The sequence below is a fragment of the Citrobacter sp. TBCS-15 genome (assembly GCF_005280815.1).
Taxonomy (GTDB): domain Bacteria; phylum Pseudomonadota; class Gammaproteobacteria; order Enterobacterales; family Enterobacteriaceae; genus Citrobacter; species Citrobacter werkmanii.
The window spans coordinates 402,432-460,102 of the sequence record NZ_SZWK01000251.1 but is presented as its reverse complement, the minus strand read 5'-3'; the positions used below and the strand labels follow the sequence as shown (position 1 = coordinate 460,102).

At 51.8% G+C, this 57,671-nt stretch carries 54 protein-coding genes (2 of these 54 cut by a window edge); 35 read left to right on the top strand and 19 right to left on the bottom strand.

From position 1 onward, the window contains the following. The 7 genes from rbsR to kup form a co-directional block, all read right to left on the bottom strand. Positions 1-538 carry the 5' portion of a ribose operon transcriptional repressor RbsR gene (gene rbsR / locus FDW96_RS15035; RefSeq protein WP_087857265.1) on the bottom strand. It extends 455 nt beyond the left edge of the window, so 538 of the gene's 993 nt are visible here — the first part of the coding sequence; the start codon lies at positions 536-538; its stop codon lies off the left edge, out of view. A gap of 3 nt (positions 539-541) precedes the next feature. Further along, the gene (gene rbsK / locus FDW96_RS15030; protein WP_079225763.1) at positions 542-1,471 is read right to left on the bottom strand and encodes a ribokinase; all 930 of its coding nucleotides are present in this window, start codon (positions 1,469-1,471) and stop codon (positions 542-544) included. Positions 1,472-1,611: 140 nt separating this feature from the next. Further along, on the bottom strand, positions 1,612-2,502 hold the full coding sequence (rbsB, locus tag FDW96_RS15025; protein WP_006687780.1) for a ribose ABC transporter substrate-binding protein RbsB: 891 nt from the start codon (positions 2,500-2,502) through the stop codon (positions 1,612-1,614). Between the two features lie 24 nt (positions 2,503-2,526). Beyond that, positions 2,527-3,492, bottom strand: coding sequence for a ribose ABC transporter permease (gene rbsC / locus FDW96_RS15020; RefSeq protein WP_003023762.1), 966 nt, complete (start codon positions 3,490-3,492; stop codon positions 2,527-2,529). A 5-nt stretch (positions 3,493-3,497) separates the two neighbouring features. Further along, positions 3,498-5,003, bottom strand: coding sequence for a ribose ABC transporter ATP-binding protein RbsA (gene rbsA, locus FDW96_RS15015; RefSeq protein ID WP_079226197.1), 1,506 nt, complete (start codon positions 5,001-5,003; stop codon positions 3,498-3,500). Between the two features lie 7 nt (positions 5,004-5,010). Then, the gene (gene rbsD, locus FDW96_RS15010) at positions 5,011-5,430 is read right to left on the bottom strand and encodes a D-ribose pyranase (protein ID WP_038635798.1); all 420 of its coding nucleotides are present in this window, start codon (positions 5,428-5,430) and stop codon (positions 5,011-5,013) included. A gap of 191 nt (positions 5,431-5,621) precedes the next feature. Further along, entirely contained in the window at positions 5,622-7,490 is a 1,869-nt protein-coding gene (gene kup, locus FDW96_RS15005; protein ID WP_042311390.1) for a low affinity potassium transporter Kup, read from the bottom strand. Between the two features lie 329 nt (positions 7,491-7,819). Between kup and ravA the strand changes: the two genes are divergently transcribed. Both ravA and viaA read left to right on the top strand, forming a co-directional pair. Next, a complete protein-coding gene (gene ravA / locus FDW96_RS15000; RefSeq protein WP_137365897.1) occupies positions 7,820-9,316 on the top strand; it encodes an ATPase RavA in 1,497 nt (498 codons plus the stop codon). After that, the gene (viaA, locus tag FDW96_RS14995; protein WP_061380854.1) at positions 9,310-10,761 is read left to right on the top strand and encodes an ATPase RavA stimulator ViaA; all 1,452 of its coding nucleotides are present in this window, start codon (positions 9,310-9,312) and stop codon (positions 10,759-10,761) included. Before ravA ends, viaA begins: the two co-directional genes overlap by 7 nt. A 3-nt stretch (positions 10,762-10,764) precedes the next feature. Here the strand turns inward: viaA and asnA are convergent, their stop codons facing one another. Further along, positions 10,765-11,757 carry an aspartate--ammonia ligase gene (asnA, locus tag FDW96_RS14990; protein ID WP_137365896.1) on the bottom strand — a complete coding sequence of 331 codons (993 nt, stop codon included), beginning with the start codon at positions 11,755-11,757 and terminating at the stop codon, positions 10,765-10,767. 151 nt (positions 11,758-11,908) lie between these two features. Between asnA and asnC the strand changes: the two genes are divergently transcribed. From asnC to FDW96_RS14925, 13 genes are all read left to right on the top strand, one after another. After that, positions 11,909-12,367 carry a transcriptional regulator AsnC gene (asnC, locus tag FDW96_RS14985; RefSeq protein WP_003023780.1) on the top strand — a complete coding sequence of 153 codons (459 nt, stop codon included), beginning with the start codon at positions 11,909-11,911 and terminating at the stop codon, positions 12,365-12,367. Positions 12,368-12,455: 88 nt separating this feature from the next. After that, positions 12,456-12,905: an FMN-binding protein MioC gene (mioC, locus tag FDW96_RS14980; RefSeq protein ID WP_042311398.1), complete on the top strand. Its 450-nt coding sequence runs from the start codon at positions 12,456-12,458 to the stop codon at positions 12,903-12,905. A gap of 372 nt (positions 12,906-13,277) precedes the next feature. After that, complete coding sequence (mnmG, locus tag FDW96_RS14975; RefSeq protein WP_137365895.1) at positions 13,278-15,167, top strand: tRNA uridine-5-carboxymethylaminomethyl(34) synthesis enzyme MnmG; 1,890 nt, start codon at positions 13,278-13,280, stop codon at positions 15,165-15,167. A gap of 102 nt (positions 15,168-15,269) precedes the next feature. Further along, on the top strand, positions 15,270-15,893 hold the full coding sequence (gene rsmG / locus FDW96_RS14970; RefSeq protein WP_137361475.1) for a 16S rRNA (guanine(527)-N(7))-methyltransferase RsmG: 624 nt from the start codon (positions 15,270-15,272) through the stop codon (positions 15,891-15,893). A 614-nt stretch (positions 15,894-16,507) separates the two neighbouring features. Then, positions 16,508-16,888, top strand: coding sequence for a F0F1 ATP synthase subunit I (atpI, locus tag FDW96_RS14965; protein WP_137365894.1), 381 nt, complete (start codon positions 16,508-16,510; stop codon positions 16,886-16,888). A gap of 7 nt (positions 16,889-16,895) precedes the next feature. After that, positions 16,896-17,711, top strand: a complete 816-nt coding sequence (gene atpB, locus FDW96_RS14960) for a F0F1 ATP synthase subunit A (protein WP_042311404.1) — start codon at positions 16,896-16,898, stop codon at positions 17,709-17,711. A 46-nt stretch (positions 17,712-17,757) separates the two neighbouring features. Further along, positions 17,758-17,997, top strand: a complete 240-nt coding sequence (atpE, locus tag FDW96_RS14955) for a F0F1 ATP synthase subunit C (protein WP_003023794.1) — start codon at positions 17,758-17,760, stop codon at positions 17,995-17,997. Between the two features lie 59 nt (positions 17,998-18,056). Then, the gene (gene atpF / locus FDW96_RS14950) at positions 18,057-18,527 is read left to right on the top strand and encodes a F0F1 ATP synthase subunit B (protein ID WP_003023796.1); all 471 of its coding nucleotides are present in this window, start codon (positions 18,057-18,059) and stop codon (positions 18,525-18,527) included. 14 nt (positions 18,528-18,541) lie between these two features. Continuing rightward, the gene (gene atpH, locus FDW96_RS14945; protein ID WP_006687767.1) at positions 18,542-19,075 is read left to right on the top strand and encodes a F0F1 ATP synthase subunit delta; all 534 of its coding nucleotides are present in this window, start codon (positions 18,542-18,544) and stop codon (positions 19,073-19,075) included. 12 nt (positions 19,076-19,087) lie between these two features. After that, a complete protein-coding gene (gene atpA, locus FDW96_RS14940) occupies positions 19,088-20,629 on the top strand; it encodes a F0F1 ATP synthase subunit alpha (RefSeq protein ID WP_003023802.1) in 1,542 nt (513 codons plus the stop codon). A 50-nt stretch (positions 20,630-20,679) separates the two neighbouring features. Further along, positions 20,680-21,543, top strand: coding sequence for a F0F1 ATP synthase subunit gamma (atpG, locus tag FDW96_RS14935; RefSeq protein ID WP_006687765.1), 864 nt, complete (start codon positions 20,680-20,682; stop codon positions 21,541-21,543). 26 nt (positions 21,544-21,569) lie between these two features. Further along, positions 21,570-22,952 (top strand): F0F1 ATP synthase subunit beta, encoded by a 1,383-nt coding sequence (atpD, locus tag FDW96_RS14930; RefSeq protein ID WP_006687764.1) that lies wholly within the window; start codon positions 21,570-21,572, stop codon positions 22,950-22,952. 20 nt (positions 22,953-22,972) lie between these two features. Beyond that, positions 22,973-23,392, top strand: coding sequence for a F0F1 ATP synthase subunit epsilon (locus FDW96_RS14925; RefSeq protein ID WP_003023809.1), 420 nt, complete (start codon positions 22,973-22,975; stop codon positions 23,390-23,392). Positions 23,393-23,561: 169 nt separating this feature from the next. On the opposite strand, the gene FDW96_RS25085 is transcribed toward FDW96_RS14925, so the two are convergent. Continuing rightward, positions 23,562-23,705 (bottom strand): hypothetical protein, encoded by a 144-nt coding sequence (locus FDW96_RS25085; RefSeq protein WP_170972948.1) that lies wholly within the window; start codon positions 23,703-23,705, stop codon positions 23,562-23,564. A gap of 342 nt (positions 23,706-24,047) precedes the next feature. Here FDW96_RS25085 and glmU point away from each other — a divergent pair, with 342 nt between their 5' ends. From glmU to phoU, 12 genes are all read left to right on the top strand, one after another. Next, positions 24,048-25,418 (top strand): bifunctional UDP-N-acetylglucosamine diphosphorylase/glucosamine-1-phosphate N-acetyltransferase GlmU, encoded by a 1,371-nt coding sequence (gene glmU, locus FDW96_RS14920; protein WP_038635769.1) that lies wholly within the window; start codon positions 24,048-24,050, stop codon positions 25,416-25,418. A 348-nt stretch (positions 25,419-25,766) separates the two neighbouring features. Beyond that, on the top strand, positions 25,767-27,596 hold the full coding sequence (glmS, locus tag FDW96_RS14915; RefSeq protein ID WP_003023813.1) for a glutamine--fructose-6-phosphate transaminase (isomerizing): 1,830 nt from the start codon (positions 25,767-25,769) through the stop codon (positions 27,594-27,596). A gap of 464 nt (positions 27,597-28,060) precedes the next feature. Further along, a complete protein-coding gene (locus FDW96_RS14910) occupies positions 28,061-28,636 on the top strand; it encodes a chaperone-usher fimbrial major subunit (RefSeq protein ID WP_042311410.1) in 576 nt (191 codons plus the stop codon). A 109-nt stretch (positions 28,637-28,745) separates the two neighbouring features. Then, on the top strand, positions 28,746-29,432 hold the full coding sequence (locus FDW96_RS14905) for a fimbrial chaperone (RefSeq protein WP_077949306.1): 687 nt from the start codon (positions 28,746-28,748) through the stop codon (positions 29,430-29,432). 21 nt (positions 29,433-29,453) lie between these two features. Beyond that, complete coding sequence (locus FDW96_RS14900) at positions 29,454-31,988, top strand: fimbria/pilus outer membrane usher protein (RefSeq protein WP_137365893.1); 2,535 nt, start codon at positions 29,454-29,456, stop codon at positions 31,986-31,988. 11 nt (positions 31,989-31,999) lie between these two features. Next, complete coding sequence (stgD, locus tag FDW96_RS14895; RefSeq protein WP_137349178.1) at positions 32,000-33,067, top strand: fimbrial protein StgD; 1,068 nt, start codon at positions 32,000-32,002, stop codon at positions 33,065-33,067. A 33-nt stretch (positions 33,068-33,100) separates the two neighbouring features. After that, a complete protein-coding gene (locus tag FDW96_RS14890) occupies positions 33,101-33,676 on the top strand; it encodes a chaperone-usher fimbrial major subunit (RefSeq protein ID WP_137349177.1) in 576 nt (191 codons plus the stop codon). 235 nt (positions 33,677-33,911) lie between these two features. Next, entirely contained in the window at positions 33,912-34,952 is a 1,041-nt protein-coding gene (pstS, locus tag FDW96_RS14885) for a phosphate ABC transporter substrate-binding protein PstS (protein WP_042311421.1), read from the top strand. A gap of 192 nt (positions 34,953-35,144) precedes the next feature. Beyond that, the gene (gene pstC / locus FDW96_RS14880) at positions 35,145-36,104 is read left to right on the top strand and encodes a phosphate ABC transporter permease PstC (RefSeq protein ID WP_038635761.1); all 960 of its coding nucleotides are present in this window, start codon (positions 35,145-35,147) and stop codon (positions 36,102-36,104) included. Further along, positions 36,104-36,994 (top strand): phosphate ABC transporter permease PstA, encoded by an 891-nt coding sequence (gene pstA, locus FDW96_RS14875; RefSeq protein ID WP_003827037.1) that lies wholly within the window; start codon positions 36,104-36,106, stop codon positions 36,992-36,994. The genes pstC and pstA overlap by 1 nt, the downstream gene beginning before the upstream one ends. 46 nt (positions 36,995-37,040) lie before the next feature. After that, positions 37,041-37,814 (top strand): phosphate ABC transporter ATP-binding protein PstB, encoded by a 774-nt coding sequence (gene pstB, locus FDW96_RS14870; protein ID WP_003023821.1) that lies wholly within the window; start codon positions 37,041-37,043, stop codon positions 37,812-37,814. A gap of 14 nt (positions 37,815-37,828) precedes the next feature. Continuing rightward, positions 37,829-38,554 (top strand): phosphate signaling complex protein PhoU, encoded by a 726-nt coding sequence (gene phoU / locus FDW96_RS14865; protein ID WP_038635754.1) that lies wholly within the window; start codon positions 37,829-37,831, stop codon positions 38,552-38,554. 52 nt (positions 38,555-38,606) lie between these two features. Here the strand turns inward: phoU and yieH are convergent, their stop codons facing one another. Continuing rightward, on the bottom strand, positions 38,607-39,272 hold the full coding sequence (yieH, locus tag FDW96_RS14860) for a 6-phosphogluconate phosphatase (RefSeq protein WP_042311423.1): 666 nt from the start codon (positions 39,270-39,272) through the stop codon (positions 38,607-38,609). Positions 39,273-39,439: 167 nt separating this feature from the next. Between yieH and adeP the strand changes: the two genes are divergently transcribed. Next, positions 39,440-40,777, top strand: coding sequence for an adenine permease AdeP (adeP, locus tag FDW96_RS14855; protein WP_006687753.1), 1,338 nt, complete (start codon positions 39,440-39,442; stop codon positions 40,775-40,777). Positions 40,778-40,833: 56 nt separating this feature from the next. Here adeP and FDW96_RS14850 read toward each other — a convergent pair whose 3' ends face one another. The 9 genes from FDW96_RS14850 to rpmH all read right to left on the bottom strand — a co-directional run bounded on the left by FDW96_RS14850 (position 40,834) and on the right by rpmH (position 48,496). Then, positions 40,834-41,400, bottom strand: a complete 567-nt coding sequence (locus FDW96_RS14850) for an NADPH-dependent FMN reductase (protein ID WP_042311425.1) — start codon at positions 41,398-41,400, stop codon at positions 40,834-40,836. A gap of 30 nt (positions 41,401-41,430) precedes the next feature. Continuing rightward, complete coding sequence (locus FDW96_RS14845; protein WP_042311427.1) at positions 41,431-42,180, bottom strand: 4'-phosphopantetheinyl transferase superfamily protein; 750 nt, start codon at positions 42,178-42,180, stop codon at positions 41,431-41,433. A 166-nt stretch (positions 42,181-42,346) separates the two neighbouring features. Further along, a complete protein-coding gene (gene yidZ, locus FDW96_RS14840; RefSeq protein ID WP_042311429.1) occupies positions 42,347-43,306 on the bottom strand; it encodes an HTH-type transcriptional regulator YidZ in 960 nt (319 codons plus the stop codon). After that, positions 43,275-44,456, bottom strand: coding sequence for an MFS transporter (locus FDW96_RS14835; protein ID WP_042311432.1), 1,182 nt, complete (start codon positions 44,454-44,456; stop codon positions 43,275-43,277). The genes yidZ and FDW96_RS14835 overlap by 32 nt, the downstream gene beginning before the upstream one ends. A 182-nt stretch (positions 44,457-44,638) precedes the next feature. Further along, positions 44,639-46,003, bottom strand: coding sequence for a tRNA uridine-5-carboxymethylaminomethyl(34) synthesis GTPase MnmE (gene mnmE / locus FDW96_RS14830; protein ID WP_048237057.1), 1,365 nt, complete (start codon positions 46,001-46,003; stop codon positions 44,639-44,641). A 105-nt stretch (positions 46,004-46,108) separates the two neighbouring features. Further along, entirely contained in the window at positions 46,109-47,755 is a 1,647-nt protein-coding gene (gene yidC, locus FDW96_RS14825; RefSeq protein ID WP_006687746.1) for a membrane protein insertase YidC, read from the bottom strand. Between the two features lie 2 nt (positions 47,756-47,757). After that, a complete protein-coding gene (yidD, locus tag FDW96_RS14820; RefSeq protein ID WP_003023846.1) occupies positions 47,758-48,015 on the bottom strand; it encodes a membrane protein insertion efficiency factor YidD in 258 nt (85 codons plus the stop codon). Next, positions 47,979-48,338 (bottom strand): ribonuclease P protein component, encoded by a 360-nt coding sequence (rnpA, locus tag FDW96_RS14815; protein ID WP_003844432.1) that lies wholly within the window; start codon positions 48,336-48,338, stop codon positions 47,979-47,981. Before rnpA ends, yidD begins: the two co-directional genes overlap by 37 nt. Positions 48,339-48,355: 17 nt before the next feature. After that, positions 48,356-48,496 carry a 50S ribosomal protein L34 gene (gene rpmH / locus FDW96_RS14810; RefSeq protein WP_003023858.1) on the bottom strand — a complete coding sequence of 47 codons (141 nt, stop codon included), beginning with the start codon at positions 48,494-48,496 and terminating at the stop codon, positions 48,356-48,358. A gap of 606 nt (positions 48,497-49,102) precedes the next feature. Here rpmH and dnaA point away from each other — a divergent pair. From dnaA to FDW96_RS14775, 7 genes are all read left to right on the top strand, one after another. Next, positions 49,103-50,506 (top strand): chromosomal replication initiator protein DnaA, encoded by a 1,404-nt coding sequence (dnaA, locus tag FDW96_RS14805; protein ID WP_003827078.1) that lies wholly within the window; start codon positions 49,103-49,105, stop codon positions 50,504-50,506. 4 nt (positions 50,507-50,510) lie between these two features. Further along, complete coding sequence (dnaN, locus tag FDW96_RS14800) at positions 50,511-51,611, top strand: DNA polymerase III subunit beta (RefSeq protein WP_005121477.1); 1,101 nt, start codon at positions 50,511-50,513, stop codon at positions 51,609-51,611. After that, a complete protein-coding gene (recF, locus tag FDW96_RS14795) occupies positions 51,611-52,684 on the top strand; it encodes a DNA replication/repair protein RecF (protein ID WP_038635725.1) in 1,074 nt (357 codons plus the stop codon). The genes dnaN and recF overlap by 1 nt, the downstream gene beginning before the upstream one ends. Positions 52,685-52,712: 28 nt before the next feature. Beyond that, positions 52,713-55,127: a DNA topoisomerase (ATP-hydrolyzing) subunit B gene (gene gyrB, locus FDW96_RS14790; RefSeq protein ID WP_006687741.1), complete on the top strand. Its 2,415-nt coding sequence runs from the start codon at positions 52,713-52,715 to the stop codon at positions 55,125-55,127. 153 nt (positions 55,128-55,280) lie between these two features. Next, positions 55,281-56,093 (top strand): sugar-phosphatase, encoded by an 813-nt coding sequence (yidA, locus tag FDW96_RS14785; protein ID WP_042311439.1) that lies wholly within the window; start codon positions 55,281-55,283, stop codon positions 56,091-56,093. 173 nt (positions 56,094-56,266) lie between these two features. Beyond that, positions 56,267-57,277: a hypothetical protein gene (locus FDW96_RS14780; protein WP_137365892.1), complete on the top strand. Its 1,011-nt coding sequence runs from the start codon at positions 56,267-56,269 to the stop codon at positions 57,275-57,277. 5 nt (positions 57,278-57,282) lie between these two features. Next, positions 57,283-57,671 carry the 5' end (the start) of a BamA/TamA family outer membrane protein gene (locus FDW96_RS14775; protein ID WP_137365905.1) on the top strand. Its footprint extends 742 nt past the window's final position, so only the first 389 of its 1,131 coding nucleotides appear in the window; its start codon is at positions 57,283-57,285; the stop codon falls past the right edge of the window.

The following is a 57,671-nucleotide window of genomic DNA, read 5'->3' as shown; positions in this document are numbered from 1 at the left end:
TGCGGGTAAAACCTTTATCGATAAGATGCTGAGTGGCTAAGTCCCCGCCTAACAGGGAGTTATCCTGAATCAAATCGCTTTCACCATCAAAGGGCGACCAGTCCATCATCACGGTAGGGATAGAAGGATAGCGTTGCATAATCTCTCTGGAAGGCTGATGCGTTTCCGTGCAGAGCAGCAGCAAGCCATCCACCCTTTTTTGCATCAACGTTTCCAGATTGCGGTTCATGCGCTGTTCATCGCCTTCGGTATTGCATAACACCAGGCTGTAGCCGCGTTCAAAACAGCTACGTTCAACGCCGCGAACCAGTTCGGAATAAAAAGGATTGGTACTGGCAGTGATTAACATGCCAATGGTGCGGGTCTGGTTTAACTTGAGACTACGCGCCAGCGCGGAAGGCGCGTAGTTAAGCTCTTTAATTGCCGCTTCAACTTTGTCAGTGACAGACTCACTGACAAAGCGATCTTTATTGATGACGTGAGAAACCGTCGACGTAGAAACACCCGCCAGGCGGGCGACGTCCTTCATTGTAGCCAAGCGTTACCTCTGTTGACTTAAAAACGCTTCTATTTCTTCGCGCCATGGAACGGAAGGCTGCGCACCTTTACGGGTGACCGCAATCGCCGCAGCTGCATGGGCAAAACGGATCGCTTCAGGCAGCGGTATCTCTTCCAGTAACGCTGTAATTAATGCGCCGTTAAAGGTATCTCCGGCAGCGATGGTATCAACGGCGTCCACTTTAAAACCAGGCACTCGATGACCTTCACCATTCACGCTGGCCCACACTCCGCGACTACCTAAAGTAATCAGTACAGTATGGATCCCTTTCGCGTGTAATGCCTGCGCTGCTTTGGCCGCATCTTCATCGTTTTCTACCCGGATCCCCGTCAGCTTCTCAGCCTCGGTTTCATTCGGGGTAATAATATCCACCAGCGCCAACAGCTCGTCAGAAAGTTCACGCGCCGGAGCCGGGTTAAGGGCGACCGTGGTCTTATTTTGCTGGGCAATTTTTGCCGCAGCCAGCACGCTTTCGATCGGCGACTCTAACTGCATCAGTAAGGCGGAGGCCTGCGCAATGCGATCGCGCTGTGCTTCCACCAGCGCAGGAGAAAGGGCTGCGTTTGCACCGGCGTGAATGCCAATGACGTTCTCGCCATCACCATTAACAAAAATCAGTGCCACACCGGTCGATTCCCCCGAAATGACGCTGATCGGCGCAATATCGATATTATCTTTGGCCAACTGTTTACGCACACTTTCGCCAATATCGTCATCCCCCGTACAGGCAATGAACGCGATGTTCGCGCCACTACGACCCGCAGCAACAGCCTGATTAGCGCCTTTTCCGCCAAATGCGACCTGATAATGGCTACCGGTTACGGTTTCACCAGGCGTTGGGAAAGATTTAAGGTTGAGGATGTGATCGGCATTGATGCTGCCAAGAACGACGAGGTTGCCTGCGGTTTTCATGTTCGGAGTGTCCAGTAAAGTGCGCCACCGGGTTAGGGTGGCGCGTGCCCTGCTTTTCTTTTTACGCTTTCATCCTCAGAACCAGGTCCAGGGATGGCGTATTTATGTCTCCATCAGGCCGCGAGCGACCTGAATCGGTATTACTGCTTGATGACCAGCTTCAGATCAACCGGATATTTAGCCTGAACCTTCTCGCCTTTCAGAACCTTATCCGCAGTTTCCACGCCTTTCGCGCCGATCTGATCCGGTAACTGAGCAATGGTCGCAGCCAGTTTGCCATCATTTACTGCTTTTTCGCCATCTGGAGTGCCGTCAAATCCAACCACCATCACATCAGATTTACCCGCGGTTTGCAGTGCGCGCAGCGCACCCAGCGCCATTTCATCGTTCTGGGCAAATACGGCCTGCACGTCAGGATGTGCGGTCAGCAGGTTCTGCATGACGTTCAGACCTTTGGTGCGGTCGAAATCTGCCGGCTGGCTGGCCAGTACGTTAAATTTGTGTGCCGCAACAGCCTGCTGGAAACCTTCACCACGCTCACGCGCCGCTGAAGTACCGGCAATCCCCTGCAGTTCGATAACCTTCGCGCCTTCACCTGCTTTCTTCGCTATGTAATCACCCGCAATTTTACCGCCCAGCACGTTATCAGACGCAATGTGGCTCACCACATCACCTTTTGTAGCCTGACGATCCAGGGTAATAACCGGAATTTTCGCCTGGTTAGCCATCTTCACGGCGTTACCCACGGCATCAGAGTCAGTCGGGTTAATCAGCAGAATTTTAGTTCCACGAACCGTTAAGTCCTGAACGTTAGCCAGCTCTTTCGCCGGGTTGTTCTGTGAATCCAGAATCACCAGGTTATAGCCCAGTTTATCCGCCTCTTTTTGCGCGCCATCCTTCAGCGACACAAAGAACGGGTTATTGAGGGTGGAGACCACCAGCGCAATGGTATCTTTCGCCATCGCATTCGCGCTCACGGTGGCGCTCAGCGCAACAGCAGAAACCAGGGTAGCCAGTTTTTTCATGTTCATATTTAAGATGTCCTGTAATCGTTGTTACTGCTTTTTGTTGTCTACCAGTACCGCCAGCAAAATCACCACCGCTTTGACGATCATCTGGTAATAGGAGGATACACCTAACAAATTCAAACCATTATTGAGGAAACCAAGAATCAATGCGCCGATCAGCGTCCCAACAATACGTCCTTTACCGCCCGCCAGGCTGGTACCGCCTAACACCACCGCAGCGATAGCATCCAGCTCATAGCCAGTACCTGCCGTCGGCTGCGCAGAGGAGAGGCGAGCCACTTCAATGATACCCGCCAGCGATGCCAGCAGACCGCACAGGGAGTAAACGATAATTTTGATTTTACTCACGCTGATACCGGACAAACGCGTCGCCGCTTCGTTACCGCCCAACGCGTAGATATAACGACCCAGACGCGTATGATGCAGCATGTACCACGCCGCCAGGAAGACAATCCCCATGATCCACACAGGCGTAGGGACGCCTAACGGACGACCAATACCAAACCAACCAAACAGATCGGCATTGTCAGTAAACCCGGTATTTACCGGACTGCCGTTGGTGTACACCATGGTCACACCACGCAGTAGCAGCATCATCACCAGCGTGGCGATAAACGCCTGCACGCGGCCTTTCGCGACAATGACCCCGGTTACTGCGCCAATGGCAGCGCCGAGCGCCAGAGCAGCGGCAACGGCTACCAGCGCATTGACTTCAATACCGACAATGGACGCTGCAACCGCACCGGTAAGCGCCAGCAAGGAACCGACGGACAGATCGATACCCGACGTCAGGATGACCAGCGTCATGCCGACGGCCATGATGGCGTTTACCGACGTTTGCTGGAGAATGTTGAACAGGTTATTAACGGTAAAAAAGTTGGGGCTCATGGTGGAAACAATCGCGATCAGCACTAACAGAGCGATGAGCGACTTTTGCTCCAGAAGCCATGCTTTAGTGAAATAACGGCGACCAGAAACAGCCTGGGTAGTCATCTTTTTTACTCCTGATTCACGCGATTAAGCTTGCCCACAGCGGCAGCCATTAATACTTCCTGAGTGGCCTGCTCGCGAGAGAATTCACCGCCGAGATGCCCTTCATGCATAACGATAATACGATCGCTCATGCCCAATACTTCTGGCATCTCAGAGGAGACCAGAATGATGCTCAGCCCATCGGCCTTAAACTGGTTGATAAGCTGATAAATTTCTTTCTTAGCCCCAACGTCGACGCCTCGCGTTGGCTCATCGAGGATCAGGACTTTTGGTCGGGTCATCAGACCGCGCGCAATGGCCACTTTCTGCTGATTACCGCCTGAGAGCAGGCCGATAGCCTGTTCCATCGATGGCGTTTTAACATTGAACAGACGAATAAAATCACCTACCGCCTGCTGCTCATCTTTATGCTTCAGGCTTCCACCGGCGCGGCTGAAATAGCGCAGCGCGGTCAGTGACATGTTCTCTTTCACCGACATGCCCAGCACTAAGCCATCACGTTTACGGTCTTCAGAAATATAGACGATGCCGTTTGCAAGGCCATCTTGTGGCGAACGGGTGACAACTTCATGCCCATCAAGCGTGACGTAGCCGCTGGTGCGCGGCAATGCGCCATACAACACTTTCATCAGTTCGGTACGTCCGGCGCCCATCAGCCCCGATACGCCAAGGATCTCGCCTTTACGCAGCGTGAACGAAACATCATTTACCCCAGGGCCGCACAGATTATCGACCTTCAGACGGATATCACCCGGCGCTTTTTCCAGACGCGGGTACTGATCTTCCAGCTTACGTCCCACCATCATTTCAATCAGCGAGTCTTCAGTCAGCGTTGCGACTTCACGCTCGGCAATAAACTGCCCGTCACGGAAGACGGTCACGTCATCACAGATTTCGAAGATCTCTTTCATACGGTGGGAGATATAGACAATGCCGCGCCCCTGCGATTTCAGCTCGCGGATAACTCGGAACAGAGATTCGGTTTCGGTATCGGTGAGCGCATCCGTCGGCTCATCCATAATGATGACCTTCGATTCAAAGCTCAGCACTTTAGCAATTTCGACCATTTGCTGATCGCCAATCGACAGCTCACCGACCAGCCTGTCGCTTTTAAAGCGTAGATTGAGTTTGGCGAGCAACAGATCGGCTTCGGCATACATCTTCTTCCAGTCAATTTTGCCAAAGCGATTCACAAACTCACGGCCAAGAAAAATGTTCTCAGCGATAGTGAGTTGCGGGATCAGGTTCAGTTCCTGGTGGATGATACCGATTCCGGCTTCCTGAGAGGATTTTGGGCCGTTAAAGGTGGTCTCTTTCCCCAGCCACAATAAAGAGCCAGCATCACGGGTGTAGATCCCGGTCAGCACTTTCATCATGGTGGATTTGCCCGCGCCGTTTTCGCCCACCAGCGCCATTACGCGGCCTGGATAGACATTCAGCGCAGCGCCGGATAGCGCTTTTACGCCCGGGAACGCTTTATCGATCCCTTTGAGTTGCAGTAATGCGTTCATGATGGCCTCAGAACGTGACGCCAGCACAGAGAATAATATTCGCATACGGAGAACACTCTCCGCTGCGAATTACCGCCTGACTGTCTGCGGTTTGTTTTTTGAATTGTTCATGCGTGGTGTAACGAATTTCTATGGTATTTCCCTGGTGTTGTTGCAGTTGCTCAATGTGGCTGAGCAACGTTTCGTGGAGTTGCGGATTATGTTGTTTAATTTCCGTCGCGAGAATGGCCGCCTCGACCTGCATTTCACGTGTAACCACATCCAGTACCTGCATAAAAGAAGGTACGCCCTGGGTTAATGCCATATCAATACGCGTTGTGCTGTTCGGGATGGGTAAACCTGCATCACACACCACCAGCGTATCGGTATGCCCCAGACGGGAGATCACCGTTGAAATTTCAGAGTTGAGTACCGTGCCTTTCTTCATTTTCTTTCCCCACTAGCGAAACGTTTCGCTGACGATAAGTGTAGTGCGAAGAGTGGACAGAAAACCACCGCGACGTTACGAAAATGTGATCGCCATCGAAACGTTTCGCAAGGATTATCATTCGATGAAATGAAAACTGGGAGGGACAAAACAAAACGCCCCTTTCGTGATGAAAGAGGGCGTCGATTACCTTAAATCTCTACCTGAGTACCAAGCTCAATAACCCGGTTCGGTGGGATTTCAAATTGGTCTGGCGCACGTAGCGCATTGCGCTGGAGCAGCAGATATAGCTTGCCGCGCAGACGCAGATACCATGGTCGTTTGCCGACAATCAGCGACTCGTGCGACATAAAGAAAGAGGTTTCCATCATTCGACAGCTTAAGCCTTCCAGACCGCAGCGATGGAACACTTCCTCAACGTTCGGCGTTTCACGCCAGCCGTAGCTGGCCACCACGCGCCAGAAGGTGGGCGATAACTGCTCAATCTGCACCCTACGCACGTTGTGCACGTATGGCGCATCTTCCGTACGCAGCGTCAGCAGAATTACGCGTTCATGCAGCACCTTGTTATGCTTGAGGTTATGCAGAAGCGCAAACGGAATGACGTTCAGCGCACGCGACATATATACCGCCGTTCCCGGCACGCGTACCGGTGGGGATTTCTCCAGAGAGGCAATCATCGCCTCCAGAGAGTTGCCGTGCTCATGCATGCGACGCAGCAGACGGAAACGTTCGCTTTTCCACGTGGTCATGATGGTGAACATCACCAGACCCAGCGTCAGCGGCAGCCAACCGCCGGAAATCAGTTTATCGAGGTTCGCGGAGAACAGCGGAACATCGACGCATAAGAACGCCACCAGGATCAGGAAAACGAAGTATTTATTCCAGTGCCAGTTTTTGCGCGCCACGGTGGTAGACAGAATAGACGTCAGTACCATCGTCCCCGTAACCGCAATCCCGTACGCCGCAGCCAGATTACTGGAGTGTTCAAAACTCACAATCACGATAACCACCGCAAAATAGAGCATCCAGTTAACGAAAGGAATGTAAATCTGACCCGACTCCATTTCCGAAGTATGAATGATCCGCATCGGCGACAAATACCCCAGACGCACGGCCTGGCGCGTCAGCGAGAAGACACCGGAAATAACCGCCTGCGAAGCGATAACCGTTGCCAGTGCGGCAAGGATCAGGAGCGGTATCAATGCCCAGTCCGGCGCCAGCAGGAAGAACGGGTTTTTGATCGCTTCAGGATGCTTTAACAGCAGCGCCCCTTGACCAAAATAGTTCAGCACCAGCGAAGGCAATACCACGGAGAACCATGCCAGGCGAATCGGCAACTTACCGAAGTGGCCCATATCCGCATACAGCGCTTCAACACCGGTAATCGACAGCACCACCGCGCCCAGCGCAATAAAGGACAACGTTTTGAATTCCAGGAAAAAATGCACCGCCCAGTACGGATTTAGCGCCTGCAGTACCTCCGGATTACCAATAATACTGCGTACGCCTAATACCGCGAGCGTCAGGAACCACAGCAGCATAATCGGCGCAAACAGTTTACCAACCATGCCGGTACCGTGTTTTTGAATCATAAACAGCAGGGTCAGTACGATAATCGAGAGCGGAACAATCCAGGTATCCAGTTGCGGAGCAACGATCTCCAGACCTTCAATCGCCGACATCACTGAAATGGCTGGCGTAATCACCACTTCACCATAGAAGAAGCTGCCGCCAATCAACCCCATGATAACCAGCATCGAGGTTGTTCGTGCCGAGGTATTGCGCCCGGCCAATGACATCAACGTCAGGATCCCACCTTCCCCGGCGTTATCCGCACGCATGACAAACGTCAGATATTTAATGGAGACAACAAAGATAAGCAGCCAGAAAATCAGCGAGAGAAAACCAAACACAGCATCACGTTCAACGCCAAAACCAAACTGGCCAGACAAACATTCACGAAGCGTATAAAGTGGGCTGGTACCAATATCACCGTAGACAACCCCAATGGCCGCAAGGGTAATCGCAGACAATGATTGTTTATTATCAGTGCTCATAGACTCGTCTTTCGTTTATACACATCATCACTCAAGCCACTCCGTGTGGGCTGCATTCGTTATTCCCCCCATCCCAGAAGAAAACTCCATTGCCGCCTTGGTGCAGTATGATTGATATGGTGTATATATAAGAAATGTGTGCGTCGTCCCTTGGCCCACAAAAAGGCGCACAGTATGCACGATTAATCATAAAATCGTACCCCTAAATGAGACCAGATTAATCTGGCTCAAAGAAAAATAAGCGCACCTTCAGTCTATTACTGCACTGGTGCGAAGCATCTATACTCGCAGTTTACGCAGTACATTTGGCGAAAGGACGCCACTTCATTATGGCTCACCCACATTTATTAGCGGAAAGAATTTCCCGTCTGAGCAATGCGCTGGAAAAGGGACTTTATGAACGTAGCCACGCCATTCGCCTTTGCCTGCTGGCTGCTCTAAGCGGCGAGAGCGTATTCTTATTAGGTCCTCCAGGGATCGCAAAAAGCTTAATCGCCCGTCGACTGAAGTTCGCCTTTCAAAACGCCCGCGCTTTCGAATATCTGATGACGCGCTTCTCTACGCCGGAAGAGGTGTTTGGCCCACTGTCTATCCAGGCGCTGAAAGACGAAGGTCGCTATGAACGCTTAACGGCGGGCTACTTACCCGAAGCTGAAATTGTCTTTCTCGATGAAATCTGGAAAGCAGGCCCGGCCATTCTCAACACTCTGCTGACCGCCATTAACGAACGGCATTTTCGTAACGGCGCGCACGAAGAGAAAATCCCGATGCGTCTGCTGGTGGCCGCCTCCAACGAACTGCCTGAAGCAGACAGCAGTCTGGAAGCCCTGTACGACCGTATGCTCATCCGCCTGTGGCTGGATAAAGTTCAGGACAAGGCCAACTTCCGCTCCATGTTGTTAAGCCAGCAGGATGAAAGTGACAACCCGGTCCCGGCGTCGTTACAGGTGACGGATGAAGAGTATTACCAGTGGCAAAAGGACATTGGCGCCATCAAACTGCCCGATCGCGTCTTTGAGCTTATTTTCACGCTGCGCCAGCAGTTAGACGCGTTACCGAATGCCCCTTATGTCTCCGATCGCCGCTGGAAAAAAGCTATCCGCTTACTCCAGGCCAGCGCCTTCTTCAGCGGACGTGATGCGGTCGTGCCTATCGACCTGATCCTGTTGAAAGATTGCCTATGGTACGACGCGCAAAGCCTGAATCTGATGCAACAGCAGCTCGATATTTTGATGACCGGACACGCCTGGCAGCAGCAAGCCATGCTGACGCGTCTGGCCAGCATTGTGCAGCGCCGCATCCAGCTCCAGCAGCAGCAAAGCGACAAAACGGCATTCACGGTGATCCGTCAGGGTGGCATGTTCAGCCGTCGTCCTCATTATGATTTACCCCCGGAAGCCACATCTTCAGTCGTAACATTACTGCTGCAAAAGCCTTTAAAGCTGCATGATATGGAAGTTATCCATATTGCTTTTGAACGTAGTGCGCTGGAAATGTGGCTGACCAAAGGCGGTGAGATCCGCGGAAAATTAAACGGGATCGGCTTCGCCCAAACGCTGAACATGGAAGTCGATAGCGCACAGCATCTGGTTGTGCGCGACGTCAGTTTGCAAGGCTCTCGTCTGGCGCTGCCCGGCGCATCGCAAGAGAGTATGCCTGATGAGATAAAACAGCAGCTTGAAGCACTTGATAACGAGTGGCACCAGCAGCACAGCACATTCAGCGACCAGCAAAAATGTCTGTTTATTCATAGCGACTGGTTAGCCCGCATTGAGGCCAGCCTGCAGGATGTCGGGGCACAAATCCGCCAGGCGCAACAATGCTAACCCTTGATACGCTTAATATCATGCTGGCAGTCAGCGAAGAGGCGATGATCGAAGAGATGATCGTCGCCCTGCTGGCTTCTCCAAAGATGGTGGTGTTTTTTAAAAAGTTTCCTCGCCTTAAAAAAGCGATTACTGACGATATCCCCCGTTGGCGCGAGTCACTGCGCAGTCGCCTCAAAGATACCCATGTACCGCCGGAGTTGACGGAAGAGGTCATTTGTTACCAACAAAGCCAGCTCCTCTCACATGCGCAGTTTATAGTCCAGCTCCCGCAAATATTGGCGCTATTACACCGCCTCCATTCGCCGTGGGCCGGGCAAGCTCAGCAACTGGTTGATGACAACAGTACCTTTACGCCCGCCCTGCATACGCTTTTTCTCCAGCGCTGGCGCCTGAGTCTGGTAGTGCAAACCACAACGCTGAATCAGCAACTGCTGGAAGATGAGCGTGAACATTTACTTAGTGAAGTCCAGGAGCGGATGACTCTCAGCGGGCAACTGGAACCCGTTCTGGCAGAAAACGACAACGCCGCAGGCCGGTTATGGGATATGAGCGCAGGTCAAATCAAGCGCGGCGATTATCAACTGATGGTGAAATATGGCGAATTCCTGACGCAACAACCCGAACTCCAGCGTCTGGCTGAACAGTTAGGCCGTTCCAGAGAAGCGAAATCAGTGCCGCGTAAAGATGCGCCCATGGAGACCTTCCGTACCCTTGTGCGGGAACCCGCCACCGTCCCGGAACAGGTGGATGGCATCCAGCAAAGCGATGACATCCTGCGCCTGTTGCCGCCGGAACTGGCCACACTGGGTATTACTGAACTGGAATACGAATTCTACCGACGGCTGGTGGAAAAGCAGCTGTTGACCTATCGTCTGCACGGCGAGGCATGGCGCGAGAAAGTAACGGAACGTCCGGTGGTGCATCAGGATTTTGATGAGCAGCCGCGCGGACCTTTTATTGTTTGCGTAGATACGTCTGGATCAATGGGCGGGTTTAATGAGCAGTGTGCGAAAGCCTTTTGCCTGGCGCTAATGCGCGTCGCCCTGGCCGATAACCGGCGCTGTTTCATTATGCTGTTTTCAACAGAAGTGGTCCGCTATGAGCTGTCTGGCCCGGAAGGTATTGAACAAGCGATCCGTTTTTTAAGCCAGCGTTTTCGCGGCGGTACCGATATTGCCAGCTGCTTTCGCGCCATTATTGAGCGCATGCAGGGCCGGGAATGGTTTGATGCCGATGCGGTGGTGATCTCTGATTTTATCGCTCAGCGATTGCCCGATGAGGTCGTCAATAAAGTGGGGGAATTACAGCGATTGCACCAGCATCGTTTTCATGCGGTGGCGATGTCAGCACACGGCAAACCCGGCATCATGCGCATTTTCGATCATATCTGGCGCTTTGATACCGGGATGCGAAGCCGCCTGCTCAGACGCTGGCGGCGTTAATTCTTACAACAGGGAAGAAACGCTTTCACGTACCTGTGCCGGCCATACACCACACTGAACCTGACCGATATGTGGTAATTGCAGCAACAGCATGGTCAGACGCGACTGCCCAATCCCGCCGCCAATTGTCTGTGGCATTTCACCGCGCAGCAGCGCCTGGTGCCATTCCAGACTCAGGCGATCTTCATCACCGGTCAAAGAAAGCTGGTGTTTCAGGGTGTCGGCATCTACACGGATCCCCATAGAAGACAGTTCAAACGCATCTTCCAGAACCGGGTTCCACACCAGAACATCACCGTTCAGCCCGGCATGACCCAGCTCGGAGGACGAACTCCAGTCGTCATAATCCGGTGCGCGTACATCATGACGGTGACCGTCACTGAGCTTGCCGCCGATCCCTACCAGGAATACTGCGCCCAGTTCTTTTGCGATCGCACGTTCACGACCTTTCGCGTCAAGATCCGGATAACGAGATAACAGCTCCTGGCTATGAACAAAGTGGATCTGCTCTGGCAGGAACGGTGCCAGACCAAACTCTTTGCTAACCGCAGCCTCGGTGGCCTTAATTCCCGCCCAGATAGCCTCTACCGTGCTTTTCAGAGTGGAGAATTGACGCTCGCCGTCGCCCATCACGCGCTCCCAGTCCCACTGGTCAACATACACTGAGTGCAGTGGGGAGAGGCGATCTTCATCGGGACGCAGGGCCTTCATATGCGTGTACAGCCCTTCGCCTGCGCTAAAGTCGTGTTGTCCTAACGTTTGACGCTTCCACTTCGCCAGTGAATGAACCACTTCGAATTGAGCGTCTGGCAATGCTTTAACCTTCACCTGCACCGCTTTTTCACAGCCAGACAAGTTATCCTGCGTGCCATCTCCTACGCGGCTGAGGATCGGAGCCTGAACTTCGATCAGACCTAAACGCTCTTCCAGCTGGCGAGAAAAATGAGATTTTACGAAGCTAATTTGACGTTGTTTGGCAATGTAAGCGGTTTTCATTATGTGTACTCCTGTGTCCTGTTGCCTATGATTAAGCAACAGAATGGAGGTAATATTCAATAATCAACAAACAAAAAGCCAACTTCGATTTTGATTCGTTAAAATTAGCGTCTAAAATAGAAGGAATCATTAATCTACATAAGAAAAACCTATGGAAAATTATCAGATCGACAATCTGGACCGCGGCATTCTTGATGCCCTGATGGAAAATGCCCGCACCGCCTACGCCGAATTGGCCAAACAGTTTGGCGTTAGTCCGGGGACAATTCACGTTCGCGTAGAGAAGATGAAGCAGGCCGGGATCATCACCGGTGCGCGTATTGATGTCAGTCCCAAACAGTTGGGTTATGACGTCGGCTGCTTTATCGGCATCATCCTGAAAAGCGCGAAGGACTATCCGTCAGCGCTGGCCAGGCTGGAAAGTCTTGATGAAGTGACCGAAGCGTATTACACCACCGGACACTACAGCATCTTTATTAAGGTGATGTGCAAGTCGATCGACGCGCTGCAACAGGTACTTATCAACAAGATCCAAACAATTGATGAAATTCAGTCCACTGAAACCCTGATCGTCCTGCAGAACCCGATCATGCGTACCATCAAGCCGTGATCGTTTTTTTTAATCCCACATTTTTCCACAGGTAGATCCCAGCTCGCTCACAGCGTACAATGCGCCTTCTTTATAAAGGTGGGCGAGCATGGCAGACATCACTCTTATCAGCGGCAGCACGCTTGGCAGTGCGGAATATGTAGCAGAACATCTGGCAGAAAAGCTGGACGACGCCGGTTTTTCCAGCGAAATACTGCACGGCCCAATGCTGGATGAGGTTCCGGCTGAAGGGATCTGGCTGGTGATCAGCTCCACACACGGTGCCGGAGACATTCCTGACAACCTGCAACCTTTATATGAAGCATTACGCGAGCAAAAACCGGACCTGTCACAAGTACACTTTGGCGCAATCGGCATCGGCAGTCGTGAATATGACACCTTTTGCGGCGCAATCGACAAGCTGGAAGCAGAACTGAAAGCCTGTGGGGCAAAACAGATCGGCGAAACGCTGAAGATCAACGTGCTGGAACATGAAATTCCGGAAGATCCGGCTGAAATTTGGTTGGGATCTTGGTATCCATTGCTCAGAGATTTGTAAAGATCGCACTTTTTTATGTGGATAACTCTGGTTAAAAGCTTGGATCAACCGGTAGTTATCCAAAGAATAACGGCTGTTCAGTTTTTGAGTTGTGTATAACCCTTCATTCTGATCCCAGCTTATACGGACCAGGATCACCGATCATTCACAGCTAATGATCCTCAGCAACCTGTTGATCTTATTCAAAGGATCGCTCTTATCCACAGAGAGTGGCGATCCTAATAAGAGATCACAATAAAACAGATCTCTAAATAAAAAGATCTTCTTTTTAATACCCAGGATCCCAGGTCTTTCTCGATCGACTAAAGTTGAGTAGAATCCACGGCCCGGGCTTCAATCCATTTTCACACCGCGTTATGCGAGGCAATTACCATGTTTTATCAGGATCCTTTTGACGTCATCATCATTGGCGGGGGTCATGCAGGCACCGAGGCCGCAATGGCCGCGGCGCGAATGGGACAACAAACCCTGCTTTTGACACACAATATCGATACTCTGGGGCAGATGAGCTGCAACCCGGCGATTGGCGGTATTGGGAAGGGACACCTGGTAAAAGAAGTGGATGCGCTTGGTGGATTGATGGCAAAAGCGATCGATCATGCCGGCATTCAGTTTAGGATACTAAACGCAAGCAAAGGGCCAGCCGTTCGCGCTACCCGAGCTCAGGCCGATCGTGTGCTCTATCGTCAGGCGGTACGCACCGCGCTGGAGAATCAACCCAACCTGATGATCTTCCAGCAGGCGGTTGAAGATCTGATTGTTGAAAACGATCGTGTTGTGGGTGTCGTAACCCAAATGGGACTGAAGTTCCGTGCTAAAGCGGTCGTATTAACCGTGGGGACTTTCCTCGACGGCAAAATTCATATTGGTCTGGACAACTACAGCGGCGGCCGTGCTGGCGATCCGCCGTCTATTCCGCTGTCACGCCGTCTGCGTGAACTGCCGCTGCGCGTCAGCCGCCTGAAAACCGGTACGCCGCCGCGTATTGATGCACGCACGATTGATTTCAGCGTTCTGGGTCAGCAAAACAGCGATAACCCGATGCCGGTCTTCTCATTCCTGGGCGACGCTTCTCAGCATCCGCGCCAGATGCCGTGTTACATCACGCATACCAATGAGAAAACCCACGACGTGATCCGCAATAACCTCGATCGTAGCCCAATGTACGCTGGTGTGATCGAAGGCATCGGCCCGCGCTACTGTCCGTCGATCGAAGACAAAGTAATGCGCTTTGCCGATCGCAACCAGCATCAGATCTTCCTCGAACCGGAAGGGCTAACTTCTAACGAAATTTACCCGAACGGTATATCCACCAGCCTGCCGTTCGATGTGCAGATGCAAATTGTTCGTTCAATGGAGGGGATGGAAAACGCGAAAATCGTCCGTCCTGGCTATGCGATTGAGTACGATTTCTTCGATCCGCGCGACCTGAAACCGACGCTGGAAAGCAAATTCATCCACGGTCTGTTCTTTGCAGGCCAGATCAACGGTACAACCGGTTACGAAGAAGCCGCCGCGCAAGGCATGCTGGCAGGTCTCAATGCCGCACGCTTGTCTGCTGAGAAAGACGGCTGGGCGCCGCGTCGCGATCAGGCTTACCTTGGCGTGCTGGTTGACGATCTCTGCACGCTGGGAACCAAAGAACCGTACCGCATGTTTACCTCACGCGCTGAATATCGCTTGATGCTGCGTGAAGATAACGCCGACCTGCGTCTGACCGAAATTGGCCGTGAACTCGGTCTGGTGGACGATGAGCGTTGGGCTCGCTTCAACGAGAAGCTGGAGCGCATCGAACAGGAACGCCAGCGTCTCAAATCAACCTGGGTAAACCCATTAGCGGAATCTGCAGCAGAAGTGAACGCTCACCTGGCAACACCTTTATCTCGTGAGGCCAGCGGTGAGGATCTGTTGCGTCGCCCGGATATGACCTATGCTCAGTTGACCTCTTTATCTGCATTCGCACCGGCGCTTGACGATGCTCAGGCCGCAGAACAGGTTGAGATTCAGGTGAAATACGAAGGGTATATCGCTCGTCAGCAGGAAGAAATCGAAAGACAACAGCGTAATGAGAATACCCTGTTGCCTGCAACGCTGGATTATCGCCAGGTCTCGGGCTTGTCGAATGAAGTCATCGCCAAACTGAACGATCACAAACCGGTATCGATCGGCCAGGCATCGCGCATTTCTGGCGTAACGCCTGCCGCCATTTCCATTCTGCTGGTATGGCTGAAAAAACAAGGCATGCTGCGTCGCAGCGCTTGATAACACTAATTTGGCGGGGGCGCTTCGCTTACCCGCCCTACAAATTTGTAGGCCCGATAAGCGAAAGCGCATCGGGCATTTGATTATTAACAGGTAATGACCGTGCTCAACAAACTCTCTCGTCTTCTGGCTGATGCCGGTATTTCTCTTACCGATCACCAGAAAAATCAGCTGATTGCGTATGTCGATATGCTGCATAAATGGAATAAAGCATACAACCTGACGTCGGTGCGGGATCCCAACGAAATGTTGGTGCGCCATATTCTGGACAGCATTGTTGTTGCGCCTTATCTGAAGGGCGAGCGCTTTATTGATGTTGGCACGGGACCGGGTCTGCCGGGAATTCCACTCTCTATCGTGCGGCCTGAAGCGCATTTCACACTGTTGGATAGCCTGGGAAAACGGGTCCGTTTCTTACGTCAGGTGCAGCATGAGCTTGGCCTTACTAACATCACGCCTGTGCAAAGTCGGGTTGAAGAATTTCCTTCAGAGCCGCCATTTGATGGGGTGATTAGCCGTGCTTTCGCGTCCCTCAATGATATGGTGAGCTGGTGTCATCACTTGCCTGGCCAGAACGGACGCTTTTATGCACTCAAAGGGCAGTTGCCTGAAGATGAAATAGCCTCGTTGCCTGTAGAATTTTGCGTCGAGTCAGTTGAAAAATTGCGCGTTCCGCAACTGGATGGCGAACGTCATTTGGTGGTTATTAAGCCAAACAAAATTTAATTTTTATCAAAAAAAATAGAGAAAAAACGTCTATTCAGGTGTTAAAAGTTATAGAGGGTAGTGTGGCGAAATGCTGTCACATTTCACCTCTACCTTACGGTTTTGCATCATAACTATAACGTACCGTTTTTTGTTAAAAGCGAAACAAGTCAACTGTGAAAATATCAGTCTGCTAAAAATAGAACCTAAGAACCACCGTTTGTGTTAATTTTTTATTATAAATGTCAATCAGTGGTTCTTTTGTTGTTAGGCGTTGTTTTTGAAATAGTGTCGCTTTTTACGCTTAAATATCAAAAAGATGAAATGGCACCATTTGCCACGTAAATAAATTATGCGAAGGGGAATATGTTCAATATGTGATCTGGTGCACGCTTTAACGCCAGTGTTTTCGCGGCATTTGCAGTTTTGCATGATCGTTCACAGTTTGCCAAAAAGTAATAAATGTGGCGCAGCGAAAAATATTTAAACATTTATTCACTTTTTAGCTACTTATTGTTTGAAATCACGAAGGCGCACCGTATAATTTGACCGCTTTTTGATGCTTGACTCTAAGCCATAAAGAACGTTTTATACGACACGCGGCATACCTCGAAGGGAGCAGGAGTAAACACGTGATGTCTATGTCGCTCTTGAGTCGAAACGTTGCTCGTAAGCTTTTGCTCACACAGTTTCTGGCGGTAATAGCAAGTGGATTGCTGTTTAGCCTCAAAGACCCCTTCTGGGGCATCTCCGCACTGTGCGGGGGATTGGCAGTGTTACTGCCCAACGTGTTGTTTATGATATTCGCCTGGCGTCACCAGGTGCATACACCAGCGAAAGGTCGGGTAGCCTGGACGTTCGCTTTCGGCGAAGCCTTCAAGGTGTTAGCGATGCTGGTGTTGCTGGTGGTGGCGTTGGCTGTTTTGAAAGCGGTATTCGTGCCGCTGATCGTTACGTGGGTTTTGGTGCTGGTGGTTCAGATACTGGCGCCGGCTGTAATTAACAACAAAGGGTAAAGGCATCATGGCTTCAGAAAATATGACGCCGCAGGATTACATAGGACACCATCTGAATAACCTTCAGTTGGACCTACGTACATTCTCGCTGGTGGATCCGCACAACCCCCCAGCCACCTTCTGGACGCTCAATATTGACTCCATTTTCTTCTCGGTGGTTCTGGGTCTGTTGTTCCTGTTAATGTTCCGTAGTGTTGCCAAAAAGGCGACCAGTGGCGTACCAGGTAAATTTCAGACTGCGATTGAGCTGATAATCGGCTTTGTGCATGGTAGCGTGAAAGACATGTACCATGGCAAAAGCAAGCTGATTGCTCCGCTGGCCCTGACGATTTTCGTCTGGGTATTCCTGATGAACTTTATGGATTTGCTGCCTATCGACCTGCTGCCGTACATCGGTGAGCATATCTTTGGCCTGCCGGCTCTGCGTGTGGTTCCGTCCGCTGACGTGAACATCACCCTGTCGATGGCGCTGGGCGTATTTATCCTTATTCTGTTCTACAGCATCAAAATGAAAGGCATCGGTGGCTTCGCGAAAGAGTTGACGCTGCAGCCGTTCAATCACTGGGCGTTCATCCCTATCAACTTAATCCTTGAAGGGGTAAGCCTGCTGTCCAAACCAATCTCTCTTGGTCTGCGACTGTTCGGTAACATGTACGCTGGTGAGCTGATTTTCATTCTGATTGCTGGTCTGTTGCCGTGGTGGTCACAGTGGATTCTGAATGTGCCGTGGGCCATTTTCCACATACTGATTATCACGCTGCAAGCCTTCATATTTATGGTTCTGACGATTGTCTATCTGTCGATGGCATCTGAAGAGCATTAATTTACCAACACTACTACGTTTTAACTGAAACAAACTGGAGACTGTCATGGAAAACCTGAATATGGATCTGCTGTACATTGCTGCCGCTGTGATGATGGGTCTGGCGGCAATCGGTGCTGCGATCGGTATCGGCATCCTCGGGGGTAAATTCCTGGAAGGCGCAGCGCGTCAACCGGATCTGATTCCTCTGCTGCGTACTCAGTTCTTTATCGTTATGGGTCTGGTGGATGCAATCCCAATGATCGCTGTAGGTCTGGGTCTGTACGTGATGTTTGCTGTCGCGTAGTAAGCGTTGCTTGAATTAAGAGCAATATCAGAACGTTAACTAGATAGAGGCATTGTGCTGTGAATCTTAACGCAACAATCCTCGGCCAGGCCATCGCGTTTGTCCTGTTCGTTCTGTTCTGCATGAAGTATGTATGGCCGCCGTTAATGGCTGCCATCGAAAAACGTCAAAAAGAAATTGCTGACGGCCTTGCTTCTGCAGAACGAGCACATAAGGATCTTGACCTTGCAAAGGCCAGCGCGACCGACCAGCTGAAAAAAGCGAAGGCGGAAGCTCAGGTAATCATCGAGCAGGCGAACAAACGCCGTGCTCAGATCCTGGACGAAGCTAAAACTGAAGCAGAGCAGGAACGTACTAAAATCGTGGCACAGGCGCAGGCGGAAATTGAAGCCGAGCGTAAACGTGCTCGCGAAGAGCTGCGTAAGCAAGTTGCTATCCTGGCTGTTGCTGGCGCCGAGAAGATCATCGAACGTTCCGTGGATGAAGCTGCTAATAGCGACATCGTGGACAAACTTGTCGCTGAACTGTAAGGAGGGAGGGGCTGATGTCTGAATTTATTACGGTAGCTCGCCCCTACGCCAAAGCAGCTTTTGACTTTGCCGTTGAGCACCAAAGCGTTGACCGTTGGCAGGATATGCTGACTTTCGCCGCTGAGGTGACGAAAAACGAACAAATGGCAGAGCTTCTCTCTGGCGCGTTGGCGCCAGAAACGCTCGCTGAGTCGTTTATCGCCGTGTGCGGCGAGCAGCTGGACGAAAGCGGCCAAAACCTGATTAGGGTAATGGCTGAAAATAACCGTCTGAATGCGCTCCCGGATGTTCTTGAGCAGTTTATTCATCTGCGTGCAGCCAGTGAGGCTATCTCTGAGGTAGAAGTCACTTCTGCCAATGCACTGAGTGATGAACAGCTTACGAAGATTAGTGCAGCGATGGAAAAACGTCTGTCACGCAAAGTTAAGCTGAATTGCAAAATCGATAAGTCTGTAATGGCAGGCGTAATCATCCGAGCGGGTGATATGGTCATTGATGGCAGCGTACGCGGCCGTCTTGAGCGCCTTGCAGACGTCTTGCAGTCTTAAGGGGACTGGAGCATGCAACTGAATTCCACCGAAATCAGCGAACTGATCAAGCAGCGCATTGCTCAGTTCAATGTTGTGAGCGAAGCTCACAACGAAGGTACTATTGTTTCTGTAAGTGACGGTGTTATCCGCATTCACGGCCTGGCCGATTGTATGCAGGGTGAGATGATTTCCCTGCCGGGTAACCGTTACGCTATCGCACTGAACCTGGAGCGCGACTCTGTAGGTGCTGTTGTGATGGGTCCATACGCTGACCTCGCCGAAGGCATGAAGGTTAAGTGTACGGGTCGTATTCTGGAAGTTCCGGTTGGCCGTGGCCTGCTGGGTCGTGTGGTGAACACTCTGGGTTCCCCGATCGACGGTAAAGGTCCGGTTGATAACGATGGCTTCTCGCCAATCGAAGTTATCGCACCGGGCGTAATCGAACGTCAGTCCGTCGACCAGCCAGTGCAGACCGGTTATAAATCTGTTGATGCCATGATCCCAATCGGTCGTGGCCAGCGTGAGCTGATCATCGGTGACCGTCAGACAGGTAAAACCGCGATGGCAATCGATGCCATCATCAACCAGCGTGATTCCGGCATCAAATGTGTGTACGTGGCTATCGGCCAGAAAGCGTCCACCATTTCTAACGTGGTTCGTAAACTGGAAGAACACGGCGCACTGTCCAACACCATCGTTGTTGTGGCGACCGCGTCTGAATCTGCTGCACTGCAATACCTGGCGCCATATGCTGGTTGCGCAATGGGCGAATACTTCCGTGACCGCGGTGAAGATGCACTGATCGTTTACGATGACCTGTCTAAACAGGCTGTTGCTTATCGTCAGGTTTCCCTGCTGCTCCGTCGTCCGCCAGGACGTGAAGCATTCCCGGGCGACGTATTTTACCTCCACTCCCGTCTGCTGGAACGCGCATCCCGCGTAAACGCGGAATACGTTGAGAAGTTCACCAACGGTGAAGTTAAAGGTAAAACCGGCTCCCTGACCGCTCTGCCGATTATCGAAACCCAGGCGGGTGACGTTTCTGCGTTCGTTCCGACCAACGTAATTTCTATTACCGATGGTCAGATCTTCCTGGAAACCAACCTGTTCAACTCCGGTATTCGTCCGGCAGTTAACCCGGGTATCTCCGTATCTCGTGTAGGTGGCGCAGCGCAGACCAAGATCATCAAGAAACTGTCCGGTGGTATTCGTACCGCGCTGGCGCAGTATCGTGAACTGGCAGCGTTTTCTCAGTTCGCTTCCGACCTGGATGAAGCTACGCGTAAGCAGCTGAGCCACGGTCAGAAAGTAACTGAACTGCTGAAGCAGAAACAGTATGCGCCAATGTCTGTTGCACAGCAGGGTGTGGTGCTGTTTGCAGCTGAACGCGGTTACCTCGAAGATGTGGAACTGGCGAAAATCGGTAGCTTCGAAGCCGCTCTGCTGGCTTACGTCGACCGTGACCACGCTCCGCTGATGCAAGAGATCAACCAGTCCGGTGGCTATAACGATGAAATCGAAGGCAAGCTGAAAGCTATCCTCGATTCCTTCAAGGCAACCCAGTCCTGGTAACGTCTGGCGGTCTGTCCTAGGGCGGACCGCAAGGCATTGAGGAGAAGCTCATGGCCGGCGCAAAAGAGATACGTAGTAAGATCGCAAGCGTCCAGAACACGCAGAAGATCACTAAAGCGATGGAGATGGTCGCCGCTTCCAAAATGCGTAAATCGCAGGATCGCATGGCGGCCAGCCGTCCTTATGCAGAGACCATGCGCAAAGTGATTGGTCACCTTGCGAACGGTAATCTGGAATATAAGCACCCTTACCTGGAAGAACGCGACGTTAAGCGCGTGGGCTACCTGGTGGTGTCGACCGACCGTGGTCTGTGCGGCGGCTTGAACATTAACCTGTTCAAAAAGCTGCTGGCGGATATGAAAACATGGTCCGATAAAGGCGTTCAGTGCGATATCGCAATGATCGGCTCTAAGGGCGTGTCTTTCTTTAATTCCGTTGGTGGTAACGTGATTGCTCAGGTAACCGGTATGGGGGATAACCCTTCCCTGTCCGAACTGATCGGTCCGGTTAAAGTGATGCTGCAGGCCTACGACGAAGGTCGTCTGGACAAACTGTACGTTGTCAGCAACAAATTTATTAACACCATGTCTCAGACGCCAACAATCACTCAACTGCTGCCTCTGCCGGCATCAGATGATGATGAATTGAAGCGTAAATCCTGGGATTACCTGTATGAGCCAGACCCGAAAGCGCTGCTGGATACCTTGCTGCGTCGTTATGTCGAGTCTCAGGTTTATCAGGGCGTGGTAGAAAACCTGGCCAGCGAGCAGGCCGCACGTATGGTGGCGATGAAAGCCGCGACCGACAATGGCGGCAGCCTGATTAAAGAGCTGCAGTTGGTATACAACAAAGCTCGTCAGGCCAGCATTACTCAGGAACTCACCGAGATCGTCGGTGGTGCATCCGCGGTATAACCAGGTTAATTCGTAGAGGATTCAAGATGGCTACTGGAAAAATTGTCCAGGTAATCGGCGCCGTGGTTGACGTCGAATTCCCTCAGGATGCCGTACCGCGCGTGTACGATGCTCTTGAGGTTATGAATGGTAAAGAGAGCCTGGTGCTGGAAGTTCAGCAGCAGCTCGGCGGCGGTATCGTACGTACCATCGCCATGGGTTCTTCCGACGGTCTGCGTCGTGGTCTGGAAGTTAAAGACCTTGAGCACCCAATCGAAGTCCCGGTAGGTAAAGCAACCCTGGGTCGTATCATGAACGTCCTGGGTCACCCGATCGACATGAAAGGCGATATCGGTGAAGAAGAGCGTTGGGCTATCCACCGCGCAGCACCTACCTATGAAGAACTGTCCAGTTCTCAGGAACTGCTGGAAACCGGCATCAAAGTTATCGACCTGATGTGTCCGTTCGCGAAGGGCGGTAAAGTTGGTCTGTTCGGTGGTGCGGGTGTAGGTAAAACCGTAAACATGATGGAGCTGATCCGTAACATCGCGATCGAACACTCCGGTTACTCCGTGTTTGCGGGCGTTGGTGAACGTACTCGTGAGGGTAACGACTTCTACCACGAAATGACCGACTCCAACGTTCTGGACAAAGTATCCCTGGTATATGGCCAGATGAACGAGCCGCCGGGAAACCGTCTGCGCGTTGCGCTGACCGGTCTGACCATGGCTGAGAAGTTCCGTGACGAAGGTCGTGACGTTCTGCTGTTCGTTGATAACATCTACCGTTACACCCTGGCCGGTACTGAAGTATCTGCACTGCTGGGTCGTATGCCATCAGCGGTAGGCTACCAGCCAACCCTGGCGGAAGAGATGGGTGTTCTGCAGGAACGTATCACCTCTACCAAAACCGGTTCTATCACTTCCGTTCAGGCGGTATACGTACCTGCGGATGACTTGACTGACCCATCGCCAGCAACCACCTTTGCGCACTTAGATGCAACCGTGGTACTGAGCCGTCAGATCGCATCCCTGGGTATCTACCCGGCCGTTGACCCGCTGGATTCCACCAGCCGTCAGCTGGATCCGCTGGTTGTTGGTCAGGAACACTACGACACCGCGCGTGGCGTACAGTCCCTGCTGCAGCGTTATCAGGAACTGAAAGACATCATCGCCATCCTGGGTATGGATGAACTGTCTGAAGAAGATAAACTGGTGGTAGCACGTGCGCGTAAGATCCAGCGCTTCCTGTCCCAGCCGTTCTTCGTTGCGGAAGTATTCACCGGTTCTCCAGGTAAATACGTTTCCCTGAAAGACACCATCCGTGGCTTTAAAGGCATCATGGAAGGCGAATACGACCACCTGCCAGAGCAGGCGTTCTACATGGTTGGTTCCATCGAAGAAGCTGTGGAAAAAGCCAAAAAACTTTAACGCCTTAATCGGAGGGTGATATGGCAATGACTTACCACCTGGACGTCGTCAGCGCAGAGCAACAAATGTTCTCTGGTCTGGTCGAAAAAATCCAGGTAACGGGTAGTGAAGGTGAACTGGGTATTTTCCCGGGTCACGCTCCGCTGCTCACCGCCATTAAGCCTGGTATGATCCGCATCGTTAAACAGTTCGGTCATGAAGAGTTTATCTATCTGTCCGGCGGCATTCTCGAAGTGCAGCCTGGCAGCGTGACCGTACTGGCTGATACCGCGATTCGCGGACAGGATCTCGATGAAGCGAGAGCCCTGGAAGCGAAGCGTAAGGCTGAAGAGCATATCAAGAGCTCTCATGGTGACGTGGATTACGCTCAGGCATCTGCGGAACTGGCCAAAGCGATCGCGAAACTACGCGTTATCGAGTTGACCAAAAAAGCGATGTAACACCGGCTTGAAAAACACAAGGCCAGTCTGGTTTCCAGGCTGGCTTTTTTTATGGCTTTATTTCAGGAAAAATGAAAATAAAAAGCAGTTTTATTATTTCGTGATTTAGATCAAAAAAATATTGATTGGTTAAAAAATGAGGCGTAGACTCTTTTTTTTGTGATGTGTATCACATAATGAAATCAGATAAAAAAGAGATACCAATATGAAATTGATCAACAAAATCATCGCCCTGTTCAGCAATATGAGTTTTTAGTCTTTCCCTGCCTGCTCTGTGGCGCGATGCGTAATGCGGTTTATCAGCTAGCGCCATTTGTTAAATTCCCCCCCTGCTCTTTTCTCTCACATCGTTATTGTAGTGTTTGCCTTTTGTGCTTCCCACTGAATCGCATGCCTAAAATCATACCTTCGCTAATGTCATTCTTTATTTATGCGGCAAAAAAATAGCAAAAACATCTACCTAAGGCTTTAATAAGAGCAGACTGCTGGTTTTGGGGAGACAAAAGACGTAGATATAGACGAAAATAGACAGTTATCAGATGGGGAATTTCCCCGATTGAACGTTTTATCTTCGGTCCATTTCACGATGAAAAAAATGTAGTATTTTCAATGTGAAACGGTATAAATTCGTTCTCAAATTACAGTCAGGACGTGTATGTTGAATAATGCTATGAGCGTCGTGATCCTTGCCGCAGGCAAAGGCACGCGTATGTATTCCGATCTCCCTAAAGTGCTGCATACCCTCGCAGGAAAACCGATGGTGCAGCATGTCATTGATGCCGCTAATGAATTAGGCGCGACTCACGTACATCTGGTCTACGGACACGGTGGTGATTTGCTTAAGCAGACGCTGAAAGATGGCAACCTGAACTGGGTCCTGCAGGCCGAGCAGTTGGGTACCGGTCATGCTATGCAACAGGCGGCACCATTCTTTAGTGATGACGAAGACATTTTAATGCTCTATGGCGATGTGCCGCTGATCTCCACCGAAACACTACGTCGCCTGCGTGATGCTAAACCGCAGGGTGGAATCGGCTTGTTAACGGTAAACCTGGACGACCCATCCGGTTATGGGCGTATTACCCGTGATAACGGTAAAGTCACAGGCATTGTTGAACATAAGGATGCCACTGACGAGCAGCGTCAAATCCAGGAAATCAACACCGGCATCCTGATTGCCAACGGCGCAGACCTGAAGCGCTGGCTGTCCAAACTGACCAACAACAATGTGCAGGGTGAATACTACATCACCGATATCATTGCGATGGCGTATCAGGAAGGGCGTGAAATTGCTGCGGTACATCCGGCACGAATCAGTGAAACGGAAGGGGTGAACAACCGTCTTCAGCTCTCTCGTCTGGAGCGTGTTTATCAGTCCGAGCAGGCAGAAAAACTGCTACTGGCGGGCGTGATGCTGCGCGATCCGGCACGTTTTGATCTTCGCGGTACGCTTATTCACGGGCGCGATGTCGAAATTGATACTAACGTTATCATTGAAGGTAACGTAACTGTTGGGGATCGCGTCAAGATTGGCGCTGGCTGCATCATCAAAAACAGCGTGATTGGTGATGGTTGTGAGCTAAGTCCGTACAGCGTTGTGGAAGATGCGCATCTGGAAGCAGCATGCACCATCGGTCCTTTCGCGCGTCTGCGCCCTGGTGCAGAGCTGCAGGAAGGCGCACACGTGGGTAACTTCGTCGAAATGAAAAAAGCGCGTCTGGGTAAAGGCTCTAAAGCAGGTCACCTGACCTATCTGGGCGATGCGGAAATTGGCGATAACGTGAACATCGGCGCGGGTACGATCACCTGCAATTACGATGGCGCGAATAAATTTAAAACCATTATTGGCGATGATGTGTTTGTCGGTTCCGATACTCAGCTGGTGGCACCTGTCACCGTGGGTAAAGGCGCCACCATCGCGGCGGGGACGACCGTAACGCGCGATGTTGCCGATAACGAACTGGTATTAAGCCGTGTGCCTCAGGTTCATAAACAAGGCTGGCAGCGCCCGGTGAAGAAAAAGTAATTCAGTTTTTGCCGGATGGTGGCCTGCGTGCGGTGACGTTCTGTAGGCCTGATAAGCGTGAGCGCCATCAGGCAGACAAGAGACGAGGGGATAACATAATCCTCCGCTCAACAAGCAGTACCATAAAAATAACCCCACTCTCTACAAGGCTCGGGGCGCCCGGAATACGGGTATTACCCAAAGTATTTCGCGCTGTAGCAAGGCGGCAAGCTTGGGAATCTACGGGAGCTTACTAAAGTAAGTGACCGTAGTGAGCAAGCGTAGCCAACGTAGCTACGGAGTGAAAGACGAAGGGGAAACAGGTCAGCGACAACGACAGGCTAATGCCTAAATTCGGAATCAAAAAATATGTGTGGAATTGTTGGCGCTATCGCGCAGCGTGATGTAGCTGAAATCCTTCTCGAAGGTTTACGTCGTCTGGAATATCGTGGTTATGACTCTGCTGGTCTGGCCGTTGTCGATGCTGAAGGCAATATGACTCGCCTGCGTCGTCTGGGTAAAGTGCAGATGCTGACTGCAGCGGCGGAAGAACATCCGCTGCATGGCGGTACCGGTATCGCTCATACCCGTTGGGCGACCCACGGAGAACCTTCAGAAGCGAACGCGCATCCCCATGTTTCTGAACACATTGTCGTGGTGCATAACGGCATCATTGAAAACCATGAACCGCTGCGTGAACTGCTGAAAACGCGTGGTTACACCTTTGTTTCTGAAACCGACACCGAAGTGATTGCTCACCTGGTGCACTGGGAGCTGGAACAGGGTGGTACGCTGCGTGAAGCCGTACTGCGTACTATTCCGCAACTGCGTGGTGCCTACGGCACGGTGATCATGGATACCCGTAACCCGGAAACGCTGCTGGCTGCTCGTTCTGGTAGCCCGCTGGTGATTGGTCTGGGTATGGGGGAAAACTTTATTGCTTCCGATCAGCTGGCGCTGCTGCCGGTAACCCGTCGCTTTATCTTCCTGGAAGAGGGTGACATCGCGGAAGTGACCCGTCGTTCGGTCTCTATTTTCGACAAGTCTGGCGCGGAAGTGAAACGTCAGGATATCGAATCGAACCTGCAATATGACGCGGGCGAAAAAGGTATTTATCGCCACTACATGCAGAAAGAGATCTACGAACAGCCGAACGCGATTAAAAATACGTTGACCGGGCGCATTAGCCACGGTGAAGTGGATTTAAGCGAGCTGGGCTCGCGTGCTAATGAGCTGCTGTCTCAGGTTGAACATATCCAGATTATCGCCTGTGGTACGTCATACAACTCCGGTATGGTGTCCCGCTATTGGTTTGAATCGCTGGCGGGTATTCCTTGTGATGTCGAAATCGCCTCTGAATTCCGCTATCGCAAATCTGCCGTGCGTCGTAACAGCCTGATGATCACCCTTTCCCAGTCTGGTGAAACGGCGGATACCCTGGCGGGTCTGCGTTTGTCTAAAGAGCTGGGCTATCTGGGCTCGCTGGCAATCTGTAACGTACCGGGATCTTCTCTGGTGCGCGAATCCGACCTGGCGATGATGACCAATGCCGGTACCGAAATCGGTGTGGCCTCCACGAAAGCCTTTACCACTCAGTTGACCGTTCTGCTGATGCTGGTGGCGAAACTGTCTCGTCTGAAAGGCCTGGATGCGTCTATTGAGCAGGAGATCGTTCATGGTCTGCAGGCGCTGCCGAGCCGTATTGAGCAGATGCTCTCCCAGGACAAACGCATTGCCGCTCTGGCGGAAGGTTTCTCTGACAAACACCATGCGCTGTTCCTGGGCCGTGGCGATCAGTACCCGATTGCGCTGGAAGGCGCGCTGAAGCTGAAAGAGATCTCTTATATTCACGCTGAAGCTTATGCCGCAGGCGAACTGAAGCATGGTCCGCTGGCGCTGATCGATGCGGATATGCCAGTTATCGTGGTCGCACCGAACAACGAACTGCTGGAAAAACTGAAATCCAACATTGAAGAAGTTCGTGCCCGCGGCGGTCAGCTGTACGTCTTTGCCGATCAGGATGCTGGCTTTACCAGTAGCGAAAACATGCACATCATCGAGATGCCGCATGTGGAAGAGGTAATAGCGCCGATCTTCTACACCGTTCCACTGCAACTGCTGGCGTATCACGTGGCGCTGATTAAAGGTACCGACGTGGACCAGCCGCGTAACCTGGCGAAGTCGGTTACCGTAGAGTAATTGTTCACCAACAAAAGCTGCTGAGAAATCAGCAGCTTTTTTTATATCTGTCTGTCATATTTCTTTGTCTCCCCTGTCATTTTTTGTTACAAACATCCTGTTTTTTATATTTATTTGCCTAGATAATTTTATACTTAATTTCGTTTATCTGGTGAATGTATTTTATTTGTTAAAGTGCGCAAGAAATAATCATTTTTAGGTTGTTGCAGAATAATGATATTGATGAATTCTTAATTTTATAGACTGATGTATTTAAAATAGCCATTTTTGTATATCATGAAAAATAATATTTAATAAATGATGTATTGTTTATATTTATTTATTGATTTATAACAGCCCGGATTGATAATAAATTTATTGTAATCCTTATTCTTAAGTGTAATCTTCGCCGCCGTAAGGATGGTGTGTTTTATTATTGAAATATAAGTAAAGCACAGGGATATAATATTATTAATGGGGTTATAATGAAACTTAATTTAATTGCAGGTGCGCTGGTTCTGTCTTCCACAGTATTTGCTGGTAATGTTCTTGCATCTGACGGTACCGTTCACTTCCTTGGCGAAGTAGTTGACAGCACCTGTCAGGTCACGCCACAAACCGCTGATCAAAACGTTAATTTAGGCAAAGTTAACAAAACGGCATTTGCTGGCGTGGGAAGTACCGCTGCACCTACCGAATTCCATATCGATCTGACCGGGTGCCCGGCCACGTATACCAAGGCTGCCGTTCGTTTTGATGGTAATGAAGCTTCTGACGGTAATGGCGACCTGGCTATCGGTAACCCTGCTAATGGCTCTACCCCTGGTGATTACACAGGTACTGGCGCAGCCATCGCGGCATCTGGCGTAGCGATCCGTATTTACAACCGCGCGGATAACTCTCAGGTTAAACTGTACAACGATTCTGCATACAGCACGATTGATACCACAGCGGGTACGGCTTCCATGAAGTTTATCGCTCGTTATATTGCCACTAACGCAACCGTCACAGCGGGTACTGCTAACGCAGATTCTCAGTTTACGGTTGAATATCAAAAATAAGATTCGTTCTTTTTAATCGTCTTTTATTAATTTATTGACGCCTGTCATTATGAACAACTGTGGTTGTATAAATGTCTGGCGTCTTTTTTATCCAGGGATGAGTATGTTTATGTTTGCTCGTGGAATAAAAATATTTATTCTGGCACTCCTGTGCCTTAATCTTCCCTCTGCTTTGGCAGGTATTGTTGTCGGTGGAACTCGCGTCATCTTTCATGGCAGCGAGCCTGACTCTACTATTTCTATTTACAATAAAGAAGTTGATTTGCCTTATCTAATACAAGTATGGGTTGATCCTTTCAGTAAGGATGATAAGAGCAAACCACCTTTTACCGTAATTCCTCCTGTTTCTCGTCTTGAGCCGAGTCAGGAAAAAGTGCTGCGCATTATTAAAACAGCAGGTGAGTTGCCAAAGGATCGTGAATCTGTTTTTTGGTTTAACGTGAAAAACATTCCGCCATCCAGTAAAAATAAAGATAGCAGTACGCTTGAGATCGCAATTAAAACGCGTATCAAGTTATTCTGGCGCCCGGCCTCTATTACGCTTATCCCTGAAAAAGCGGTAGCTAAAGTCAAATGGTATCGGCAGGGAAGTAAACTGGTTGTAGAAAATAATAGTCCTATTCATATGAATATCATGGATGTCTCTGTAGATGGTAAAGATATTCCATTGAATATGATAAAGCCTTTTGAAAAATTAACGCTGGATTTACCTGCTGGTGTTGCGGGTCACTCTTTAGTCTGGCGTTTTATTAATGATTATGGCGCGATTAGTAGCCCTGTTAAGCAAGCGCTTTAGTTTTGCGATAAGGATATCTTGATGATTCACCCTCGTCTTTGCCTCGTCTTGATTTCAGGTGCATATCTAAGTATCGCTTTCCCGACAATGGCCAGTGAAACGCTGTTTAACCCTGGTTTGCTGGAAATCGATCACCCCGTGGACGTGGATATTCATCAGTTTAACCGTTCCAACGCGTTGCCGCCGGGCGATTATAAGGTCGATATCGTCATTAACGGGAAACTGTTTGAACGACGGGATGTGACCTTTGTGCAGGATCAACCGGATGCCGACCTGCATCCCTGCTTTGTCGCGGTTAAGGAGGTATTGTCGTCGTATGGTGTCAAGGTAGACGCAGTGAAAGGTTTGCAGGATGTCGATAATACAGCCTGCGTGAATCCCGTTCCGTTAATTGGTGGCTCTACCTGGTTATTAGATGCAAATAAGCTGGCGTTAAATATATCTGTTCCACAGATCTATCTGAACACGGCGGCCTATGACTATATCAGCCCATCACGCTGGGATGAGGGCATCAATGCGATGATGGTCAATTATGATTTTTCCGGATCGCACACGGTAAAGTCTAATTACGACAATGGGAACGATGACTCTTATTATCTGAACCTGCGTAATGGGATTAACCTGGGGGCATGGCGGTTGCGTAACTACAGTACGCTAAGCGCTACTGGCAGCGACACGGAATATCACTCCATCAGTAGCTATGTCCAGCGCGATATCGCCGCGCTGCGCAGCCAGATTATGGTCGGCGACACCTGGACGGCGAGTGATGTCTTTGACAGCGCCCAGATCCGCGGGGTCAGACTCTATACCGACGATGACATGCTACCGTCGAGCCAGAACGGGTTTGCGCCAGTGGTTCGCGGGGTGGCGAAAAGTAACGCCACTGTTATCATCCGGCAGAATAAATATGTCATTTATCAGTCAGCCGTGCCGCAGGGCGCTTTCGAGATCACCGACCTGAACACCACCAGCGGCGGCGGCGATCTTGATGTCACCATAAAAGAAGAAGACGGTAGCGAGCAGCACTTTACCCAGCCGTACGCGTCGCTGGCGATACTGAAGCGTGAAGGCCAGACCGATTTTGATATTAGCGTCGGTGAAATGCGCGATGAAAGCGGATTTACCCCTAACGTCGTTCAGGCGCAGGTGTTGCATGGCCTGCCATGGGGATTAACGCTCTATGGCGGCACGCAGGTTGCGGAAGATTATGCTTCCGCCGCGCTTGGTATGGGTAAAGATATGGGGTCGATCGGGGCCGTATCGTTTGATGTGACCCACGCCCGTTCACACTTTGACGATGGTGATAATGAAAGCGGCCAGTCCTGGCGTTTTCTCTACTCCAAACGTTTTGATGATACCGACACCAGTTTCCGTCTGGTGGGGTACCGTTATTCCACGGAAGGCTATTACACCCTCGGCGAGTGGGCATCGCGGCAGGACAACAGCTCTGATTTCTGGGAGACGGGCAACCGCCGTAGCCGCGTGGAAGGAACCTGGACGCAATCATTTGGCCCCGGTTTTGGCAATATTTATCTGACATTAAGCCGTCAGCAATACTGGCAAACGGATGAAGTCGAGCGCCTGGTGCAGTTTGGCTATAGCAACAGCTGGCGGCGAATTTCGTGGAACGCGTCGTGGAACTATACCGACTCTGCGAATCGTTCTTCCGGTAGCAATAATAAAAACGACAACGATGACAGCGATCACGAACAGATATTCATGCTGACGGTTTCCATCCCGCTTTCAGGGGCGATGGAGAGCAGCTACGTTAACTACTCGATGACGCAAAATAATCATAACGACAGCACAATGCAGGCTGGCGTTGGCGGCACATTGCTGGAGGGCCACAATCTTTCCTATAACGTGCAGGAATCCTGGACCAGCTCACCGGAAGATACCTATGGCGGGAATGCCAGCATGGGATATGACGGTACTTATGGTTCAGTAAACGGCGGTTATGCCTGGAGCCGTGATTCACAGACGCTGAACTATGGTGCGCGCGGCGGCATCCTGGTTCACAGCGGCGGTGTGACCTTCTCGCAGGAGTTGGGGGAAACCGTCGCGCTGGTGGAAGCGCCGGGCGCTGATGGCCTTACCGTAGAAAACACGACCGGGGTTGCTACAGACTGGCGGGGCTATACGGTGAAAACGCAGCTTAACCCGTACGACGAAAACCGCGTGGCAATTGACAGCAACTATTTTGCCAAAGCCAATATTGAGCTGGATAGCACTGTAGTCAATCTGGTGCCAACGCGCGGCGCCGTGGTGAAAGCAGCGTTTGTAACGCATGTCGGTTATCGCGTGTTGTTTAATGTGATGCAGTCGAATGGCAAACCTGCGCCGTTTGGCGCGATGGCGTCGGCGGAGCTGGATTCTGGAACGGTAACCGGGATTGTCGGCGATAACGGCGAACTCTATTTGTCGGGGATGCCGGAAAACGGTCGTTTCACCCTAAGCTGGGGCGGTGATAAAGCAACAACATGTGCTGTTAATTATACGCTGGGTAATAAACCAGAGAATGCTGAACTGGTGCAGCAAGCCGTCACTTGCCAATAAGGAATTTAATTATGCGTTTATGGACAATAATATTATCTTCTTGCTTTATGGTTCTGATTTCACCTGTTTGCCGGGCTGGCGATGGTATTTGTCATACGGACAAAGGGACTTATATTTATGACCTTAATCTCAATAACGCCAAGATTCCTGCAGAAAAAAATAAAGCCGGAACAGAAGTCAGGGATCTGGAGACATTAACATCGTCACAATCGTATTTGGTTAGCTGTAGCTGTCTGACCCACTTTTCATCGATATTTCGTAATATTTATTATACCGCCCGTTCGCCTTTGAGTATTGATACCACTAAAAACGGTTACACGTACTATACGCTCAACGATAACCTGAGTATTGCAACGTCGATTAAGGTTCATGGGCGAGGCCTTATTGCGGTTCCCTTTGAGGCTGAACCTAATGTGGTCATCGAGGGGACCGGTTGTTATACCGATACCGTTGAGGGCGATGCTGCAACGCTGGATACCGGGTCTGAAGTCAAAGTCTCTTTCCTTATTAATAAACCGTTTGTTGGTCAGGTCGCCATTCCTGGCTCTATTGTGGCTGATTTATACGGGGGGCTTGATGCTAGCTCCTCCGTTGCCAGCACCGACAAACTGGCAGAAATCAGAATTGTTGGCGATATCGTGGCGCCGCAGAGTTGTGAAATTGATTCCGGCCAGGTGATAGAGGTGAATTTCGGTAAGATCCCCGTAGCGGATTTTTCGACAACGCAAGGCACCGCTGCTGCAGGCCATAAAGTGACCAAAACGGTTCAGGTGAAATGTACCGGAATGTTGGATGAGAATATCGTCTATTCAACATTTAATGCGGATCCCGTTGATTCCAGCGCAAATATGATGAAAGTCCTGGGTAATGATGATGTCGGAATTATGATTTATGACAAATGGGATCAGATGGTTAAGGTGACAGGCGGAAAAATGGATATGGATATGGGCGTCAATAATGCCGGCGCCGAGACTAACTCTTTGACTTTTTCTGCCGCGCCTGCCAGCGCGACGGGAGCACGGCCTCAACCTGGTACATTTGAAGCCTACGCAACGATCACGCTGGAAATAACGAACTAATCTAATCCTATTTTATTAATAACGGGAATCAACATGATGAAAGGAATACTAAAAACGACGCTAGTGGTATCTTCATTTTTTATGGCAGGAAATACGCTGGCTTCTGATGGCACCGTACATTTTCTCGGTGAAGTTATTGACAGCGCCTGTGAAGTAACTGCAGATACCGCTAATCAGAATGTGGCATTAGGTAAAGTCAACAGAACCGCATTTTCAGGTATAGGTTCTACCGCGATGCAGACCGAATTTCATATCCGTCTTGAGAAATGCCCTGATACCTATAGTAAAGCGGCGGTTCGTTTTGACGGTACAGAAGCGGCTAACGGTAATGGCGATCTGGCGATTGGTACTCCGGTTGCTGGGGCAAGTCCTGGCGATTATACGGGGACTGGCCAGGCCGTTGCCGCGTCGGGGGTGGCTATCCGCATTTATAATCTGGGCGATGGTTCACAGGTGCCATTGTACACAACGTCTAAGAGCGCTGATATTGATCCTGTTGCCGGAACGGCAGATATGCAATTTATGGCTCGCTACATTGCTATCAGCGATACCATCATGCCGGGCACCGCCAACGCTGACTCCGAATTTACGATTGAATATACAAAATAACAATTGCGTTCACACACCGATCTCCTGGCGACTGTTTTGTGACAGTCGCTGTCATACGTCTTTAACATCTCTGTTTTTCATGTTTAAAAATATCCTTAAAATTCAAATGGTTGTAAGTTAATTTTATCTGTCATAAAACTGTCATATTTCGTACATTTAACTGTCACCTGTTTGTCCTATTTTGCTCACAGTAGCAACTCAAACAACAATTTACGAAAACCGTGCAGGAGACATTATGAAAGTTATGCGTACCACTGTCGCAACTGTTGTCGCCGCGACCTTATCCATGAGCGCGTTCTCTGCCTTTGCCGCAGCGAGCCTGACGGGTGCAGGTGCAACTTTTCCTGCGCCAGTGTATGCCAAATGGGCAGATACCTATCAGAAAGAGACCGGTAGCAAAGTAAACTACCAGGGTATCGGCTCCTCCGGTGGTGTAAAACAAATCACTGCGAATACCGTTGATTTTGGTGCCTCAGATGCGCCGCTGTCTGACGAAAAACTCAATCAAGAAGGTCTGTTCCAGTTCCCGACCGTGATCGGCGGTGTAGTGCTGGCGGTGAATATCCCTGGCCTGAAATCCGGCGAGCTGGTGCTTGACGGCAAAACGCTGGGTGACATTTACCTCGGCAAAATTAAGAAGTGGGATGATGAAGCCATCACCAAACTGAACCCGGGTCTGAAGCTGCCTTCGCAGAATATCGCCGTTGTGCGCCGTGCTGACGGTTCAGGTACTTCGTTCGTTTTCACCAGCTACCTGGCAAAAGTGAATGAAGAGTGGAAATCGAAAATTGGTTCCGGTTCTACCGTTAACTGGCCGACCGGCCTGGGCGGTAAAGGGAATGACGGTATCGCCGCATTCGTACAACGTCTGCCTGGCTCTATCGGCTACGTTGAGTACGCTTACGCTAAGCAGAACAACCTGGCTTACACCAAACTGGTTTCTGCCGATGGCAAACCGGTAAGCCCGACCGAAGAGAACTTTGCTAACGCTGCGAAAGGTGCTGACTGGAGCAAAACCTTCGCTCAGGATCTAACCAACCAGAAAGGTGACGATGCGTGGCCAATCACTTCCACCACCTTCATCCTGGTGCATAAAGAGCAGAAGAAACCTGAGCAGGGCGCTGAAGTGCTGAAGTTCTTCGACTGGGCGTACAAAAATGGCGGCAAACAGGCTAATGACCTGGATTATGCCAGCCTGCCGGACAGCGTGGTTGAGCAGGTTCGTGCTGCATGGAAAACCAACGTGAAAGACAGCAGCGGTAAAGCGCTGTACTAAATACCCGTCATACTTCGAGCCGCAGCTGTGTTGGCTGTGCTTGTTCACCCCAGTCACATAGTAAATCTATGCTCCTGGGGATTCACAAGCTTGCCGCCTTGCTGCAACTCGGATTATTTAGGGTATGGCATTACGTTAGCCGGGAAGCACGATAAAATGCTTGCTTCCTGGCCCAAACTTAAAGAGTGATTTATGGCTGCAACAAAGCCTGCTTTTAACCCACCGGGTAAAAAGGGTGACATGATATTCAGCGCGCTGGTAAAACTGGCTGCGCTGATTGTGCTATTGATGTTGGGTGGCATTATTGTCTCTCTGGTTATCTCCTCCTGGCCAAGCATTCAGAAATTTGGTTTCTCCTTCCTGTGGACCAAAGAATGGGATGCGCCAAATGATATCTACGGTGCATTAGTACCGATTTACGGTACGCTGGTCACCTCGCTTATCGCACTGCTGATTGCCGTTCCGGTGAGTTTCGGCATTGCTTTATTCCTGACTGAACTTGCACCTGGCTGGCTGCGTCGCCCGCTGGGTATCGCTATTGAACTGCTGGCGGCAATTCCAAGTATCGTGTACGGCATGTGGGGCCTGTTTATTTTTGCTCCGCTGTTTGCGACTTATTTCCAGGAACCGGTCGGGAACATCCTTTCCAACATTCCGTTTGTTGGCGCGCTGTTTGCTGGTCCGGCGTTTGGTATTGGGATTCTGGCTGCGGGTGTGATCCTCGCCATCATGATTATTCCTTACATTGCGGCGGTTATGCGCGATGTGTTCGAACAAACGCCAGTGCTGATGAAAGAGTCAGCCTACGGCATCGGTTGTACCACCTGGGAAGTTATCTGGCGCATCGTCCTCCCGTTCACCAAAAATGGCGTGATCGGCGGCGTGATGTTGGGTCTGGGCCGTGCACTTGGTGAGACTATGGCGGTGACCTTTATCATCGGTAACACCTATCAGCTCGACAGTGCCTCGCTGTACATGCCTGGCAACAGTATTACCTCTGCGCTGGCGAATGAATTTGCCGAAGCGGAATCAGGGCTGCACGTTGCTGCGTTGATGGAGTTGGGGCTGATTCTGTTTGTGATCACCTTCATCGTACTGGCTGCGTCTAAGTTCATGATCATGCGCCTTGCGAAGAACGAGGGGGCACGCTAATGGCTACGCTTGAAATGCAAAACACCACTGCGCTTGCGGAATCCCGCCGTAAAATGCAGGCGCGTCGCCGCCTGAAGAACCGTATCGCCCTGACGCTCTCTATGGCGACCATGGCGTTCGGTCTGTTCTGGCTGATCTGGATCCTGATGTCCACGATTACCCGTGGTATTGACGGTATGTCTCTGGCGCTGTTCACCGAAATGACGCCGCCGCCGAATACGGCTGGTGGTGGTCTGGCGAACGCTCTGGCCGGTAGCGGACTGTTGATCCTGTGGGCGACCGTGTTTGGCACCCCGCTGGGTATTATGGCGGGCATCTACCTGGCTGAGTACGGGCGTAAGTCCTGGCTGGCTGAGGTCATCCGCTTTATCAATGACATCCTGCTTTCTGCGCCATCAATTGTGGTCGGTCTGTTCGTTTACACCATTGTGGTCGCAAAAATGGAACACTTCTCCGGCTGGGCGGGCGTTATCGCGCTGGCGCTGCTGCAGGTGCCCATTGTGATTCGTACCACGGAGAACATGCTCAAACTGGTGCCGGACAGCCTGCGTGAAGCTGCCTATGCGCTGGGTACACCGAAGTGGAAGATGATTTCTGCGATCACCCTGAAGGCATCTGTCTCGGGCATTATTACAGGTGTCCTGCTGGCCATTGCGCGTATTGCCGGTGAAACGGCTCCGCTGCTGTTTACATCGCTCTCCAATCAGTTCTGGAGCACCGACATGATGCAGCCTATCGCCAACCTGCCGGTCACTATCTTTAAGTTTGCGATGAGTCCATTTGCTGAGTGGCAGCAACTGGCCTGGGCTGGGGTACTGATTATTACCCTGTGCGTACTGCTGCTGAACATTCTGGCGCGCGTCATTTTCGCGAAGAAGAAACACGGTTAATTTTTACGGCGTGGCTGATGCGGCGCCGGATGAGGAATAGATTGAAATGAGTATGGTTGATACTGCTCCGGGTAAGATTCAGGTTCGTGATTTGAACTTCTACTATGGCAAATTCCATGCCCTGAAGAACATCAACCTGGATATTGCTAAAAACCAGGTTACGGCGTTTATCGGGCCGTCAGGCTGTGGTAAATCGACGCTGCTTCGTACGTTCAACAAAATGTTTGAGCTGTACCCGGAACAGCGTGCGGAAGGTGAAATCCTGCTGGATGGCGACAATATTCTCACCAATACCCAGGATATCGCGCTGCTGCGTGCCAAAGTGGGGATGGTATTCCAGAAGCCGACGCCGTTCCCGATGTCCATCTACGACAACATCGCGTTTGGCGTGCGTCTGTTTGAGAAGCTCTCTCGTGCGGATATGGACGAGCGTGTGCAGTGGGCATTGACCAAGGCCGCATTGTGGAACGAAACCAAAGATAAATTACATCAGAGTGGGTACTCTCTCTCTGGTGGTCAGCAGCAGCGTCTGTGCATTGCGCGTGGCATCGCCATTCGCCCGGAAGTGCTTCTGCTGGATGAGCCATGTTCAGCGCTCGACCCGATCTCTACCGGGCGTATCGAAGAGCTGATCACCGAGCTGAAAGAGGATTACACCGTTGTTATCGTGACCCACAACATGCAGCAGGCGGCACGTTGTTCCGATCACACGGCATTTATGTACCTGGGCGAGTTGATTGAGTTCAGCAACACGGACGATCTGTTCACCAAGCCCGCGAAGAAACAAACTGAAGACTACATCACCGGTCGTTACGGCTGATTCAGGAGCTTGTTGTGGATAACCTTAACCTAAATAAACATATTTCCGGCCAGTTCAATGCCGAACTGGAAAGCATCCGTACCCAGGTGATGACCATGGGCGGCATGGTCGAGCAGCAGCTTTCTGATGCGATTACCGCCATGCATAACCAGGACAGCGAGCTGGCGAAGCGCGTCATTGAAGGCGATAAGAACGTCAACATGATGGAAGTGGCGATCGACGAAGCCTGCGTGCGTATTATTGCCAAACGTCAGCCGACCGCCAGCGACCTGCGCCTGGTGATGGCGATTATCAAAACCATCGCTGAGCTGGAGCGTATTGGCGACGTGGCGGACAAAATTTGTCGCACCGCGCTGGAGAAATTCTCGCATCAGCATCAGCCGCTGCTGGTCAGCCTGGAATCACTGGGCCGCCACACTGTGCAGATGCTGCATGACGTGCTGGATGCGTTTGCGCGTATGGATCTGGACGAAGCGGTACGTATTTATCGTGAAGATAAGAAAGTTGACCAGGAATATGAAGGCATCGTGCGTCAGCTGATGACCTATATGATGGAAGACCCGCGTACTATCCCAAGCGTGCTTACCGCGCTGTTTTGCGCCCGTTCCATCGAGCGTATCGGTGACCGTTGCCAGAATATCTGTGAATACATCTTCTACTTCGTGAAGGGACAAGATTTCCGTCACGTAGGTGGAGATGAACTGGATAAGCTGCTGGCGGGCAAAGATCCGAAAGAGTAATAAAAACGTAGAAACTAGGCCGGATCAGCGTTAGCGCCATCCGGCATTTCAGTTAACGCGTAATATCCCATCCGCGCGCTTTCCACAATTCCGGCAACTGTGCCAAATCGGTAAAAGTCGTCACTTTTGGATGATCGATCGGTTTGTTGTGCGGATCGGCGCAGAAATAGAATACTTCCATTCCCGCAGCAATCCCCGCCTGCGCGCCGGCACTGGAATCATCGACCAGAATGCAGTTCTCAACGTTGACGTCCATCGCTTTTGCCGCATGGAACATCAGGTCCGGATCGGGCTTCCAGCGTTGAATATCGTAACCGCTGAACAATAAATCAGGAAAATGGTGCAACATGCCCAGCTTACCCAGCGAATGCTGCATTTTACTGACTGGACCGTTGGACACTACACACATGGGCACCGTCATACTGTCCAGTAGCGCATTAGCGCCAGCGATCACTTCCAGTTCCGTATCGAACAGACGTGCGACCTCAGCGCGGTAAACCGGTTCTAAATCGGCTTTTGCCAGTTCGACACCGTGCTCTTCGTTGATAATGTCGATGATCTCGTACAGCTTTACCCCTTTGAAGCGTTTAAAAATTTCTTCAAGATCGAGCGTAATGCCGAACGCCTGGAACATGCTGATATACGCGCGAGAACAAATCACTTCACTGTCGACAAGGGTACCGTCACAGTCAAAAAATACGGCTTCTATCTGGGACATGTCATTTCCATTTTAACAAGTTTAACGTTTTCGTAATGCATTATTGGGCCACGCAATCGTTGCCGTATAAGCAAAATCAATGAAAAAAGTTGCTCATAACTCAACCCTATTGTCGCATTTTGGTATAGGATAGCGACGAATTTTCCCTCCTTGTTCGGAAATTGATAATGAGTCAACAACACACAACCCAGGCTTCTGGCCAGGGGATGCTGGAACGCGTGTTCAAACTGCGCGAACATGGCACGACGGCACGGACCGAAGTGATCGCCGGTTTAACGACCTTCCTGACGATGGTGTATATCGTTTTTGTTAACCCGCAAATTCTTGGCGTAGCTGGCATGGATACCAGCGCCGTCTTCGTTACCACCTGTCTTATTGCTGCTTTTGGTAGCATCCTGATGGGCCTGTTTGCCAACCTGCCGGTCGCACTTGCGCCTGCAATGGGCCTGAACGCATTCTTTGCTTTCGTGGTCGTTGGCGCGATGGGCCTCTCCTGGCAGATTGGTATGGGCGCTATCTTCTGGGGCGCAGTAGGTCTGCTGCTGCTGACAATTTTCCGCGTACGTTACTGGATGATTGCTAATATCCCGGTTAGCCTGCGCGTGGGGATCACCAGCGGTATTGGTCTGTTCATCGGCATGATGGGGCTGAAAAACGCTGGTGTTATCGTGGCGAACAAAGACACGCTGGTGTCCATCGGCAACCTGACGTCTCACAGCGTGCTGCTCGGTATTCTGGGCTTCTTTATTATCGCGATTCTGGCGTCACGCAACATTCATGCGGCGGTGCTGATCTCCATCATTGTTACCACGTTACTGGGCTGGATGCTGGGCGATGTGCATTACAACGGTATCGTCTCTGCGCCACCGAGCGTGATGTCCGTTATTGGCCATGTCGATCTGGCCGGTTCGTTTAATATTGGCCTGGCGGGGGTGATTTTTTCATTCATGCTGGTCAACCTGTTCGACTCCTCCGGTACGCTGATTGGCGTTACGGATAAAGCCGGTCTGGCGGATGCGAAGGGCAAGTTCCCGCGTATGAAGCAGGCGTTGTATGTAGATAGCGTGTCATCTGTCACCGGCGCGTTTATCGGTACTTCTTCCGTTACCGCGTATATTGAATCTTCTTCCGGGGTTTCTGTCGGCGGACGTACTGGGCTTACCGCCGTGGTTGTCGGCCTGCTGTTCCTGCTGGTTATCTTCCTGTCGCCGCTGGCGGGAATGGTGCCGGGCTATGCCGCGGCCGGTGCGCTGATTTACGTCGGTGTGCTGATGACATCAAGCCTGTCGCGCGTGAAGTGGGATGACCTGACAGAAGCGGTTCCTGCGTTCATTACCGCCGTGATGATGCCGTTTAGCTTCTCGATTACCGAAGGTATCGCGCTGGGCTTTATTTCCTACTGCGTGATGAAAATCGGGACCGGACGTTTGCGCGATCTCAGCCCGTGCGTCATCGTTGTCGCGCTGCTGTTTGTGCTGAAGATTGTGTTTATCGACGCGCACTGATCGCTGTTTATTTGGTTTTAGAAAGACAAGCCCGGCAAATCGCCGGGCTTTTTCGTTTACGCTTTCACGCGCTGAATATACTCGCCAAATGCGGTCAGTTGACCGGTAAGATGGTCCAGCGTGCTTTGGTCGATGACTTCACCCGTCTGCGGGTCCACCTTGTTCTGAATGACGCCGCCCATAAATTCCGGCTTGTTCATCACCATGGCGTCGAGGAACACCAGGATCTGACGCAGATGGTACTGACAGCGCGCGCCGCCAATAGCGCCCATTGAGCTGGTCTGAATCAGTACCGGCTTGCCAGATAATGGCTGATCGGGCAGGCGGGACAGCCAGTCGATGGCGTTTTTCAATCCGCCAGGAACAGAATAGTTATATTCTGGTGTCACGATAACAACACCATCAGCTTTCCTGATTTGCTCTGCCAGCGCTTCTACGCTGGCCGGGAAACCTTCTTCCTGCTGGAGGTCGGCATCATACAGCGGGATATCACCAATCGACGGTAACGCGCTCACTTCCATTCCTGCGGGCGCAATTTTAGGCAGCGTGCGGGCAACCATGCCGTTAAACGAACCTTTGCGCAGACTTCCCAGTAACGTAACAACATTCAATGTTTCAGACATGGTGACTCCTGTTTCATCATGAAGGTTAAATCAGTTAAGCGTATGGCTTTTCGCTGCGCATAATTGAGAGAACCGGATCAGGCGACCCGTTGGCTCATTGGCGCGAGTCTGGATATCAGGCAAACTTTTCCAGTCCTGTTTACCATCAAACTCCCAAACCTTGAGTTTTTCAATGGTTGGCGTAACCGCAACCGACCACACCAGCACATCTTCCGCATCGCAAATGGCTTCAACCTGCGCAACATGGGCACATTTCAGACGCCCTGCGCCGGGTAAAAGCTGGAGTTCGCGCGGATCGTCATTACACACATCGCCGGTGAGTTTGAGAACGCTCTGGCGCAACGTAATGAGCTGCGCACGCGCTTCGTTAGGGTCGTTTTGGTTATTGATCCACAGATTTTCGTTACTGGAGAAGCGCCAGGTTTGTGTTGAATTCGGATTGTGAAAACCGCGTGTCGCTCGCTGAAGCTCCATATCCAGGCCGCAAACACCTTCTGTTGTCAGTGCAACGCCAACAATATTTCCGGCATAAGAAATCGAAAATCCCGGCAGGTTTTTATCGCGAAAAACGGGCTTACCTTTCGCCTCAGTAACAATCTCAGGCAACGTGCTGGTGCCGTAAAGCATGAACATCAGTTCTGCGAGAAGACTTCGGGAGGCCAGGAAGCGTGTTCGACGGTGAGCGGGTAGATTACTTGCTTCAATGTGATATGGAGTAGGGAGACGAACTGAAACCAGGTGTCCCTCCGTAAGAATCCCTCTGGCAAAATGTGTCGCCATTTTTCGCTCCGTGATTAATGGTCCGTGATTATAACCAGAGTAACATTTACACGGCGTTCAGGCAGGTTTTACCGGCTAAAAAATAAACGGAAATGGAATACATTACGCGACATTTACATTTCTGTTGCCAGAATGGTCATTTAAGCAACACTGTGGCGGCGGATCGTCAGGACATATCGCGATACAGAGCCTTGATCGTTTCTTTCAGCCAGACGATCTTCGGATTATGGCTGTTACGTTTATGCCAAAGGAGGGTGAACGGTACGCGCATTTTCTCTAACTGCGCAGCATCAAATGGCATAGGACGCGCCACTAGCGGAAGCTGGTGGAGTTGGTTATAACGCTGACAATAGACCGGCGCTGTGGCTATCAGCGCATGATCCGGCTGGGCGGCCATAAACAGCGACTGCTCAAAACCTGGCAGGCATAACGCGATATTGCGTGTGCGCCCCATCTCCTGAAGCACATCGTCCAGCGCCCAGGTATCGCTTTGCTCCCAGCTAATACTGATGTGGGGATAGCGCAGAAATGTGTCCAGACTCCACTCTTCCTGCAATGCCGGATGATCTTCACGTAGCCAGACGCAAGGGAGATCGGAAAACAACACTTCATGGTCGATCGACAACGGCAGTAGGCTCAGCAGTTCTCGCGAACGCGGATGACTTTCGCGGCCGGTGAAGCCGATATCCACCTCGCCGCGAATAATCGCATCCAGCGAATCATAGTCCCAGTTGCGTATTTTGATCGTCGCCTGGGGATAACGCTGATAGATCTGCCGGGAGAGGGCGTTAAACATGATCATGACCAACGGCGTTTCGGCCACCAGATCAAACTTCAACCCGCGCGGAGCCTCATGGTGCGGCTTATCCAGCAATTGATTGCTCATCTGCATCCACTCTGCCAGATTCTGCTCCATGCTGACCATTAATGGCGTCGGCGTAAGTCCCAGCGGGGTGTTTACAAACAGCGGGTCGTCAAACCAGGTCCGCAGTTTCGACAGCGACTTACTCACCGCCGACGGCGTGACGTTCATCCGTTTGGCGGTTTTGGTAACGCTGCGTTCCTGCATCAATAGTTGCAGGCAGAGCAACAAATTAAGATCGAGACTGCTGAGGGATTTCTTCATGAGTTGGCGCGGACCGGTTAGGGGCAACAATGATAATCAGCATGATACTCACTATGCTACAGCCAATCAGAATCCCGATCAGCATATTCAGCGCATCAAGGCCGAGGACCGCTGCCAGCCAAATCCATAGTGATGAACCGCAAACCTGCGCAATACCTAACGCCGAGCTGGCAACCCCTGCACGCAGCGAGAACGGTCCCAGCGCCTGACTCATGGCGACACCAAAACCAACCGAGAACCCGGCGCAGATTAAAGTCAGCCCAAACAGCGTTACTGCGTGTGAGGCGGCAAGGGTTAACACTACGCCCGCTGCCAGAAATAACGCCTGTGAAGTCAGCATCAGAACGCGAGGCTTGAATACACTGAGGGCGAACGGCGTCGAGAAAGAGACCGCCATACTGATGCCTGCGGTCATAGCCATCGTCGTGGCGTATTCACCACGGTCGAAGCCCATCACTTCCATCAGCAGCACCGGAGAGGTATTCACGAAGGTCAGGATCACCGACACGCTGAGGGTGGTTATGGCCAGGCGGCTTAAGAAAAAACGGTTCACCAAAGACTCGTTGGTGTGGTTCTTTGGTGTAGACGTCGTGAGGGTCGCTGGGCGCGATTCTCGCAGGATAAATACCGACAGCAGGCATACGACTACACCCATACCCATCATCGTGTAGAACAGGCTTTGCCACGGATACTTGAGCATAATCAGATGTCCCATGACCGGAGCCAGCACCGGTACGATACAGGTGATTCCGTTCAACAGCGACAGCACTTTTGCGCGGCGGCGATCGTCGAGCGTATCGCGCAGAATAGCGAAAGCCACCACATAGCAGCAGCCAGCGCCCACTCCCTGAATAAAGCGGCCTACCAGGAACGGCGTACCGCTCTCGGCGAAAGAACATAGCGCAGAGGCGAAAATAAAGATGAGTGCGCCGACTATGGCGACCGGTTTGCGGCCTGACTGGTCGGCAATTTTACCGGCGAAAAGCATCGCCGTCGCCATTCCCGCCAGATAAACCGAAAACGCAATATGCAGTTGCGCCTCGCTGGCCTGTAGATCGGCCGCAATGCGGGGCAGCCCCACCAGATACATATCAATACCGGCAGGATAAAGAAGAACCAGGGCGAAACTGCAGATTAGAAAGCGTGTCATAGCGACCTCATGAGGAATGTGGCGCTAAGCATACGGGCAGAGAGTCAACTGCACGAGTTGCCATTTGGACAACAGTGATTTCCACATGGGAAATTGTTGTTGCCGGGTGGCGGCGTAAACGCCTTCTCCGGCCTACGGGGCCTGTAGGCCCGGTTAGCATCGCGCTACCGGGCAACACAAGGTTACTTACCGATACAGAAGCTGGAGAAAATCCGTCCCAGCAGATCGTCGGAGGTAAATTCACCGGTGATCTCACTGAGGTTCTGCTGAGCCAGGCGTAGCTCCTCTGCCAGCAGTTCCCCAGCCCATGCTCCGAGCAATTGAGCTTTGCCCTGCTCGAGATGCTCCGCCGCTTCTGCCAGCGCCTGTAGGTGACGACGACGCGCCAGGAAGCCGCCTTCCATATTGGTTTCAAAGCCCATGCTCTGCTTGAGATGGTTGCGCAGCACATCAACACCTTCCCCGGTACGTGCGGAGAGACGAACCAGTGAGTGGCCATTTACTTCGCTAAGGCCCAGCGTCTCACCGGTAATATCCGCTTTGTTACGCACCACGGTAATCGGCAGTTTAGCTGGCAGACGGGCAATAAAGTCTGGCCAGATGTCTGCCGGGTCTACGGCGTCGGTGGTGGTGCCATCAACCATAAACAGTACGCGGTCGGCCTGTTCGATTTCCTGCCAGGCACGTTCGATACCAATGCGTTCAACTTCATCGTTAGCGTCGCGCAGACCGGCGGTGTCGATGATGTGCAGCGGCATGCCGTCGATATGGATATGCTCACGCAGTACGTCGCGGGTGGTGCCGGCGATGTCGGTGACAATGGCGGCTTCGCGGCCAGCCAGGGCGTTTAGCAGGCTTGATTTCCCGGCGTTCGGGCGACCAGCAATCACCACCTTCATCCCTTCGCGCAGCAGGCTGCCCTGACGCGCTTCGGCACGTACAGCATCAAGATCGCTGATAACGCTATTGAGCTGCGCTTCAATCTTGCCGTCAGACAGGAAGTCGATTTCTTCATCCGGGAAATCAATCGCCGCTTCCACGTAGATGCGCAAGTGAGTGAGCGCTTCCACAAGATGATTTACCCGTGCGGAAAAGGCGCCTTGCAACGAGTTCAGCGCTGAGCGAGCCGCTTGCTCCGAGCTGGCATCGATCAGGTCGGCAATCGCCTCGGCCTGGGCTAAATCGAGCTTATCATTGAGAAACGCGCGCTCGGAGAATTCACCGGGTCTGGCAATGCGCAGCCCGGGAATGGTCAGAATACGTTTGAGCAGCAGATCGAGAATCACCGGACCGCCGTGACCCTGCAGTTCTAAAACGTCTTCACCGGTAAAGGAGTTTGGACCGGGGAACCACAGGGCAATTCCTTGATCCAGCGCGCTGCCATCCGCGTCTTTAAACGGCAGATAGTCGGCATAACGTGGTTTTGGCAGTTTGCCCAGCACGGTTTCTGCGACCTCACGTGCCTTCAGGCCGGAGATACGCAGGATACCCACGCCACCACGTCCCGGTGGCGTGGCCTGAGCGACGATGGTGTCGTTATGGCTCATGATATGTCTCTTTGTGATGCAATAAAAAAGGCGGTCTAATGACCGCCCTTTACGTTATGTTCCGTTTGCCGGATGGCGGCTTCGCCTAATCCGGCCTACACCGAATCAGGAGTTTTTCTTCTCGCGGCTATGCAGCCCACGCTTCTCCAGACCACGGTAAATCAGCTGCTGCTGAATAATGGTTACCAGGTTGCTGACGATATAGTACAGCACCAGACCTGACGGGAACCACAGGAAGAACACGGTGAAGATGACCGGCATAAAGGTCATGATCTTCTGCTGCATCGGGTCAGTCACGGTGGTCGGAGACATCTTCTGAATGAAGAACATCGTCACGCCCATCAGGATCGGCAGAATGTAGTACGGGTCCTGTGCAGACAGGTCATGGATCCACAGCGCGAACGGCGCATGGCGCAGTTCAATGGAGCCCATCAGCATGTAGTACAACGCCAGGAAGATTGGCATCTGGATGATCAGCGGGAAGCAGCCGCCCAGCGGGTTAACCTTCTCAGCTTTGTACAGGGCCATCATTTCCTGGCTCTGGCGCTGTTTGTCATCGCCCAGACGCTCACGCATAGCCTGAATCTTCGGCTGCAGCATACGCATCTTCGCCATGGAGGTGTACTGCGCTTTGGTCAGCGGGTACATGATGCCACGAACGATAAAGGTGATAACGATGATGGAGAAGCCCCAGTTACCCAGGAAGCTATGGATCCATTTCAGCAGTTTAAACAGCGGCTGAGAGATGAACCACAACCAGCCGTAATCCACGGTCAGATCCAGGTGCGGTGCAACGGCCGCCATTTTATCCTGAATTTCCGGGCCGACCCACAGGGTGCTGGTCATCGCACCAGTCTGGCCTGGCTGTACCAGTACCGGCTGTGATTTATAGCCGATAGCGGCAATGCCGTTACCCAGGTTAGCGGTATAGAAGTTGTTGGTACCGTCGTTACGCGGAACCCATGCCGTTGCGAAATACTGTTGCAGCATTGCGACCCAACCGTCTTTAGCGTTGACGTTCAGGTTTTCGTTTTCAGCAATGGTGTCGAATTTGTATTTCTCATACTTCTCATCCGGCGTGGAGTAGGCCGCGCCACGGAAGGTGTGCAGCGCAAAGTTGCTGCTACCGGTGTCGCGATGAGATGGCAGATTGATGGATTGCTTCAGCTGACCAAAGGTGGAGATTTCCAGCGGTTTCTCGCCGGCGTTCTGCACGCTGTAGTTAACGTTGACAGCATATTCACCACGCTTGAGGACAAACGTTTTAGTGAACGTGTTACCCGCTGCGTCAGTATAGGTCATCGGGATCTGCAGTTCGTTCTGACCGTCTGCCAGTACAAATGCGTCTTTTTCGACGTTGTACAGCGGACGTGGGCCGTTAGCCGGGTTATCCGGGCCGTCACGACCGGTCAGGCCACTCTGTGCCTGGTAGATGAACTGTGGCGTGGTTTCCAGTAACTGGAACGGTTCGGTAGAACCAAGTTCTTTCGGGTAAGCTGGCAGCGAAGCCTGTTCCACATCACCACCACGGGTGTTGATGGTCAGATCAAGCACGTCAGTCTTAACCGTAATCAGTTTCCCCTGGCCACTGGCCGGTACGCCCTGGTCTGCGGCGCTACCCGCTGCGGTGGTCGTTGTCTGCGTGGTCTGTTGGGCCTGAGGTTGCGGGTTTTTATCCTGCTCCCAGGCTTGCCAGATCATGAAAGACACGAACAGCAAAGCGATGACTAAAAGATTGCGTTGCGAATCCATCGTTAGTGTTCTCTGGTATCAAATGGTCCGGGCGGGACGGGATCGTCACCACCAGGGTGTAAAGGGTGGCATTTTAATACGCGTTTCACCGTCAACCAACTGCCTTTTATCACTCCAAACCTGCGCAATGCCTCAATTCCGTAGCTCGAACAGGTTGGAGTGAAACGGCAATGCGGCCCAAGCAGCGGACTGATCAGGCGTTGATAGACCCGAATGAGGGCTATCAGGACCCGCGAGCCAGGCGACAATGGCGACGCCATAATTTTTCCAACGCTTCCGAGAGAGCACGGTTATCGAGGTCAGCAACCCCTTTTTTCGCCACCACCACGAAATCCATTGCGGGAAGTTCGTGCTGACGTAAACGGAAGCTTTCACGCGTCAGACGTTTAATCCGATTGCGTTCATGCGCACGTTTAACATTTTTCTTGGCGACGGTAAGACCGATACGGGGATGCCCCAGCGAATTCAGGCGGCCGAGGATGGTGATTTGCGGCGTGCCAGCCCGTTGTGGCTGCTGGAAGACGAATGTGAAATGAGTGGGAGTTAACAAACGTAACTCCCTGGGAAATGCGAGCTTAACCACTCAGGGGCTAGCTTTTATTACTTAGAAACGGTCAGACGAGAACGGCCTTTAGCACGACGACGTGCCAGAACCTGACGACCATTTTTATTAGCCATACGAGCACGGAAGCCGTGAGAACGGTTGCGCTTCAGTACAGACGGTTGAAAAGTGCGTTTCATGGCGATTTCTACCTAAACTTGAATAAATTCACTGACTTTTGCGTATACCCGAACGAGTTTCGAACGACTTACGCCACAGTGTGGGTGATTAAAGAGGCCGGATTGTAATAATTGTACACTCCGGAGTCAATTCTCTTTCCTTATTTCCCGCTTTTTTCCACAAGGTTTTGTGTGAAAAACAGGCAGCGTTGACGCCGTAAGGCGACCGTTACTCGCTGGGGGTAAGAATTATACGGGCTGGTGGATAAAGCGCAAGGATCGCCCGGGATCTTTATTAGATCGTTTAAGCAGTAAAGCATCTTTACTCATTAATTTTTTCAATATGCGCGCTAAAACCTGCAGCACTTCTCCAGGATCGTTTACACTTAGCCGATTCTGGATCATCCTGTGGATAAATCGGGAAGAATCTGTGAGAAACAGAAGATCTCTTTCTCAGTTTACGCTATGATCCGCGGTCCCGATCGTTTCAATGGATCCTGATCGGGGAAAAATTGCAGATAGCAATTCGCACGTCACCCTTTGCATAGGGTCTTGTCGGTGTGCGTCAACAATCATGAATGTTTCAGCCTTTGTCATTTATCGACTTTTGTTCGAGTGGAGTCCGCCGTGTCACTTTCGCTTTGGCAGCAGTGTCTTGCCCGATTGCAGGATGAGTTACCAGCCACAGAATTCAGTATGTGGATACGCCCGTTGCAGGCGGAACTGAGCGATAACACGCTGGCTTTGTATGCGCCAAACCGTTTTGTGCTCGATTGGGTAAGGGACAAATACCTTAATAATATTAATGGATTACTAAATAACTTCTGCGGAGCGGATGCCCCACAGCTGCGTTTTGAGGTCGGAACTAAACCCGTCACGCAAACGCTGAAGACGCCGGTAAATAATGTTGTCGCGCCTGCCCATGTGGCACAACAGGTACAACCGCAACGTGCTGCTCCTGCGGCGCGCCCTGGTTGGGACAACGTCCCGGCGCCGGCAGAACCTACCTATCGCTCTAACGTCAACGTTAAACATACGTTTGATAACTTCGTTGAAGGTAAATCTAACCAACTGGCGCGCGCGGCGGCACGTCAGGTGGCGGACAACCCTGGCGGCGCCTACAATCCGTTATTCCTTTATGGTGGTACGGGTCTGGGTAAAACCCACCTGTTGCATGCTGTCGGTAACGGCATTATGGCGCGTAAACCGAACGCGAAAGTGGTGTATATGCACTCCGAGCGTTTTGTGCAGGACATGGTTAAAGCTCTGCAAAACAATGCGATCGAAGAGTTTAAACGCTACTACCGCTCCGTCGACGCGCTGCTGATCGATGACATCCAGTTCTTTGCCAACAAAGAGCGCTCGCAGGAAGAATTCTTCCACACCTTCAACGCCCTGCTGGAAGGTAATCAGCAGATCATCCTTACGTCGGATCGTTATCCGAAGGAGATCAATGGTGTTGAAGATCGACTGAAATCCCGCTTCGGCTGGGGGCTGACTGTTGCGATCGAACCGCCAGAGCTGGAAACACGCGTGGCGATCCTGATGAAAAAAGCCGACGAAAACGACATTCGTCTGCCGGGGGAGGTGGCGTTCTTTATTGCCAAGCGTCTACGCTCTAACGTGCGTGAACTGGAAGGCGCACTGAACCGCGTGATCGCCAACGCCAATTTTACCGGCCGGGCGATTACCATCGATTTCGTGCGCGAAGCGCTGCGCGATCTGTTGGCTTTGCAGGAAAAGCTGGTCACCATCGACAATATTCAGAAGACGGTGGCGGAGTATTACAAAATCAAAATTGCGGATCTGCTGTCAAAGCGTCGATCTCGCTCGGTAGCTCGTCCGCGCCAGATGGCGATGGCGCTGGCAAAAGAGCTCACCAACCACAGTCTGCCGGAAATTGGCGACGCGTTTGGTGGGCGTGACCATACTACCGTGCTTCATGCCTGCCGCAAGATTGAGCAGTTGCGTGAAGAAAGCCATGATATTAAAGAAGATTTCTCCAATTTAATCAGAACATTATCTTCGTGACGCTATGAAATTTACCGTTGAACGTGAACATTTATTAAAACCGCTTCAGCAGGTCAGCGGCCCGCTGGGTGGACGTCCTACACTGCCGATCCTCGGAAACCTGCTGCTGCAGGTCGCTGACGGTGCGCTTTCTCTGACCGGTACCGATCTCGAAATGGAGATGGTGGCGCGCGTGGCGTTGATCCAGCCCCATGAACCTGGTGCGACCACCGTTCCGGCACGTAAATTCTTCGACATTTGCCGTGGGTTGCCGGAAGGCGCGGAAATAGCCGTTCAACTGGAAGGCGACCGCATGCTGGTACGCTCTGGTCGCAGCCGTTTCTCGCTGTCCACGCTTCCTGCTGCCGACTTCCCTAATCTGGATGACTGGCAGAGCGAAGTCGAATTCACTCTGCCACAGGCCACAATGAAGCGCCTGATTGAAGCCACGCAGTTTTCGATGGCGCATCAGGATGTGCGTTACTACTTAAACGGCATGCTGTTTGAAACCGAAGGGGAAGAGCTGCGTACTGTGGCAACCGACGGTCACCGTCTGGCGGTTTGTTCAATGCCTGTCGGTCAGCCGTTGCCCAGCCATTCGGTGATCGTACCGCGTAAAGGTGTGATTGAACTGATGCGTATGCTTGACGGCGGTGACAACCCGCTGCGCGTGCAGATTGGCAGCAACAATATTCGTGCGCACGTGGGGGATTTCATCTTTACCTCCAAGCTGGTAGACGGTCGTTTCCCGGATTATCGCCGCGTATTGCCGAAAAATCCGGACAAACATCTGGAAGCCGGTTGCGATATCCTCAAGCAGGCGTTTGCCCGTGCTGCGATCCTCTCGAACGAGAAATTCCGCGGCGTGCGTCTGTATGTCAGCGAAAATCAGCTCAAGATCACCGCCAACAACCCGGAGCAGGAAGAAGCAGAAGAAATTCTGGATGTCTCCTATCCTGGTACTGAACTGGAAATCGGTTTTAACGTTAGCTACGTGCTGGACGTTCTGAACGCGCTGAAGTGCGAGAACGTGCGTATTCTGCTGACTGATTCCGTATCGAGCGTACAGATTGAAGATGCCGCATCACAGTCGGCTGCCTATGTTGTTATGCCAATGAGACTGTAATGTCGCTCACCCGCCTGTTGATCCGCGATTTTCGCAATATCGAAAGCGCGGATCTCGCTTTATCCCCTGGCTTTAACTTCCTGGTTGGCGCGAACGGCAGCGGCAAAACCAGTGTGCTGGAAGCCATCTATACGCTCGGCCATGGCCGGGCGTTTCGCAGTTTGCAGATTGGCCGCGTGATTCGCCACGAGCAGGAGTCGTTTGTTTTACACGGACGTTTGCAGGGAGAAGAGCGTGAGACGTCGATTGGTCTGACGAAAGACAAACTGGGCGACAGCAAAGTGCGCATTGATGGCACTGACGGGCACAAGGTCGCTGAACTGGCGCACCTGATGCCGATGCAGCTGATCACGCCAGAGGGGTTTACTTTACTCAACGGCGGCCCCAAATACAGAAGAGCATTTCTTGACTGGGGATGCTTTCACAATGAAGCCGGATTTTTCACCGCCTGGAGCAACCTGAAGCGACTGCTCAAGCAGCGCAATGCGGCACTGCGTCAGGTGAGTCGTTATGAGCAACTGCGCCCGTGGGATAGAGAACTTATCCCGCTGGCGGAACAAATCAGCACCTGGCGCGCGGAGTACAGCGCGGGTATCGCGCAGGATATGGCGGATACCTGCCAGCAGTTTCTTCCCGAGTTTTCTCTCTCGTTCTCTTTCCAGCGTGGTTGGGAGAAGGAGACAGATTATGCCGAGGTGCTGGAACGCAGTTTTGAACGCGATCGCATGTTGACCTACACCGCACACGGCCCGCATAAGGCGGATTTCCGCATTCGTGCCGACGGTGCGCCGGTAGAAGACACGTTGTCGCGTGGGCAGCTAAAACTGCTAATGTGCGCCTTACGTCTGGCGCAAGGGGAGTTCCTGACCCGTGAAAGCGGACGGCGCTGCCTGTACCTGATAGATGATTTTGCCTCTGAACTGGATGATGCGCGTCGCGGGCTGCTGGCCAGCCGCTTAAAAGCCACGCAATCACAGGTCTTTGTCAGCGCAATCAGCGCTGAACACGTTATAGACATGTCCGATGAAAATTCGAAGATGTTTACCGTGGAAAAGGGTAAAATAACGGATTAACCCAAGATAAAATGAGCGAGAAACGTTGATGTCGAATTCTTATGACTCCTCCAGTATCAAAGTCCTGAAAGGGCTGGATGCGGTGCGTAAGCGCCCGGGTATGTATATCGGCGACACGGATGACGGCACCGGTCTGCACCACATGGTATTCGAGGTGGTAGATAACGCTATCGACGAAGCGCTCGCGGGTCACTGTAAAGATATCGTGGTAACGATTCACGCTGATAACTCCGTGTCTGTTACTGACGATGGCCGTGGTATCCCAACCGGTATTCATCCGGAAGAGGGCGTTTCGGCGGCGGAAGTTATCATGACCGTTCTGCACGCAGGCGGTAAATTCGATGATAACTCCTATAAAGTTTCCGGTGGTTTGCACGGCGTAGGTGTCTCCGTGGTTAACGCCCTGTCGCAGAAACTGGAGCTGGTGATTCGTCGTGAAGGCAAAGTGCATCAGCAAACTTATGTGCACGGTGTGCCGCAGGCGCCGCTGGCGGTAACGGGCGAAACAGAAGTTACGGGGACCCAGGTGCGTTTCTGGCCAAGCCATGAAACCTTCACTAACGTGACCGAGTTCGAATACGACATCCTGGCGAAGCGCCTGCGCGAACTGTCGTTCCTGAACTCCGGTGTCTCTATTCGTCTGCGCGACAAGCGTGACGGCAAAGAAGATCATTTCCATTACGAAGGCGGCATCAAGGCGTTTGTTGAATATCTCAACAAAAACAAAACGCCGATCCACCCGAATATCTTCTACTTCTCCACCGAAAAAGACGGTATCGGCGTTGAAGTGGCGCTGCAGTGGAACGACGGTTTCCAGGAAAACATCTACTGCTTCACCAACAACATTCCGCAGCGTGACGGCGGTACTCACCTTGCAGGCTTCCGCGCGGCGATGACCCGTACCCTGAACGCCTACATGGACAAAGAAGGCTACAGCAAAAAAGCGAAAGTCAGCGCCACCGGCGACGATGCCCGTGAAGGCCTGATTGCCGTGGTTTCCGTGAAAGTGCCGGACCCAAAATTCTCCTCGCAGACCAAAGACAAACTGGTCTCCTCTGAGGTGAAATCGGCGGTTGAACAGCAGATGAACGAACTGCTGAGCGAATACCTGCTGGAAAACCCGTCTGACGCAAAAATCGTCGTCGGCAAGATTATCGATGCGGCCCGTGCCCGTGAAGCAGCACGTCGCGCGCGTGAAATGACCCGTCGTAAAGGCGCGCTGGACTTAGCCGGTCTGCCGGGCAAGCTGGCGGACTGTCAGGAACGTGACCCGGCGCTGTCTGAACTGTACCTGGTGGAAGGGGACTCCGCGGGCGGCTCTGCGAAGCAGGGGCGTAACCGTAAGAACCAGGCGATTCTGCCGCTGAAGGGTAAAATCCTTAACGTCGAGAAAGCGCGTTTCGACAAAATGCTCTCCTCTCAGGAAGTGGCAACGCTGATCACCGCGCTGGGCTGTGGTATCGGTCGTGACGAGTACAACCCGGACAAACTGCGCTACCACAGCATCATCATCATGACCGATGCTGACGTCGACGGCTCGCACATCCGTACGCTGCTGTTGACCTTCTTCTATCGTCAGATGCCGGAAATTGTTGAACGCGGCCACGTTTACATTGCGCAGCCACCGCTGTACAAAGTGAAGAAAGGCAAGCAGGAACAGTACATCAAAGACGATGAAGCGATGGATCAATACCAGATCTCTATCGCTCTGGATGGCGCCACGCTGCACACCAATGCCAGCGCGCCTGCCCTCTCAGGTGAGTCGTTAGAGAAACTGGTTTCTGAATACAATGCGACGCAGAAAATGATTGGCCGTATGGAACGTCGTTTCCCGAAAGCGCTGCTGAAAGAGCTGGTTTATCAACCGACGCTGCCGGAAGCTGATTTGGCGAACGAACAGAACGTTACCCGTTGGGTTAACGCGCTGATTACCGAGCTGAACGAAAAAGAACAGCACGGTAGCCTGTGGAAGTTTGATGTTCACCATAACGCAGAGCAGAATCTGTTTGAGCCGATTGTACGCGTACGTACTCACGGTGTGGATACCGACTATGTGCTGGATCACGAGTTTGTGACCGGTGGCGAGTACCATCGTATTTGTACGCTCGGTGAGAAGCTGCGCGGGCTGATCGAAGACGATGCGTTTATCGAACGTGGCGAGCGCCGCCAACCGGTGGCCAGCTTTGAGCAGGCGCTGGAATGGCTGCAGAAAGAGTCTCGTCGCGGTCTCGCTATCCAGCGTTATAAAGGTCTGGGCGAGATGAACCCGGAACAGCTGTGGGAAACCACCATGGATCCGGAAAGCCGTCGCATGTTGCGCGTTACTGTGAAGGATGCGATTGCCGCCGACCAGCTGTTCACCACCCTGATGGGCGATGCCGTCGAACCACGCCGCGCGTTTATCGAAGAAAACGCCCTGAAAGCGGCGAACATCGATATTTAACCTACACCAAGGCCTGCTTCTGTAGGCCTTTCCGGCCTACAACCGAACCACAAAAGGGGAATCTTGATTCCCCTTTCTATCCCCCTTTTCGTAGCTGTTTTTTGAGCGGAATCGCGTTAGCATGAGGACGGACTTATTTCATCCGGGGAACTCATGGCTATCAAACTTATTGCTATCGACATGGATGGCACACTTCTGCTGCCCGATCACACCATTTCACCTGCGGTCAAAACGGCAATTGCTGCGGCACGCGCGCGTGGCGTGAACGTAGTGCTGACCACGGGACGCCCGTATGCCGGCGTTCACAGCTATCTGAAAGAACTGCATATGGAACAACCCGGTGACTACTGCATTACCTACAACGGTGCGCTGGTGCAGAAAGCAGGCGATGGCAGTACCGTTGCGCAAACCGCGCTGAGCTATGATGATTATCGCTACCTGGAGCAGCTCTCCCGGGAAGTTGGCTCGCATTTCCACGCGCTCGATCGCAACACGCTGTATACCGCGAACCGTGATATCAGTTATTACACGGTGCATGAATCGTTTGTCGCGACGATTCCGCTGGTGTTTTGTGAAGCCGAAAAAATGGATCCTGCGACCCAGTTTCTGAAAGTGATGATGATTGATGAGCCGGAGATCCTCGACAAGGCCATCTCGCGCATTCCGGCGGAAGTGAAAGAAAAGTACACCGTGCTGAAAAGTGCGCCGTACTTCCTCGAAATCCTCGATAAACGCGTCAACAAAGGGACTGGCGTAAAATCGCTGGCCGAGGCGTTGGGAATTAAAGCCGAGGAGGTTATGGCGATTGGCGATCAGGAAAACGACATCGCGATGATTGAATACGCCGGCGTGGGCGTTGCGATGGATAACGCCATTCCAACGGTGAAAGAGATCGCCAACTTCGTGACGAAATCTAATCTGGAAGACGGTGTTGCCTGGGCCATTGAGAAGTACGTCCTCTCCTGATGTGTGTTATGCCTGGCTTCGGCCAGGCATAAAACATTAAGAATGTTATAAAAATCATGTTTGTATTATCAGATGTGAAACAGCACATTAATCCCCCCATTTAGTACACAATTTCTATACTCTCCCACCTTCTTTTATATTCAGGCGGTTCCTGCCTGCAACTATGTTTTCTTATGACTAACACAAGCATTCGCCTGGTGTTGATGACGTCTTCCTGTTTGATTTTTCAAGCCTGGGCTGCGACGGATTCTGGCTCAACGTTAACACCGCTGTATGATTATCAGGACGATGGTCAGGCTACTCCTGTGCCGGTAAAACCGGCGGCTAAACCTGCCGCAAGCCACTCTGCTTTGCCCTTTTTAGGTGACGAGGCGCGTAAACGTGGCTACGACCTGCCTGAGCCGTTTGGTGTGAATATTAACTACATGAATATCAGGCAGAATATTAATGTAGACAGTATTAACTTTAATGGCCTTTCTCTGGGCGGCCATTCGCTGGATAACGCGTTCAAAATCAAGGTCGGCAACACGCGCGAGAGCAGTAAAACCGAAACCCTGAAGCTGGATGCCTGGCTGCTGCCCTTTATGAATATCTACGGGCTGGTGGGCTACACCGACGGTCATTCGATTTCGCAGATTGGCGTCGGGGTTAAGGGCGCGCGTAAATATCATTATCCGGCGAATCTGCAAAACCTGGATTTTAAACTCGATTTCAAAGGCACCACCTACGGTATCGGGACAACGCTGGTCGGCGGTGTCGGGAACTGGTTTACCGCTGTTGATGCCAACTATACCCAGACGCAGTTTGACATTCTTGACGGCAGTATCGATGCCTTCACGGTTTCTCCGCGAGTCGGCTACCGTTTTGCGACGCCGGGCGTGGATACGCTGCATCTGCCCTCCGGGAAACTCAACGTTTGGGTGGGGTCTATGTATCAGGATGTGCAGCAAGAGTTTAAGGGAAGCCTGAACGATCTCTCCATGCCCTCCGCTACGCTGCAGAGAATGGTTGATTTGGCGAATAAGGACGGAAATGGCCGTTTCGACGTTAAACAGCATTTGCAATCCCCATGGAACGTCCTGGTCGGCGCGCAGTATGAGCTGACACGCAACTTTAATATCACCTCTGAAATTGGCTTTGCTGAGCGTAATAGCTTCTTTGTCGCCGGTGAGTATCGCTTTTGAATAGTTTGACTCGTCTGTTTTTGCTCTGTGCATTCAGCCTGTTGGGAACGGCGGCGCAGGCCGCGCTCCCCAGCCGTGAAGAAGTTGACGGCTGGCTGAATACACTGGGTGCCAGCGATAACTTTAACGCCAGCAAAGGTATCGATTGGGGGGTAATGCCGGGGCCTTTCTACACTCCCGAACTGGGACTGGGGATCGGCACGGCGGTGGTGGGGATGTATCGCCCGGACCCAAACGACACGGTGAGTCAGAATTCGACGCTGACCCTCAGCGGTTACTTTAGCTCAACGGGCGCTTTCGGCGTCACAATGCAAAATTACGCCTTTTTTGCCGACGATCGCTGGCGTTTTTTTATCAATGGCGCATTAACCGATACCCCAACTTATTACTGGGG

Excerpts from the sequence above, each read along its gene's own strand:
- yieH (WP_042311423.1), bottom strand. The coding sequence starts at position 39,272 with ATGTCCCAGATAGAAGCCGTATTTTTTGACTGTGACGGTACCCTTGTC.
- atpA (WP_003023802.1), top strand. The coding sequence starts at position 19,088 with ATGCAACTGAATTCCACCGAAATCAGCGAACTGATCAAGCAGCGCATT.
- glmU (WP_038635769.1), top strand. The coding sequence starts at position 24,048 with ATGTTGAATAATGCTATGAGCGTCGTGATCCTTGCCGCAGGCAAAGGC.
- adeP (WP_006687753.1), top strand. The coding sequence starts at position 39,440 with ATGAGTCAACAACACACAACCCAGGCTTCTGGCCAGGGGATGCTGGAA.
- FDW96_RS14780 (WP_137365892.1), top strand. The coding sequence starts at position 56,267 with ATGACTAACACAAGCATTCGCCTGGTGTTGATGACGTCTTCCTGTTTG.
- atpE (WP_003023794.1), top strand. The coding sequence starts at position 17,758 with ATGGAAAACCTGAATATGGATCTGCTGTACATTGCTGCCGCTGTGATG.
- rbsK (WP_079225763.1), bottom strand. The coding sequence starts at position 1,471 with ATGAAAACCGCAGGCAACCTCGTCGTTCTTGGCAGCATCAATGCCGAT.
- atpD (WP_006687764.1), top strand. The coding sequence starts at position 21,570 with ATGGCTACTGGAAAAATTGTCCAGGTAATCGGCGCCGTGGTTGACGTC.
- asnA (WP_137365896.1), bottom strand. The coding sequence starts at position 11,757 with ATGAAAACCGCTTACATTGCCAAACAACGTCAAATTAGCTTCGTAAAA.
- asnC (WP_003023780.1), top strand. The coding sequence starts at position 11,909 with ATGGAAAATTATCAGATCGACAATCTGGACCGCGGCATTCTTGATGCC.
- FDW96_RS14850 (WP_042311425.1), bottom strand. The coding sequence starts at position 41,400 with ATGTCTGAAACATTGAATGTTGTTACGTTACTGGGAAGTCTGCGCAAA.
- yidZ (WP_042311429.1), bottom strand. The coding sequence starts at position 43,306 with ATGAAGAAATCCCTCAGCAGTCTCGATCTTAATTTGTTGCTCTGCCTG.
- pstA (WP_003827037.1), top strand. The coding sequence starts at position 36,104 with ATGGCTACGCTTGAAATGCAAAACACCACTGCGCTTGCGGAATCCCGC.
- rbsD (WP_038635798.1), bottom strand. The coding sequence starts at position 5,430 with ATGAAGAAAGGCACGGTACTCAACTCTGAAATTTCAACGGTGATCTCC.
- FDW96_RS14910 (WP_042311410.1), top strand. The coding sequence starts at position 28,061 with ATGAAACTTAATTTAATTGCAGGTGCGCTGGTTCTGTCTTCCACAGTA.
- rbsB (WP_006687780.1), bottom strand. The coding sequence starts at position 2,502 with ATGAACATGAAAAAACTGGCTACCCTGGTTTCTGCTGTTGCGCTGAGC.
- FDW96_RS14925 (WP_003023809.1), top strand. The coding sequence starts at position 22,973 with ATGGCAATGACTTACCACCTGGACGTCGTCAGCGCAGAGCAACAAATG.
- ravA (WP_137365897.1), top strand. The coding sequence starts at position 7,820 with ATGGCTCACCCACATTTATTAGCGGAAAGAATTTCCCGTCTGAGCAAT.
- yidD (WP_003023846.1), bottom strand. The coding sequence starts at position 48,015 with ATGGCGTCGCCATTGTCGCCTGGCTCGCGGGTCCTGATAGCCCTCATT.
- atpH (WP_006687767.1), top strand. The coding sequence starts at position 18,542 with ATGTCTGAATTTATTACGGTAGCTCGCCCCTACGCCAAAGCAGCTTTT.
- FDW96_RS14900 (WP_137365893.1), top strand. The coding sequence starts at position 29,454 with ATGATTCACCCTCGTCTTTGCCTCGTCTTGATTTCAGGTGCATATCTA.
- kup (WP_042311390.1), bottom strand. The coding sequence starts at position 7,490 with ATGAGCACTGATAATAAACAATCATTGTCTGCGATTACCCTTGCGGCC.
- FDW96_RS14890 (WP_137349177.1), top strand. The coding sequence starts at position 33,101 with ATGATGAAAGGAATACTAAAAACGACGCTAGTGGTATCTTCATTTTTT.
- FDW96_RS14905 (WP_077949306.1), top strand. The coding sequence starts at position 28,746 with ATGTTTGCTCGTGGAATAAAAATATTTATTCTGGCACTCCTGTGCCTT.
- pstB (WP_003023821.1), top strand. The coding sequence starts at position 37,041 with ATGAGTATGGTTGATACTGCTCCGGGTAAGATTCAGGTTCGTGATTTG.
- yidA (WP_042311439.1), top strand. The coding sequence starts at position 55,281 with ATGGCTATCAAACTTATTGCTATCGACATGGATGGCACACTTCTGCTG.
- mnmE (WP_048237057.1), bottom strand. The coding sequence starts at position 46,003 with ATGAGCCATAACGACACCATCGTCGCTCAGGCCACGCCACCGGGACGT.
- atpG (WP_006687765.1), top strand. The coding sequence starts at position 20,680 with ATGGCCGGCGCAAAAGAGATACGTAGTAAGATCGCAAGCGTCCAGAAC.
- rbsA (WP_079226197.1), bottom strand. The coding sequence starts at position 5,003 with ATGAACGCATTACTGCAACTCAAAGGGATCGATAAAGCGTTCCCGGGC.
- FDW96_RS14835 (WP_042311432.1), bottom strand. The coding sequence starts at position 44,456 with ATGACACGCTTTCTAATCTGCAGTTTCGCCCTGGTTCTTCTTTATCCT.
- pstS (WP_042311421.1), top strand. The coding sequence starts at position 33,912 with ATGAAAGTTATGCGTACCACTGTCGCAACTGTTGTCGCCGCGACCTTA.
- viaA (WP_061380854.1), top strand. The coding sequence starts at position 9,310 with ATGCTAACCCTTGATACGCTTAATATCATGCTGGCAGTCAGCGAAGAG.
- pstC (WP_038635761.1), top strand. The coding sequence starts at position 35,145 with ATGGCTGCAACAAAGCCTGCTTTTAACCCACCGGGTAAAAAGGGTGAC.
- rbsC (WP_003023762.1), bottom strand. The coding sequence starts at position 3,492 with ATGACTACCCAGGCTGTTTCTGGTCGCCGTTATTTCACTAAAGCATGG.
- atpB (WP_042311404.1), top strand. The coding sequence starts at position 16,896 with ATGGCTTCAGAAAATATGACGCCGCAGGATTACATAGGACACCATCTG.
- FDW96_RS14845 (WP_042311427.1), bottom strand. The coding sequence starts at position 42,180 with ATGGCGACACATTTTGCCAGAGGGATTCTTACGGAGGGACACCTGGTT.
- gyrB (WP_006687741.1), top strand. The coding sequence starts at position 52,713 with ATGTCGAATTCTTATGACTCCTCCAGTATCAAAGTCCTGAAAGGGCTG.
- mioC (WP_042311398.1), top strand. The coding sequence starts at position 12,456 with ATGGCAGACATCACTCTTATCAGCGGCAGCACGCTTGGCAGTGCGGAA.
- recF (WP_038635725.1), top strand. The coding sequence starts at position 51,611 with ATGTCGCTCACCCGCCTGTTGATCCGCGATTTTCGCAATATCGAAAGC.
- atpI (WP_137365894.1), top strand. The coding sequence starts at position 16,508 with ATGTCTATGTCGCTCTTGAGTCGAAACGTTGCTCGTAAGCTTTTGCTC.
- stgD (WP_137349178.1), top strand. The coding sequence starts at position 32,000 with ATGCGTTTATGGACAATAATATTATCTTCTTGCTTTATGGTTCTGATT.
- glmS (WP_003023813.1), top strand. The coding sequence starts at position 25,767 with ATGTGTGGAATTGTTGGCGCTATCGCGCAGCGTGATGTAGCTGAAATC.
- rpmH (WP_003023858.1), bottom strand. The coding sequence starts at position 48,496 with ATGAAACGCACTTTTCAACCGTCTGTACTGAAGCGCAACCGTTCTCAC.
- dnaN (WP_005121477.1), top strand. The coding sequence starts at position 50,511 with ATGAAATTTACCGTTGAACGTGAACATTTATTAAAACCGCTTCAGCAG.
- mnmG (WP_137365895.1), top strand. The coding sequence starts at position 13,278 with ATGTTTTATCAGGATCCTTTTGACGTCATCATCATTGGCGGGGGTCAT.
- FDW96_RS25085 (WP_170972948.1), bottom strand. The coding sequence starts at position 23,705 with ATGGCGCTAGCTGATAAACCGCATTACGCATCGCGCCACAGAGCAGGC.
- yidC (WP_006687746.1), bottom strand. The coding sequence starts at position 47,755 with ATGGATTCGCAACGCAATCTTTTAGTCATCGCTTTGCTGTTCGTGTCT.